The organism is Marinomonas sp. S3726, assembly GCF_000967665.1.
Classification (GTDB): Bacteria; Pseudomonadota; Gammaproteobacteria; order Pseudomonadales; family Marinomonadaceae; genus Marinomonas.
In genome coordinates this window covers 1-57,671 of record NZ_JXYC01000039.1, presented here as the reverse complement: position 1 = coordinate 57,671, position 57,671 = coordinate 1, and the positions used below count along the sequence as shown (strand labels likewise).

At 40.9% G+C, this 57,671-nt stretch carries 56 protein-coding genes (1 of these 56 running past the window's edge); 40 read left to right on the top strand and 16 right to left on the bottom strand.

The window, feature by feature from the left end; all coding sequences use genetic code 11:
• A protein-coding gene (purM, locus tag TW85_RS22750) for a phosphoribosylformylglycinamidine cyclo-ligase (RefSeq protein WP_046019450.1) crosses the window boundary here: on the bottom strand, window positions 1-455 show its beginning. The gene continues 598 nt to the left of window position 1, outside the view; 455 of the gene's 1,053 nt are visible here — the first part of the coding sequence; its start codon is at window positions 453-455; the stop codon falls past the left edge of the window.
• Between the two features lie 122 nt (window positions 456-577).
• Between purM and TW85_RS22745 the strand changes: the two genes are divergently transcribed.
• Window positions 578-1,660, top strand: a complete 1,083-nt coding sequence (locus TW85_RS22745; protein ID WP_046019449.1) for a DUF2066 domain-containing protein — start codon at window positions 578-580, stop codon at window positions 1,658-1,660.
• The gene (locus TW85_RS22740; protein WP_046019448.1) at window positions 1,660-1,884 is read left to right on the top strand and encodes a hypothetical protein; all 225 of its coding nucleotides are present in this window, start codon (window positions 1,660-1,662) and stop codon (window positions 1,882-1,884) included. Before TW85_RS22745 ends, TW85_RS22740 begins: the two co-directional genes overlap by 1 nt.
• A gap of 83 nt (window positions 1,885-1,967) precedes the next feature.
• Here TW85_RS22740 and gltA read toward each other — a convergent pair whose 3' ends face one another.
• Window positions 1,968-3,248 (bottom strand): citrate synthase, encoded by a 1,281-nt coding sequence (gene gltA / locus TW85_RS22735; protein WP_046019447.1) that lies wholly within the window; start codon window positions 3,246-3,248, stop codon window positions 1,968-1,970.
• Between the two features lie 510 nt (window positions 3,249-3,758).
• Between gltA and sdhC the strand changes: the two genes are divergently transcribed.
• The 13 genes from sdhC (at window position 3,759) to TW85_RS22670 (ending at window position 19,594) form a co-directional block, all read left to right on the top strand.
• Window positions 3,759-4,175, top strand: a complete 417-nt coding sequence (gene sdhC, locus TW85_RS22730) for a succinate dehydrogenase, cytochrome b556 subunit (protein WP_343251988.1) — start codon at window positions 3,759-3,761, stop codon at window positions 4,173-4,175.
• A complete protein-coding gene (sdhD, locus tag TW85_RS22725; RefSeq protein ID WP_046019446.1) occupies window positions 4,169-4,516 on the top strand; it encodes a succinate dehydrogenase, hydrophobic membrane anchor protein in 348 nt (115 codons plus the stop codon). Before sdhC ends, sdhD begins: the two co-directional genes overlap by 7 nt.
• A gap of 4 nt (window positions 4,517-4,520) precedes the next feature.
• Window positions 4,521-6,293 carry a succinate dehydrogenase flavoprotein subunit gene (gene sdhA, locus TW85_RS22720; RefSeq protein ID WP_046019445.1) on the top strand — a complete coding sequence of 591 codons (1,773 nt, stop codon included), beginning with the start codon at window positions 4,521-4,523 and terminating at the stop codon, window positions 6,291-6,293.
• A gap of 14 nt (window positions 6,294-6,307) precedes the next feature.
• Entirely contained in the window at window positions 6,308-7,012 is a 705-nt protein-coding gene (locus tag TW85_RS22715) for a succinate dehydrogenase iron-sulfur subunit (protein WP_046019444.1), read from the top strand.
• A 381-nt stretch (window positions 7,013-7,393) separates the two neighbouring features.
• Entirely contained in the window at window positions 7,394-10,231 is a 2,838-nt protein-coding gene (locus TW85_RS22710) for a 2-oxoglutarate dehydrogenase E1 component (protein ID WP_046019443.1), read from the top strand.
• Between the two features lie 33 nt (window positions 10,232-10,264).
• Complete coding sequence (gene odhB / locus TW85_RS22705; RefSeq protein ID WP_052702379.1) at window positions 10,265-11,788, top strand: 2-oxoglutarate dehydrogenase complex dihydrolipoyllysine-residue succinyltransferase; 1,524 nt, start codon at window positions 10,265-10,267, stop codon at window positions 11,786-11,788.
• Between the two features lie 117 nt (window positions 11,789-11,905).
• Window positions 11,906-13,348 (top strand): dihydrolipoyl dehydrogenase, encoded by a 1,443-nt coding sequence (lpdA, locus tag TW85_RS22700; protein ID WP_046019442.1) that lies wholly within the window; start codon window positions 11,906-11,908, stop codon window positions 13,346-13,348.
• A 112-nt stretch (window positions 13,349-13,460) separates the two neighbouring features.
• Window positions 13,461-14,627 carry an ADP-forming succinate--CoA ligase subunit beta gene (gene sucC, locus TW85_RS22695; protein WP_009831770.1) on the top strand — a complete coding sequence of 389 codons (1,167 nt, stop codon included), beginning with the start codon at window positions 13,461-13,463 and terminating at the stop codon, window positions 14,625-14,627.
• Window positions 14,627-15,499: a succinate--CoA ligase subunit alpha gene (gene sucD, locus TW85_RS22690; RefSeq protein WP_046019441.1), complete on the top strand. Its 873-nt coding sequence runs from the start codon at window positions 14,627-14,629 to the stop codon at window positions 15,497-15,499. Before sucC ends, sucD begins: the two co-directional genes overlap by 1 nt.
• Before the next feature lie 942 nt (window positions 15,500-16,441).
• Complete coding sequence (locus TW85_RS22685; protein ID WP_046019440.1) at window positions 16,442-16,969, top strand: type VI secretion system tube protein Hcp; 528 nt, start codon at window positions 16,442-16,444, stop codon at window positions 16,967-16,969.
• A gap of 617 nt (window positions 16,970-17,586) precedes the next feature.
• Window positions 17,587-17,997 carry a CBS domain-containing protein gene (locus tag TW85_RS22680; protein WP_046019439.1) on the top strand — a complete coding sequence of 137 codons (411 nt, stop codon included), beginning with the start codon at window positions 17,587-17,589 and terminating at the stop codon, window positions 17,995-17,997.
• Between the two features lie 60 nt (window positions 17,998-18,057).
• Window positions 18,058-18,789, top strand: a complete 732-nt coding sequence (locus TW85_RS22675) for a PAS domain-containing protein (RefSeq protein WP_046019438.1) — start codon at window positions 18,058-18,060, stop codon at window positions 18,787-18,789.
• Between the two features lie 52 nt (window positions 18,790-18,841).
• The gene (locus TW85_RS22670) at window positions 18,842-19,594 is read left to right on the top strand and encodes an SDR family oxidoreductase (RefSeq protein ID WP_046019437.1); all 753 of its coding nucleotides are present in this window, start codon (window positions 18,842-18,844) and stop codon (window positions 19,592-19,594) included.
• Between the two features lie 13 nt (window positions 19,595-19,607).
• Here TW85_RS22670 and TW85_RS22665 read toward each other — a convergent pair whose 3' ends face one another.
• Together TW85_RS22665 and TW85_RS22660 are read right to left on the bottom strand one after the other, a co-directional pair.
• Window positions 19,608-20,741, bottom strand: coding sequence for a glycerate kinase (locus tag TW85_RS22665; protein ID WP_046019436.1), 1,134 nt, complete (start codon window positions 20,739-20,741; stop codon window positions 19,608-19,610).
• A gap of 43 nt (window positions 20,742-20,784) precedes the next feature.
• Window positions 20,785-21,693 (bottom strand): LysR substrate-binding domain-containing protein, encoded by a 909-nt coding sequence (locus TW85_RS22660; RefSeq protein WP_046019435.1) that lies wholly within the window; start codon window positions 21,691-21,693, stop codon window positions 20,785-20,787.
• Between the two features lie 108 nt (window positions 21,694-21,801).
• Here TW85_RS22660 and TW85_RS22655 point away from each other — a divergent pair, with 108 nt between their 5' ends.
• The 4 genes from TW85_RS22655 (at window position 21,802) to TW85_RS22640 (ending at window position 24,741) form a co-directional block, all read left to right on the top strand.
• The gene (locus TW85_RS22655) at window positions 21,802-22,245 is read left to right on the top strand and encodes a DoxX family protein (RefSeq protein ID WP_046019434.1); all 444 of its coding nucleotides are present in this window, start codon (window positions 21,802-21,804) and stop codon (window positions 22,243-22,245) included.
• 23 nt (window positions 22,246-22,268) lie between these two features.
• The gene (locus TW85_RS22650; protein WP_046019433.1) at window positions 22,269-23,030 is read left to right on the top strand and encodes a pirin-like bicupin family protein; all 762 of its coding nucleotides are present in this window, start codon (window positions 22,269-22,271) and stop codon (window positions 23,028-23,030) included.
• A gap of 56 nt (window positions 23,031-23,086) precedes the next feature.
• Window positions 23,087-23,692 (top strand): malonic semialdehyde reductase, encoded by a 606-nt coding sequence (locus TW85_RS22645; RefSeq protein WP_046019432.1) that lies wholly within the window; start codon window positions 23,087-23,089, stop codon window positions 23,690-23,692.
• Window positions 23,693-23,757: 65 nt separating this feature from the next.
• Entirely contained in the window at window positions 23,758-24,741 is a 984-nt protein-coding gene (locus TW85_RS22640; RefSeq protein WP_046019431.1) for a glutathione S-transferase family protein, read from the top strand.
• On the opposite strand, the gene TW85_RS22635 is transcribed toward TW85_RS22640, so the two are convergent.
• Complete coding sequence (locus TW85_RS22635; RefSeq protein WP_046019430.1) at window positions 24,738-25,682, bottom strand: helix-turn-helix domain-containing protein; 945 nt, start codon at window positions 25,680-25,682, stop codon at window positions 24,738-24,740. The genes TW85_RS22640 and TW85_RS22635 overlap by 4 nt on opposite strands.
• 142 nt (window positions 25,683-25,824) lie before the next feature.
• On the opposite strand from TW85_RS22635, the gene TW85_RS22630 reads away from it, so the two are divergent.
• From TW85_RS22630 to TW85_RS22595, 8 genes are all read left to right on the top strand, one after another.
• Window positions 25,825-26,130: an NIPSNAP family protein gene (locus TW85_RS22630; RefSeq protein ID WP_046019429.1), complete on the top strand. Its 306-nt coding sequence runs from the start codon at window positions 25,825-25,827 to the stop codon at window positions 26,128-26,130.
• A 171-nt stretch (window positions 26,131-26,301) separates the two neighbouring features.
• Window positions 26,302-26,619: a YciI family protein gene (locus tag TW85_RS22625; protein WP_046019428.1), complete on the top strand. Its 318-nt coding sequence runs from the start codon at window positions 26,302-26,304 to the stop codon at window positions 26,617-26,619.
• Between the two features lie 130 nt (window positions 26,620-26,749).
• Complete coding sequence (locus TW85_RS22620) at window positions 26,750-27,169, top strand: GNAT family N-acetyltransferase (RefSeq protein ID WP_046019427.1); 420 nt, start codon at window positions 26,750-26,752, stop codon at window positions 27,167-27,169.
• An 80-nt stretch (window positions 27,170-27,249) separates the two neighbouring features.
• On the top strand, window positions 27,250-28,413 hold the full coding sequence (iadA, locus tag TW85_RS22615; RefSeq protein WP_046019426.1) for a beta-aspartyl-peptidase: 1,164 nt from the start codon (window positions 27,250-27,252) through the stop codon (window positions 28,411-28,413).
• Between the two features lie 182 nt (window positions 28,414-28,595).
• Window positions 28,596-28,952 carry a hypothetical protein gene (locus tag TW85_RS22610; protein WP_046019425.1) on the top strand — a complete coding sequence of 119 codons (357 nt, stop codon included), beginning with the start codon at window positions 28,596-28,598 and terminating at the stop codon, window positions 28,950-28,952.
• A 517-nt stretch (window positions 28,953-29,469) separates the two neighbouring features.
• The gene (locus tag TW85_RS22605; RefSeq protein ID WP_046019424.1) at window positions 29,470-30,642 is read left to right on the top strand and encodes a GGDEF domain-containing protein; all 1,173 of its coding nucleotides are present in this window, start codon (window positions 29,470-29,472) and stop codon (window positions 30,640-30,642) included.
• A gap of 112 nt (window positions 30,643-30,754) precedes the next feature.
• On the top strand, window positions 30,755-31,357 hold the full coding sequence (locus tag TW85_RS22600) for a TetR/AcrR family transcriptional regulator (RefSeq protein WP_046019423.1): 603 nt from the start codon (window positions 30,755-30,757) through the stop codon (window positions 31,355-31,357).
• A gap of 70 nt (window positions 31,358-31,427) precedes the next feature.
• Complete coding sequence (locus TW85_RS22595) at window positions 31,428-32,681, top strand: NADH:flavin oxidoreductase/NADH oxidase family protein (RefSeq protein ID WP_046019422.1); 1,254 nt, start codon at window positions 31,428-31,430, stop codon at window positions 32,679-32,681.
• Window positions 32,682-32,810: 129 nt separating this feature from the next.
• On the opposite strand, the gene TW85_RS22590 is transcribed toward TW85_RS22595, so the two are convergent.
• Window positions 32,811-33,665 (bottom strand): transporter substrate-binding domain-containing protein, encoded by an 855-nt coding sequence (locus TW85_RS22590; protein WP_084616478.1) that lies wholly within the window; start codon window positions 33,663-33,665, stop codon window positions 32,811-32,813.
• A 398-nt stretch (window positions 33,666-34,063) separates the two neighbouring features.
• On the opposite strand from TW85_RS22590, the gene TW85_RS22585 reads away from it, so the two are divergent.
• The 6 genes from TW85_RS22585 (at window position 34,064) to TW85_RS22560 (ending at window position 37,630) form a co-directional block, all read left to right on the top strand.
• Window positions 34,064-34,951, top strand: coding sequence for a cation diffusion facilitator family transporter (locus TW85_RS22585; RefSeq protein WP_046019421.1), 888 nt, complete (start codon window positions 34,064-34,066; stop codon window positions 34,949-34,951).
• Window positions 34,952-35,307: 356 nt separating this feature from the next.
• Window positions 35,308-35,658: an antibiotic biosynthesis monooxygenase gene (locus tag TW85_RS22580; RefSeq protein ID WP_052702378.1), complete on the top strand. Its 351-nt coding sequence runs from the start codon at window positions 35,308-35,310 to the stop codon at window positions 35,656-35,658.
• Between the two features lie 44 nt (window positions 35,659-35,702).
• Window positions 35,703-36,005, top strand: coding sequence for a DUF1330 domain-containing protein (locus tag TW85_RS22575; protein WP_071210304.1), 303 nt, complete (start codon window positions 35,703-35,705; stop codon window positions 36,003-36,005).
• A gap of 93 nt (window positions 36,006-36,098) precedes the next feature.
• Window positions 36,099-36,404 carry a DUF1330 domain-containing protein gene (locus tag TW85_RS22570; protein WP_046019419.1) on the top strand — a complete coding sequence of 102 codons (306 nt, stop codon included), beginning with the start codon at window positions 36,099-36,101 and terminating at the stop codon, window positions 36,402-36,404.
• 75 nt (window positions 36,405-36,479) lie between these two features.
• The gene (locus tag TW85_RS22565) at window positions 36,480-36,830 is read left to right on the top strand and encodes a hypothetical protein (protein WP_046019418.1); all 351 of its coding nucleotides are present in this window, start codon (window positions 36,480-36,482) and stop codon (window positions 36,828-36,830) included.
• Window positions 36,831-36,901: 71 nt separating this feature from the next.
• Window positions 36,902-37,630: an alpha/beta hydrolase gene (locus tag TW85_RS22560; protein ID WP_046019417.1), complete on the top strand. Its 729-nt coding sequence runs from the start codon at window positions 36,902-36,904 to the stop codon at window positions 37,628-37,630.
• A 28-nt stretch (window positions 37,631-37,658) separates the two neighbouring features.
• Here the strand turns inward: TW85_RS22560 and TW85_RS22555 are convergent, their stop codons facing one another.
• The gene (locus TW85_RS22555; RefSeq protein ID WP_046019416.1) at window positions 37,659-38,546 is read right to left on the bottom strand and encodes a LysR family transcriptional regulator; all 888 of its coding nucleotides are present in this window, start codon (window positions 38,544-38,546) and stop codon (window positions 37,659-37,661) included.
• Between the two features lie 123 nt (window positions 38,547-38,669).
• Between TW85_RS22555 and TW85_RS22550 the strand changes: the two genes are divergently transcribed.
• Entirely contained in the window at window positions 38,670-39,446 is a 777-nt protein-coding gene (locus TW85_RS22550; RefSeq protein ID WP_046019415.1) for a CmcJ/NvfI family oxidoreductase, read from the top strand.
• 114 nt (window positions 39,447-39,560) lie between these two features.
• Window positions 39,561-39,806 carry a DUF465 domain-containing protein gene (locus TW85_RS22545; RefSeq protein WP_046019414.1) on the top strand — a complete coding sequence of 82 codons (246 nt, stop codon included), beginning with the start codon at window positions 39,561-39,563 and terminating at the stop codon, window positions 39,804-39,806.
• Between the two features lie 90 nt (window positions 39,807-39,896).
• Here the strand turns inward: TW85_RS22545 and TW85_RS22540 are convergent, their stop codons facing one another.
• From TW85_RS22540 to TW85_RS22520, 5 genes are all read right to left on the bottom strand, one after another.
• Window positions 39,897-40,295 carry a nuclear transport factor 2 family protein gene (locus TW85_RS22540; protein WP_046019413.1) on the bottom strand — a complete coding sequence of 133 codons (399 nt, stop codon included), beginning with the start codon at window positions 40,293-40,295 and terminating at the stop codon, window positions 39,897-39,899.
• Between the two features lie 57 nt (window positions 40,296-40,352).
• Entirely contained in the window at window positions 40,353-41,213 is an 861-nt protein-coding gene (locus TW85_RS22535; RefSeq protein ID WP_046019412.1) for a crotonase/enoyl-CoA hydratase family protein, read from the bottom strand.
• Window positions 41,214-41,425: 212 nt separating this feature from the next.
• Complete coding sequence (locus TW85_RS22530; RefSeq protein WP_046019411.1) at window positions 41,426-43,030, bottom strand: GMC family oxidoreductase; 1,605 nt, start codon at window positions 43,028-43,030, stop codon at window positions 41,426-41,428.
• Window positions 43,031-43,054: 24 nt separating this feature from the next.
• Window positions 43,055-43,666, bottom strand: a complete 612-nt coding sequence (locus TW85_RS22525) for a hypothetical protein (protein ID WP_046019410.1) — start codon at window positions 43,664-43,666, stop codon at window positions 43,055-43,057.
• 90 nt (window positions 43,667-43,756) lie between these two features.
• The gene (locus TW85_RS22520; RefSeq protein ID WP_052702377.1) at window positions 43,757-45,208 is read right to left on the bottom strand and encodes a coniferyl aldehyde dehydrogenase; all 1,452 of its coding nucleotides are present in this window, start codon (window positions 45,206-45,208) and stop codon (window positions 43,757-43,759) included.
• Window positions 45,209-45,454: 246 nt separating this feature from the next.
• Between TW85_RS22520 and TW85_RS22515 the strand changes: the two genes are divergently transcribed.
• On the top strand, window positions 45,455-46,102 hold the full coding sequence (locus TW85_RS22515) for a TetR/AcrR family transcriptional regulator (RefSeq protein WP_046019409.1): 648 nt from the start codon (window positions 45,455-45,457) through the stop codon (window positions 46,100-46,102).
• A gap of 30 nt (window positions 46,103-46,132) precedes the next feature.
• On the opposite strand, the gene TW85_RS22510 is transcribed toward TW85_RS22515, so the two are convergent.
• The 3 genes from TW85_RS22510 to TW85_RS22500 form a co-directional block, all read right to left on the bottom strand.
• Window positions 46,133-47,374: a HAMP domain-containing sensor histidine kinase gene (locus TW85_RS22510; protein ID WP_046019408.1), complete on the bottom strand. Its 1,242-nt coding sequence runs from the start codon at window positions 47,372-47,374 to the stop codon at window positions 46,133-46,135.
• The gene (locus TW85_RS22505) at window positions 47,355-48,068 is read right to left on the bottom strand and encodes a response regulator transcription factor (RefSeq protein WP_046019407.1); all 714 of its coding nucleotides are present in this window, start codon (window positions 48,066-48,068) and stop codon (window positions 47,355-47,357) included. The genes TW85_RS22510 and TW85_RS22505 overlap by 20 nt, the downstream gene beginning before the upstream one ends.
• Window positions 48,069-48,823: 755 nt before the next feature.
• Window positions 48,824-49,378, bottom strand: a complete 555-nt coding sequence (locus TW85_RS22500; protein WP_046019406.1) for a methylated-DNA--[protein]-cysteine S-methyltransferase — start codon at window positions 49,376-49,378, stop codon at window positions 48,824-48,826.
• Between the two features lie 323 nt (window positions 49,379-49,701).
• Between TW85_RS22500 and TW85_RS22495 the strand changes: the two genes are divergently transcribed.
• The 4 genes from TW85_RS22495 (at window position 49,702) to TW85_RS22480 (ending at window position 57,207) form a co-directional block, all read left to right on the top strand.
• Window positions 49,702-50,085 carry a nucleotide pyrophosphohydrolase gene (locus TW85_RS22495; protein WP_046019405.1) on the top strand — a complete coding sequence of 128 codons (384 nt, stop codon included), beginning with the start codon at window positions 49,702-49,704 and terminating at the stop codon, window positions 50,083-50,085.
• 84 nt (window positions 50,086-50,169) lie between these two features.
• Window positions 50,170-52,569 (top strand): DNA/RNA helicase domain-containing protein, encoded by a 2,400-nt coding sequence (locus tag TW85_RS22490; protein WP_046019404.1) that lies wholly within the window; start codon window positions 50,170-50,172, stop codon window positions 52,567-52,569.
• 156 nt (window positions 52,570-52,725) lie between these two features.
• Window positions 52,726-56,544, top strand: a complete 3,819-nt coding sequence (locus TW85_RS22485) for a hypothetical protein (RefSeq protein WP_046019403.1) — start codon at window positions 52,726-52,728, stop codon at window positions 56,542-56,544.
• 129 nt (window positions 56,545-56,673) lie between these two features.
• Window positions 56,674-57,207: a hypothetical protein gene (locus tag TW85_RS22480; RefSeq protein WP_046019402.1), complete on the top strand. Its 534-nt coding sequence runs from the start codon at window positions 56,674-56,676 to the stop codon at window positions 57,205-57,207.
• Window positions 57,208-57,284: 77 nt separating this feature from the next.
• On the opposite strand, the gene TW85_RS22475 is transcribed toward TW85_RS22480, so the two are convergent.
• Window positions 57,285-57,671: IS5/IS1182 family transposase (locus TW85_RS22475; protein WP_046019401.1), on the bottom strand; the 387-nt coding region annotated here is incomplete at its 5' end.

Below are 57,671 nucleotides of genomic sequence, written 5' to 3'. Positions count from 1 at the left end.
TGGTACATGCCTGGCATTTCTGCTGTTTCACCGCCAACAAGCGCCGCGCCTGACTGCAAGCAGCCTTCGCCAATACCGGTAACAACATTTGCAGCAACATCTATGTCTAGTTTGCCAGTTGCATAATAATCAAGGAAAAGTAGAGGCTCAGCACCCGCTACAACCAAGTCATTTACGCACATAGCAACAAGGTCGATACCAATAGTGTCATGTTGGTTTAAATCCATTGCCAAGCGAAGTTTGGTGCCTACGCCATCTGTGCCTGACACAAGAATTGGATTTTTATATTTAGTTGGTAAACGCGTTAATGCGCCAAAACCGCCGAGGCCGCCCATAACCTCTGGTCGACGAGTTTTTTTGCTTACGCCCTTGATTCGTTCAACAAGTTGATTGCCCGCGTTGATGTCTACGCCAGCGTCTTTATAACTAATCGATTTCTTATCCGATTTGGTCATTGCCTATGCCCTGTCATGATAATAGTGGTGTGGGAGGCGGCATTTTAGCATAGTGACATATTAGGGCTATGGTTCTTTGCCAATATCACAGTAGAATATGCGCATTAATTTTAAGGAAGCGTATGAAAATTAGATTTCTGATGGTTATTTTCATGGTTTTACTCGCTCAAGTGAGTTCTGCTGTGACAATTCCGAACCTTTACCGAGCTGAAATTACACTCCCTCTAGTCAATTCTGAAAAAAAATTGATTAATAACGCCTTTAAACAAGCAATCGAAGAAGTCTTGATTAAGGTTTCTGGTAATCAAGATGGTGTCTTGGCTGTTTTACCCGCAGCGCAAAAATCTGCAGCGTCTTGGGTTGCTCAGCATTCGATTACAACAGAAACAAACTTGATGGAAATAGATGGTGAATTTTTTCCTGTAAAAAGAGTTGTTGTCGATTTTTATGCTCAATCTATTAATGATTACCTTTTTTCAAAACGTTTAGCTGTTTGGGGGGCGAATAGACCTTCTTTATTATTATGGATAGTTGAGCAGGATGATTTCTTACGACAAGTCAGTGGTGCTCAAGCCCCTTCTGATTTATTAAATTTAGTTGCTAAAGATGCCGTGTTAAAAGGTTTGCCTATTTATGCGCCGCTTCAGGATGATTTAGACAAACAGGCGGTAACTGTATCTGACTTGTGGGGCTTGTTTGAGGAGCCTGTAATCGAGGCAAGTCGACGTTATCAGACTGATGTGGCAGGTGTTCTTAAGGTAAATAAAATCTTGGATGAATATGAAGCCAGCCTTATGGTGTTGATGCCTGATGAGGAGCCAATTACTCTGTTTGTGCAGGGCTTGGATCAAGAAGATATTGCAGAGCAAGTGAATGCGGCTTTGGCTAAGTTGTTCTCAGCGAGATATGCGGTGGTAAGAGGTCAGGGTTCTGCAAAAATAACTATGCGTATTGATAATGTGACTGACTTCAAAGGCTTGGATCAAATACAAACTTACCTGGCGAATATTGCTGTGGTAAGGGATGTCTACCTCAACTCCATTAAGGCTGATCAGGTAAGTTTTTCCTTGGTGTTAGATGGTGGTTTAAATAAATTAAATAATGCAATCGCATTGGACTCTGTGATTGAGCGTATTGAGCTTGATGCTTTAGATCCAGATGTAAACTTAGTACAAGCTTATCGCTATAGTGGAGTAAATGACTAGTGAATGACGAGTTAAATGAAAAAAGGGTAGAGCGTGACTTCTCACTGAGAAGTGTTGAAGAGCAACAAGACTTTCTATCTCAAACTTGGTGTAACAATTGTATGGAAGTTGACCTAGGTATGAAGAATCCAAAAGAGTATGAGAGTGAATCTCGTGTTTGGATTGAAGGTGAGTGTTTGAAATGTGGGGAAATGACGATCACTGAGATCGTGGAAGAAGATTAAGTTTTATAAAAAATATTATTCTAATGAAAAAAAACCGCGTCGCTTCTTAGTTAAGTGACGCGGTTTTTTTAGGCTAAAAAAACTTACTTGGTAGGGTAGTCTTTTTGAGCTTCACCTGTATAAAGCTGACGCGGGCGACCAATTTTGTATGGGCCACTGATCATTTCGTTCCAGTGTGAAATCCAGCCAACAGTACGAGCAACTGCAAAAATCACAGTGAACATGCTTGTTGGGATGCCAATAGCTTTCAGAATGATACCTGAATAGAAGTCTACGTTTGGATAAAGCTTACGCTCAACAAAGTAAGGATCTTCTAGCGCAATTTGCTCTAGACGTTTAGCAATTTTTAGAAGAGGGTCGTTCGATTGACCTAGTTCTGCTAATACAGCGTCACAAGTTTCACGCATTACTTTAGCGCGTGGATCGAAGTTCTTATAAACGCGGTGTCCAAAGCCCATTAGGCGGAATGGATCGTCTTTATCTTTTGCTTTAGCAATGAACTCATCAATCTTAGATTCATCACCAATCTCTTCAAGCATAGTCAGTACCGCTTCGTTAGCACCACCGTGAGCAGGCCCCCAAAGTGTTGCAATACCAGCAGCAATACAAGCGAATGGGTTGGCGCCTGATGAGCCTGCTAAGCGCACAGTAGAGGTTGATGCATTTTGCTCGTGATCAGCGTGTAGGATAAAGATTTTATCCATAGCTTTTGCAAATACTGGGTTCACTACATAATCTTCACATGGTGTACCGAACATCATGTATAGGAAGTTTTCAGCGTAAGATAGGTCGTTACGTGGGTACATAACTGGCTGATCTTTAGAGTACTTGTAACAAATTGCAGCCAAAGTAGGCATTTTGGAAATCAAACGGAATGCCGCAATTTCGCGGTGTTCTGGATTGTTGATGTCCATATGGTCTTGGTAGAACGCAGAAAGCGCACCTACTAAACCACACATGATCGCCATAGGGTGAGCATCGTTGCGGAATCCCTCAAGGAATTTACGCATAGATTGGTTCACCATAGTATGGTTATGAACCGTTTTATCAAACTCTGCTTTTTGTTCTTCTGTTGGAAGCTCACCATTTAAAAGAAGGTAGCAGGTTTCTAGGTAGTCAGAATGCTCTGCAAGTTGTGCTATTGGGTAGCCGCGATGTAATAAGATACCTGCATCACCATCTATATAGGTGATTGCTGATTCACATGAACCTGTAGACATGAAACCTGGGTCGTAGGTGAATACACCTTTAGAGCCAAGACCACGAACATCAATTACATCAGTACCAAGAGTACCGGAAAGTATTGGGAGTTCGATGACTTCATCAATCCCATCTACGGTAAGTCGAGCTTTTCTATCTGCCATTTTTAGTCTCCTTCAAGTTCTGAATCGGGACGGTGTCGAGTGGATAACTGACTGTATGACCCAGAAGGTGCGCAAAAAATACTGTTTCTGAGAGGTTAAATCAATCTTGCGAAAAAAGTGTAAATAGTATTTCCACAAAAAAAAGATGTAATAAATATACATAACTTAATACGGAGTGATAGGGTGTTTGTATATTATTTTTTGTTAACTTGTTGAAATATATGAAATATTTTTTATTTTTTTTAGAAAAATAATTTGTAATTTTATACCATTATTGTTCTTGTGTATGGGGTTATTCATTTTGTGAATGACGACCATTGTAAAGCCCTTGTCTTGTCTATTTGTCTTAGTAAATTTGGCTGGTCTATAATTGCGTTCCCAGAAATATGATTGATTTGCAGGGGAAATCTATAAGGTCACGTCGCTTTTATAGAATTAACCCGTAAATTAAGACTATTCTGTTAGAGGCCTAATGAGGTAGTTGAATGCTGCTTCATGGAGAGATAGGTCGTGATTGACCATTCAATCGATAAAAATGGTGTAAGAGTCGTGAATAAAAAAAGACCAGTCAATCTTGATATAGCTACTATATCAATGCCCGTTACCGCAATTGTATCCATCCTTCACCGTGTAACCGGTGTCATCCTGTTTGTAGGCTTGGCATTTTTGTTTTACGCGTTTGATCTTTCGTTAGATTCACAAGAAGGTTTCGATCAAGTTGTAAATGCTTTGCAAACAAGCTTCATCGCGAAATTCATCATTTGGGGTGTTGTTTCTGCTTTGATGTATCACTTTGTTGCAGGGATTAAACACTTGTTTATGGATATCGGTTACTTTGAAGAGTTAGAGAGTGGCCAAATGGCAGCTAAAGCTAACCTAGTAATCGCTGCAATCCTAATTTTGGTTGTAGGAGTTTGGATATGGTAACTCAAATAACAAGCTTTGGCCGTTCAGGCTTATATGATTGGATGGTGCAGCGTGTATCAGCAATCGTACTTTCTTTGTATACGGTATTCATTCTTGGATATCTAGTAATGAACCCTGAGCTTACATACGATCAGTGGAGTGCTTTGTTTGAAGCCACATGGATGCGTATTTTTACTTTAATGACATTGCTTTCAATTGGTGTTCACTCTTGGATTGGCCTATGGTCTATTTCAACTGATTACCTTAAAGCAACAGGTGTTCGTTTCTTTTTTCAATCTCTATGTGGTTTAGCTATGTTTGTTTATATCACTTGGGGCATTCAGGTTCTTTGGGGGCTATAGACTAATGGCTAATATACGTACAATTTCTTTTGATGCCATTGTTATTGGCGGCGGCGGCGCAGGTATGCGTGCTGCTCTACAGTTGACTGAGTCTGGTTTAAATACCGCTTGTGTAACTAAAGTATTTCCAACACGTTCCCATACAGTATCTGCTCAAGGCGGTATTACTTGTGCTATTGCAAGTGAAGACCCAAATGATGATTGGCGCTGGCACATGTACGACACCGTTAAAGGGTCGGACTATATTGGTGACCAAGACGCAATTGAGTACATGTGTTCTGTAGGTCCACAAGCTGTATTTGAACTTGAGCATATGGGCTTACCATTCTCACGTAAAGAAAATGGCCGTATTTACCAACGTCCTTTCGGTGGTCAATCAAAGGATTTTGGTAAGGGCGGACAAGCAGCGCGTACTTGTGCTGCAGCAGACCGTACTGGTCACGCACTTTTACATACGCTTTACCAAGCGAACTTGAAAGGTGGCACTACCTTCTTTAACGAATGGTATGCTGTTGATCTAGTTAAAAATGATGATGACGCTGTTGTTGGTGTTATCGCGATTTGCATTGAAACAGGTGAAACTGTTTACCTAAAAGCAAAAGCGACTGTCTTGGCAACAGGTGGTGCTGGTCGTATTTTCCAATCTACGACAAATGCTCACATTAATACAGGTGATGGTGTTGGTATGGCACTTCGTGCTGGTTACCCAATGCAAGACATGGAAATGTGGCAGTTCCACCCAACCGGTATTTACGGTGCGGGTACACTTGTTACTGAGGGTTGTCGTGGTGAAGGTGGTTATCTAATTAACAAAGATGGCGAACGTTTCATGGAGCGTTATGCTCCAAACGCGAAAGACCTTGCTGGTCGTGACGTAGTTGCTCGTTCTATGATTCTTGAAATCCTAGAAGGCCGCGGTTGTGGTCCAGATGGTGACCATGTATTGCTTAAGCTAGATCACCTTGGTGAAGAGACTCTGAATAAGCGTCTACCAGGTATCCTTGAGCTTTCTCGTACGTTTGCACACGTTGATCCAGTTAAAGAACCAATTCCAGTAATTCCTACTTGTCACTATATGATGGGTGGAACACCAACTAACATCGGTGGTCAGGCTTTGACTGTAGATGCTGAAGGTAATGACCTAGTTGTTGATGGTCTTTATGCTTGTGGTGAAGCTGCAAGTGTATCTGTACACGGTGCTAACCGCCTAGGTGGTAACTCACTACTTGACCTTGTTGTATTTGGTCGTGCCGCTGGTATCCAAGTGAAGAAAGCTTTGGATGAAGGTTTCGAATCAATGGACGCAAGTGATACTGACATCGAACGTGCAATGGCTCGTTTGAATCGTCTAAACAACTCTACCTCTGGTGAGAGTGTTGCTGCTGTTCGTGCTGATTTGCAAAAAACAATGCAACTTTACTTCGGTGTATTCCGTGACGGTGAAGCGATGCAGACAGGTCTTAAGCAATTGGCTGAGATTCGTAAACGTGTTGAAAACCTACATCTTGAAGATAAGAGTATGGCTTTTAACACTGCACGTATTGAAGCGCTTGAACTTGAGAACTTGTTAGAAGTGGCTGAAGCGACTGCAATTCCTGCTGAATTCCGTAAAGAGAGTCGTGGTGCTCACGCGCGTAATGACTACACTGAACGTGATGATGAAAATTGGTTGAAGCATTCACTATTCCACCCAGCGAATAAAACTGTTACTAAGCGTGATGTAAATATGTCACCTAAAACAGTTGAAGCTTTCCCACCAAAAGCACGTACATACTAAGGGGTAGTTGCAAAATGTTAGTAAGTATTTATCGTTACAATCCAGAAGTGGATGACGCTCCTTACATGCAAGATGTCCAAGTAGATTTGCCTGAAGGTAAAGATCTAATGGTATTGGATGTATTGAACCTTATGAAAGATAAGGATCCTTCTGTATCATATCGCCGTTCATGCCGTGAAGGTGTGTGTGGATCAGATGGTATGAACATGAATGGTAAAAACGGTTTGGCATGTATCACACCTATGTCAGCTGTTTTGAAAAACGACAAATTGGTTTTACGTCCATTACCAGGTCTACCTGTGGTTCGTGATCTAGTTGTTGATATGGGGCAATTCTACAAACAATATGAGAAGATTCGTCCCTATTTAATTAATGATACACCAGCACCAGCAATTGAACGTTTGCAGAGCCCAGAAGAGCGCGAAAAGCTTGATGGTCTATACGAATGTATCTTGTGTGCTTGTTGTTCTACTGCATGTCCTTCTTTCTGGTGGAATCCAGATAAATTTGTTGGACCATCAGGTTTGTTGCAAGCTTATCGCTTCTTGATTGATTCACGTGATAATGCAACACAAGAACGACTATCTGAACTAGATGATCCATTCAGCGTATTCCGTTGTCACGGTATCATGAACTGTGTGAATGTATGTCCTAAAGGGCTAAATCCGACGAAAGCAATCGGTAGCATTCGTACAATGTTGCTACAACGCGCAACTTAAAAATGTTGCACCTTCATATGATAAGTATGAAGGTGAGTTAAATCGGCGGCATATATGCTATGCCGCCCATTTATGCTCTTAAGGTCAAACATAATGATCGAGCGTAAATAAACCCAGAATTTAAGTTTCTTTATTGTGGGTACAAGGATGAGTAAATAAAGTTTAATCACTTGGCACAGTTGGAAGGTAGTGCAGGTACTTAGTTTGTCTCTTCAGATTTGGTGCCGAATGATTAACGATTTTACTGACACAATAGAGAGAGTATGAAGTAGTAAAATTGGCAGGCTTAAAAGGCCACACGAGCCTTATATAGTCAACACAATATAAGATTGATACTTGTCGTATAAACGACAAACGGCTCGAACATAAGGGTGATCGAGAATGCACGAAAGTTTAATGGAGTTGCTATGGAGCACCTCTCATTTCTCAGGTGGCAACCTAGAGTACATTGAGGGGCTATTTGAAAGCTACCTCGTCGATCCGAACTCAGTGTCGGAAGAATGGCGTAAATGCTTTGACCAATTGCCAAGGGTGAGTGAGGGTCAGTCAACTGATGTACCTCATTCTGTTGTACAGGAACAATTCCTACAACTGGCTAAAAATAAATTCCGTTTTCAGCCAGCCGCAGTTTCTGCAGCAGTTAGCTCTGGCCACGAACAGAAGCAAATTAAAGTACTGCAACTGATTAGCGCATATCAAATGCGTGGACATCAGCATGCGAACCTTGATCCATTAGGTTTGCAAGGCCGCAATCAAGTGCCTGATTTGGATTTAGCTTTTCACCAGTTAACTGGTGCAGACCTAGATGAAGAGTTTAGCACTGGCCCTCTATTCTTTAGCAAAGATGTTATGAAGCTAAAAGACATCATTGCAGGTTTAGAAAAAACTTATTGCTCTTCGATTGGTTACGAGTTCATGTACCTAGTCGACACCCAAGAAAAGCGCTGGATCCAACAGCGTGTAGAATCTTCCCAATCTGATCCTCAATATTCCAATGAAACGCGTAAAAGCCTACTTGAGCGCCTAACCGCTGCTGAAGGCTTAGAGAAATATCTAGGTAGCCGTTACCCAGGTGCTAAGCGTTTTGGTCTAGAAGGGGGTGAGTCTTTAATCCCTATGATGAATGAGCTGATTCAGCGTTCTGGTGCACTAGGTGCAAAAGAAGTTGTAATTGGTATGGCTCACCGTGGTCGATTAAACGTACTAGTAAATACACTAGGTAAGAATCCGAAAGATCTATTCGACGAGTTTGAAGGTAAGAAACTTGTGAATACTTCTGGTGACGTTAAGTATCACCAAGGCTTCTCTTCTAATGTGATGACTGAAGGTGGTGAAGTACACATTGCACTTTCTTTTAACCCATCTCACTTAGAAATTGTTTCACCTGTTGTTGAAGGGTCTGTGCGTGCTCGTCAAGACCGTCGTAATGACACAACAGGTAAGACGGTAGTACCTATTTCTATCCACGGTGACTCAGCATTTGCTGGTCAAGGTGTTGTGATGGAAACCTTCCAAATGTCACAAACACGTGGCTATAAGACAGGTGGTACAGTACATATCGTTGTGAACAACCAAGTAGGCTTCACAACTAACCGTCAAGAAGACGTACGTTCTACTCAGTACAGTACTGATGTTGCGAAAATGATTCAGGCTCCTATCTTCCATGTTAATGGTGATGATCCAGAAGCTGTGTTATTCGTAACTCAACTTGCTTTAGATTACCGTTACGAATTTGGTCGTGACGTAGTGATTGACTTAGTTTGTTACCGTCGCCGTGGTCATAACGAAACTGATGAGCCTTCTGGTACTCAGCCACTCATGTACCAAGTGATCAACAAACTAAAAACAACACGTACTCAATATGCTGATAAGCTAGTGAGCAATGGTGTTGTTACCAAAGCTGAAGAGAAACAGTTGGTTGATGAAAACCGTGAAGACTTAGACAATGGTCGTCATGTTTCTAAGAGCTTGGTGCTTGAATCACAAACAGGATCTTTTGTTGACTGGACCCCTTATATTGGTGCTGGTTGGACTGATGCGGGTGATACAACTTACCCACTTGCTAAACTTCAAGATTTAGCTAAAAAGCTAACTCAAATACCAGATGGTATTGTGGTTCAGCGTCAGGTACAAAAAATCTATCAAGATAGAGATAAAATGACGGCTGGTGCTTTGCCGATTAACTGGGGCTATGCTGAAACTTTGGCTTTTGCTACCTTGTTAGAGCAAGACTTCCCGTTACGTATTACTGGTCAGGATTCTGGTCGTGGTACTTTCTCTCACCGTCATGCTGTTATTCATAGCCAAAAAGACGGTAGTAGTTATATTCCTTTAAAACACTTGTCTGAAGGTCAGCCTCCGTTAGATTTGTATGACTCGTACTTATCTGAAGAAGCGGTTCTGGCGTTCGAATATGGTTACGCGACAACGTCACCCAAAGGTATGGTTATCTGGGAAGCGCAGTTTGGTGATTTCGCTAACGGTGCCCAAGTTGTAATTGACCAATTCATTACGAGTGGTGAGCACAAGTGGGGTCGTTTATGCGGTCTGACTATGTTGCTTCCGCACGGTTATGAGGGTCAAGGTCCAGAGCACTCATCTGCTCGTCTTGAGCGTTACATGCAGCTTTGTGCTGAATTTAACATTCAGGTTTGTGTACCAACAACACCCGCTCAGATTTACCACATCTTGCGTCGTCAAGCGATTCGTCCAATGCGCCGTCCTTTGATTATCTTGTCACCAAAGAGCTTGTTGCGTCATAAGCAGGCAATTTCATCTTTGGAAGATTTATCTGAAGGCAGCTTTAAAACTGTATTACCTGATTCTTCATCTAAAGCAGACCCTGCTGATGTGAAGCGTTTGGTTATCTGTAGCGGTAAGATTTACTACGATTTGATTAATCGTCGTGAAGAATTGGCGAAAGACGATGTGGCTGTTATTCGTTTGGAGCAGTTATATCCATTCCCATACAAAGATTTCGAAGCAGTATTAGCGCCTTATACTAATGTTGAATCATTAGTTTGGTGTCAAGAAGAGCCTAAGAACCAAGGCGCTTGGCATGCTAATCGCCACCGTATGAATCGTGTATTGGAAGCCTTGTATCCGCAGTTGAAGATCCGCTTTGCAGGTCGTATTTCTTCTGCAGCACCAGCAGCAGGTTACATGTCTATCCATATTGAAGAACAAGAAGCGTTAGTAAACGATGCCATCCAAGGCTAATACAACGTCAGTCAAAGTAATTAAGGGTTTAAAATGAGTATCGAAATAAAAGCACCAGTTTTTCCGGAATCAGTAGCCGATGGTACGGTTGCAACTTGGCACAAGCAGCCAGGTGAAGCATGTTCTCGTGATGAGCACATTGTTGATATTGAAACAGATAAAGTTGTTCTTGAAGTTGTAGCGCCAGCAGATGGTGTTATCCAAACTATTCATAAAGCTGAAGGTGATGTTGTCCTAAGTGCTGAAGTACTAGCTACTTTTGTTGCTGGTGATGCAGTTGTTGCGGCTGAAGCACCTGTTGCTGCACCGGCAGCTGCTGCTTCTGAGTCAACTGAAAGTGTTGAAATTAAGGCGCCTGTTTTCCCAGAGTCTGTTGCTGACGGTACTGTTGCAGCTTGGCACAAACAACCAGGTGAACTATGTGAACGTGATGAGCACATTGTTGACATTGAAACAGATAAAGTTGTACTTGAAGTTGTTGCACCAGCCGCTGGTGTTATTGGTAATGTATTAGCTGCTGAAGGCGATACAGTACTAAGTGATCAAGTGCTAGCATCTTTCCTAGTAGGCGCAACTGGTGCTTCTGCTGCACCAGCTGCTGCGGTTGCTGAAGTTGCTGCAACAGAAGGTGATGATGACGCAGTTGCAGGCCCTGCAGCGCGTAAAGCACTAGCTGAAGCTGGTTTAACTGTTGCTCAAGTTAAGGGCACAGGTAAAGGTGGTCGTATCACTAAAGAAGATGTTGAAGCTGCTCAAAAACAAGCGCCTGCTCAAGCACCAGCTACGCCAGCAGCTGCACCTGTTGTAGCGCCAGCGACTCCAGCACCTGCTGCTCCGCTAGCGAACACAGATGGTCGCGTTGAGAAGCGTGTTCCAATGACTCGCCTTCGTGCAACTATTGCTAAGCGTTTGGTTGAAGCACAGCAAACAGCTGCAATGCTAACGACTTATAACGAAGTTAATATGGGTCCTGTAATGGAGCTTCGTAAGAAGTATAAGGACTTGTTCCTTAAAACCCATAACGGTACTAAGTTAGGCTTTATGTCTTTCTTTGTTAAAGCTGTGACTGAAGCACTTAAAGCCTTCCCAGCAGTGAACGCATCTATCGATGGTAATGACATGGTTTACCATGGTTACCAAGATATTGGTGTTGCCGTATCTACTAACCGTGGATTAATGGTACCTGTTCTACGTAATACTGATTCAATGGGTCTTGCTGACATCGAAAGTGGTATCATGGACTTCGCAGTTCGTGGTCGTGATGGCAAGCTAGGTCTTGAAGATATGCAAGGTGGTACATTCACTATCACTAATGGTGGTACCTTTGGTTCCCTAATGTCGACACCAATTTTGAATCCACCACAAACAGCTATCTTGGGTATGCATAAAATCCAAGAGCGTCCAATGGCTGTAAATGGTCAGGTTGTTATCCAGCCTATGATGTACTTAGCATTGTCTTACGATCACCGTATGATTGATGGTAAGGAAGCGGTTCAATTCCTTGTTAAAGTAAAAGACTTGTTGGAAGATCCAGCACGTTTGTTGCTTGAAGTGTAACTGAGCAAATTATAAGCTCGGCCCTTATCCTGGGTCGGGTAAATTACAACATGAGGCACGACTCTTCTATAAGCTAGATGTGGTTGTGCCCGTATTGACCGAGAAATGGAAACCCTTATGTCTGAAAAATTTGATGTTATTGTAATTGGTGGCGGCCCTGGTGGTTACGTTGCTGCTATCCGTGCTGCTCAAATGGGCCTTAAAACAGCTTGTATTGAAAAGTGGCTAGACAAAGACAATAAGCCAAGACTTGGTGGTACTTGTCTGAACGTAGGCTGTATCCCTTCTAAAGCCTTGTTGGACTCTTCACATAAGTACCATGATGCAAAAGAATCATACGGTGTTCATGGTATTGCGGTTGGCGATGTAAGCATGGATGTAAATGCCATGGTTGATCGTAAAGATAAAATTGTTGATCAATTGACAAGTGGTATTACTGGTCTTTTCAAAGCAAATGGCGTAACTAGCTTTGAAGGTATGGGTAAAGTACTTGCTGGTAAGAAAGTTGAATTCACAGCCCATGACGGCACAGTAACTGTACTAGATGCTGAAAACGTTATCTTGGCAACGGGTTCTGTACCTGTAAATATCCCACCAGCGCCTCGTACTGGTGACATTATCGTTGATAATGAAGGTGCATTGGATTTCCGTGAAGTGCCAAAACGTCTAGGTGTTATCGGTGCTGGCGTTATCGGTCTAGAGCTTGGTTCTGTTTGGGCTCGCCTAGGTTCTGACGTTGTTGTTCTAGAAGCTCAAGATCAATTCCTAAGCGTTTGTGATAAAGATATTGCAAAAGAAGCTGGCAAGATCTTCAAAAAACAACACCTAGATATTCGTGTTGGTGCACGTGTAACTGGAAGTGAAGTTAAGGGTGAAGAAGTTGAAGTAACTTACCTTAACGCTAAAGGTGAAGAAGAGAAGCAAACTTTCGACAAACTAATTGTTGCTGTTGGTCGTAAGCCATTTACTGATGGATGTCTAGCTGCTGATTCTGGCGTTAAGCTAGATGAGCGTGGTTTCGTATTTGTTGACGATCAGTGCCGTACATCTGTACCAGGTGTATTCGCAATTGGTGATATCGTACGTGGTCCTATGTTGGCGCACAAAGCATCTGAAGAAGGTGTGATGGTTGCTGACATTATTGCAGGCCATAAAGCGCAAATGAACTATGACTGCATTCCTTCAGTAATTTATACTCACCCAGAACTAGCTTGGGTTGGTAAAAACGAACAAGAACTTAAAGCCGCTGGTGTTAGCTATAAAGTGGGTAAATTCCCATTTGCAGCATCTGGTCGTGCTATGGCAGCAAATGATACTGACGGATTCGTTAAGATCATTGCCGATGAAGAAACTGATCGTATCCTAGGTTGCCATATCATTGGTGGCCATGCGGCAGACTTGATCGCTCAAGCTGTTATTGCAATGGAATTTGGTTCAACTGCAGAAGATATTGCTCTAACTGTATTTGCTCACCCAACAGTGAGTGAAGCAGTGCATGAAGCAGCACTTGCTGTTGATGGCCATGCTATCCATATTGCAAACCGTAAAAAGCGTAAATAATCGCTATAAAAATTCGATTTGTCAGCCCTGTGAATGATGAGCGCAGGTGCTGACAATTTCTGTCAATGTGGCAGAGCTTATATCAATCATTACAAGATGAGCGGAAAAACAAATGAACCTACACGAATATCAGGCTAAGCAGCTTTTTGCTGAATACGGCCTGCCAGTATCTACAGGGTATGCATGTGACACGCCAGAAGAGGCGGTAGAAGCAGCTAAGAAAATCGGCGGCGACATGTGGGTTGTTAAAGCTCAAGTACATGCAGGCGGACGTGGTAAAGCAGGCGGTGTTAAGCTAGTTAAGACTCACGAAGAAATTGCTGAATTCACTAACCAGTGGATTGGTAAAAACTTAGTGACTTACCAAACTGACGAAAATGGTCAGCCAGTTTCTAAAATCCTAGTTGAGTCTTGCACAGATATTGCTAACGAATTGTACCTTGGTGCAGTTGTTGACCGTGCTACACGCCGCGTTGTGTTCATGGCATCTACAGAAGGTGGTGTGGATATCGAGACTGTTGCTGAAGAAACTCCAGAGTTGATTCACAAAGCAATCATCGATCCTCTAGTTGGCGCACAACCTTACCAAGCTCGTGAACTTGCATTTAAATTGGGCCTAAACCCAACTCAAATCAAGCAATTCACTAAAGTTTTCCTAGGTTTGTCTCAGATGTTCCATGACTTTGATTTCGCACTACTAGAAATCAACCCATTGGTAATCACTGAAGAAGGCAATATTCACTGCCTAGACGGAAAAATCAACATTGATAGCAATGCTGTTTACCGTCAAAAGAAAATGCAAGAGTTCCACGATCCATCTCAAGAAGATGCACGTGAAGCACATGCAGCCTCTTTCGAACTTAACTATGTAGCGCTAGACGGTAACGTTGGTTGCATGGTTAACGGTGCAGGCCTAGCGATGGGTACAATGGACATCGTAAACCTACACGGTGGCAAGCCAGCTAACTTCCTAGACGTTGGTGGCGGCGCGACTAAAGAGCGTGTATCTGAAGCATTCAAAATCATCCTTTCTGATGACAATGTTAAAGCCGTATTGGTTAACATCTTCGGTGGTATCGTACGTTGCGATATGATTGCTGAAGGTATTATCGGTGCAGTTAAAGAAGTAGGTGTTCAGGTGCCTGTTGTTGTACGTCTTGAAGGTACAAATGCTGAGCTAGGTCGTGAAGTACTAGCTAAATCTGATCTTGATATTATTGCGGCTTCAAGTCTAAAAGACGCGGCTGTTCAAGTTGTTAAAGCTGCGGAGGGCAAATAATGTCTGTTCTAATTAACAAAGATACTAAAGTAATTTGCCAAGGTTTTACTGGTGGTCAAGGTACTTTTCACTCTGAGCAAGCAATTGCTTACGGTACAAAAATGGTTGGTGGTGTAACACCTGGTAAAGGTGGTCAAACTCACCTAGGCCTACCTGTTTTTAACACTGTACGTGAAGCAGTAGAAGAAACAGGTGCTGAAGCATCTGTTATCTATGTGCCAGCGCCTTTCTGTAAAGACTCTATCCTTGAAGCAGCTAACAGCGGTATCAAACTAATCGTTTGTATCACTGAAGGTATCCCAACACTAGACATGCTTGACTGTAAAGTTGCATGTGACGAGCTAGGTGTTCGCCTAATCGGACCTAACTGCCCAGGTGTTATCACACCAGGCGAATGTAAGATCGGTATCATGCCTGGTCACATTCACTTGCCAGGTAAAGTAGGTATCGTATCTCGTTCTGGTACTTTGACTTATGAAGCAGTTAAGCAAACTACTGATGCTGGCTTCGGTCAATCTACTTGCGTAGGTATTGGTGGTGACCCAATCCCAGGTACTAACTTCATCGACGTTCTAGAGTTGTTCCAAAACGACCCTAAAACTGAAGCGATTGTTATGATCGGTGAAATCGGTGGTACTGCAGAAGAAGAAGCGGCTGCTTACATTAAAGCTAATGTAACTAAGCCTGTTGTTTCTTACATTGCAGGTGTTACTGCTCCAGCTGGTAAGCGTATGGGTCATGCCGGCGCTATCATCTCTGGTGGTAAAGGTACTGCTGATGAGAAATTTGCAGCATTAGAAGACGCAGGTGTTAAAACTGTTCGTTCTCTAGCTGAAATCGGTGATGCTCTAAAAGAATTGACTGGCTGGTAAGCTAAGAAATCTTTAAGCGTTACAACAAAATCCCTGCTTCGGCAGGGATTTTTTTTGCCAAAAAAATGATAAAGGGGCGATTTGAAGCGAAATCTCCTTAGACTGGTAGAGCTGAAACTCTCTCAAGCTAGCTTAGAGGCGTTTTAATGTGACGTAATAATCTTTGTCTTGCAGTTTTACAAGTAGGCTGGCAGATAGCTTTTAGGGTGTTTGAGAGTATTGAGTAGGCAGTTTTGTAAGACCTAGGCTGCTTGCGAATAAGTACTTTCGTCTTTTTTGAGGCTTTTTCTGGCAAGACTGAGAAGAGGTGACTTAATTGTAGGTTCCCTATTATTAGCTCAAGTACTTGATAAAGGAGAAAAAAACTAACTTATTTTAAAGTGCTTTTGCTTTTAATGTAGCAAAGAAGCTTCAGTAGATAAGTGGTTAATCTTAGAAAGATGTAATTATAAGGAGTGATAACCTTGTCCTTTAAATAAAGGATCAAGTAATTTTGTTAGATTTATTTTTAAATTCACTACTTTTTCCGAAATATGCTTTCTACTTATTTTAAATAAGCAGTTTTCTCCATTTTTAACTGCATTTTTAGCCTGAATGTGAATAAAAAATGTAGATCTTTATAATTTTATTTTTCTATATAAATTGTTATTTATCAATGTCTTAGGTTTATTTTTGATTTTACCTACTTAGTTTATGTAATTATGTATTAGCAGAATATGAAGAAGTCATGGATGTTAAATTCATTTCATTTACTCAGCTAGTTTCCCGTCGTACTATTTTTATCAACAAGACGAGTTAATTTTAAAAACCTCTTAGTTAGGTTTTAAATAAAAGCTTCAGTTTTATGAAGTTTGTTTAACAAAAGAATTTAATTTTTCTTGGGATTAACTTTTAGGTTTTTAAAATTTATTGATATTCAATTGAAATATAAGGAATTAAATTATGGCTACTATATATATGCGTATTGATGGTGTTGATGCAATTAACGGTGCAGCAACAATTGGTGAAGTAGGTGGTAAAAAAGGTTTCTTCGCAATCGATTCTCTTTCTTGGGGTGCTGTTCGTGGTGTAACCGTTGATGTTGGTAACGCAAACAATGCAGACCAAGGTATGGTTGGTTTAGGTGAACTTAGCATTTCTCGCGGTTCTGATGGTGCAAGTCCATTACTAACCACTTTCTTGTTCTCACCAGGTGCTGAAGGTAAAACATGTGAAATCATGATTACCAAGCCATCTCGTGAAGGTAATGGTGCTGATCCATACCTAGTTATCACGGTAGAGAAATCACGTATTGCTAGCTATAACGTTGGCTGTGGCGACGGCTCTTTACCAAGCGAATCATTCGCTTTGGCTTATGCAACTATGAGCCTAGTTTACTACTACGAAGATGATGCTGGTAAAATCCAAAAAGGTGACACCATTAAATATGATGTTCCTACAGCTACTTTGGCATCTAAAGCTAGCCTATAAAAGCGTCTCTTTTAAAAAAGAAGTGCAAAAAAGGTCTGATTTTATCAGGCCTTTTTTATTGGGATTTAAAATGTTATTTCGCATGTTTTTGTAAATATTGATGGTGTGAAACTTAAGGAACCTGCGAATAAGTCACCTCTTCTCAGTCTGCACTTCTAAGGTATATGGGAAAAAGTATCACACAAGGCGTTACTTTGACGTAATGTAGGTACCTTTCGAGAAGTAACAACACAGGGTGTGACTTTTTCTGAAATGCCGTTTAGGTATTCTTCAAAGACCCGAAGGGCGTGGTCTAAAAGCCCTATCTTTACGTTGAAGAGCTTATCAATAGAATGACTATTAAGTTGCGCTCCTCGCCATAAATCTAATGGCTTTTATCCACACGCTGAGGCGAGAGGAATTACTCGCAGGTTCCTTAACAAATTTGATTTTCATTTAGCCTGAATTTAAGTGATTTTGCTTCCATATATGATGGGTTTTATATTGTGAATCAAGGTTTAAGCCGCTATCTATTTTATTCTGAGCATTAAACTGGATTTTTTATGAACTTGCTTTTAATTTTAAAGTAGCCGGAAATTTTGTGTTTCATTAGTCAATGTATAGGGAGCTTGCTAATTATGAAGGTTTCTAAATTAATGAGTGAAGACTTGGTTACGGTATTGATGGATGATGAGCTTGATATGATAAAAGCGATTTTTGATACAAAGAAGTTCCATCATTTATTGGTTGTAGATGAGAAATGTAGCAAGTTATACGGTGTGCTATCAGATAGGGACTTACTTAAGGCGTTAAACCCGAAAGTGTTTAGTAAGGTGGCTACCCATGATGACTTAGCTTGCTTAAATATTAAAGTGCATCAAATCATGACGCGAAAGCCCATTGTTCTCAATGAGGATGATTTATTAGCTAAAGCCATCGCGTTATTTAATGAATTCAATCTATCCTGTTTACCCGTTTTAAATCATGAGGGAAGACCCGTCGGCATACTGAGTTGGCGCGATATCATCAAGGCAATGGCTGCTGCCTAAGGACTGTTATGCAACCAAGCTCGAAGGTGTAATAAATACTTGAGGATAGTGGAGGCGTCAGTGTCAAAACAAAAAATACAGTCCTTAAATGAAGAGGTTCTTGGTTTAAAGCAAGAAATCTCTAGTCTCAAATTACTGGCTTCTAGACTGACAGAGGCAGCAAGTCATTCCCAAGACAAAGAAACAAGTTGGATTTTTGCAATCGAAGGTAACATGGATGGTGTTTGGGATTGGAATGCAGCTACCAATCAAGTGTTCTTCTCCTCAAGGTGGAAAGAAATGCTTGGCTTCAGTGATGATGAAATAAGCTCATCGCCAGAAGAGTGGGATAATCGCCTTCACCCAGAGGATAGAGAAAGGGTGTATCAAGACCTTAATGATCATCTAGAGGGAAAAACACCCTTTTACCACAATGAACACAGACTACTCTGCAAAGATGGTTCATACCTTTGGGTACTTGATAGAGGCAAAATATTCAGTTGGGATAATGAAGGTAAACCTCAAAGAATTGTAGGAACTCACACAGATATTCATATACGAAAGGAAGCCGAATTAGAAAACCAGCGTTTAGTGTTGGAACTAAGTGAGGCATTGGATAAGGTCAACTTACTCAGTGGTTTTCTACCTATCTGCGCATCCTGTAAAAATATTCGGGATGATAAAGGCTATTGGAATAAAATAGAGAGCTATATTAGCGAGCATTCAGAGGCTGAATTTAGCCATGCCATTTGTCCTGCCTGCACCAAAAAGCTTTATCCTGGGCTTGACCTTAAAAATGAAAAAGATGACTAAAAACGCTTTCTTAAGTTACTCTAAACACCCGTAACTTGAGATAAGGAAGTGTATGCAAAGTTCAAAAATCGTTGTCATCACAGGATCTGGTCGTGGTATAGGGGCAACAACAGCAGAGTTATTTGCTGAGCATGGTTATGCCATCTGTCTAAACTATAAATCTCAAGCTGCGCCAGCCAATGAATTAGCTGAGAAACTCCGTTCTCAAGGTGCAAAATGCATTGTGGTTCAAGCCGATGTTGCCCAAGAAGATGATGTAGTGCGTCTGTTTGAGCAAGTAGATAAAGAGCTGGGTCCAGTTTCTGTCTTAGTGAACAATGCAGGTATCTTAAAGCAGCAAATGCGTTTAGAAGACATGACGGCTGAGCGTATTAACACCATCCTAATTAATAATGTAACCAGTGCTTTTTTGTGTGCCAGAGAGGCAGTTAAACGTATGTCATTTAAATATGATGGCCAAGGTGGCAGCATTATTAATGTGTCTTCAGGGGCAGCAAAAACAGGTTCACCTAACGAATATGTCGACTATGCTGCGTCAAAAGCCGCTATGGATGCCATGACAAGAGGCTTGTCTCTTGAGGTTGCAACTCAGGGGATTAGGGTTAATGGCGTGAGACCCGGTCTTATTTATACGGATATGCATGCCGATGGTGGCGAACCAGGTAGGGTAGATCGCTTGAAAGAGAAAATTCCAATGCAAAGGGGCGGCGAGCCAATTGAGATTGCCGAAGCAATCTATTGGCTTGCATCCGACAAAGCATCCTTTGCAACAGGCACTAACATCGACCTAATGGGCGGCTTATAGCTCTAGGTTATTGTTAACCTAGGCTTAGCTTTAATGTCGCGGCGATATTTGAGGCAAGATGAACTAGATTCTTTTCTGCCTCAACTAATACTTGCTCTAATGGCATAGAAGCGCGAGTCGAATCAAAAATAGCATCGAAGTAATCTTCTAATCCGCTTGTGTCCGCGCCCAAAGAGCCTGAAATACCAATTACCTTGATGCCTTTTTCTTTCGCTGCTTTGGCAACACCAAAAGGGGCTTTACCGTGAAGAGTTTGATAATCCATCTGGCCTTCACCTGTAATAACAAGATCAGCGCCTTCAAGGTGCTGCTCAAAATTAGCTGTCCTTAAAACGATATCGATACCCGCTTCGAGTTTAGGTCGAGCAAAAAGTGAGATACCAAGAGCCGTGCCGCCAGCTGCACCGTAACCTGAGGTTGTAGCGTGGTTCTCTTTGGTTAGGTCTGCTATCTGTTTAGCAAAATGCGCTAAGGCAGCATCGAGCGTTTTTACCTCTTCTTGTGTGGCACCTTTTTGTGGTCCAAAAACAGCGCTTGCCCCTCTTGGGCCACATAATGGATTATCCACATCACAGGCAAGGAGCCATTCTATTTGGTTTGCTCTTGGATGAAGATTATCAATATTGATCTTATCTAATTGAGATAATGCCGCGCCGCCTTTTTCTATCTCATTACCGGCTTTGTCTAATAGTTGAATACCAAGGGCTTGTGCAATACCTGCTCCTGCATCATTGGTCGCACTGCCACCAAGGCAGAGTATAATTTGCGTTACGCCAAGATCTAATGCTTGCTTGATGATTTGCCCAGTTCCATAGCTGGATGCCGCTAAAACCTGCCTCTTTTCTGGCGCATCGAGCGCTAAACCAGACGCTTCAGCAAGCTCAATTACCGCAACGTCCCCTTGATTGATTAATCCCCATTTTGCTTTAGTTAAATCTCCTAAAGGGCCTTCAACTAGACTTGTATTTATCTCTCCTTGGTTACTAGAAACCAAAGCGGCCAAGGTGCCTTCGCCACCATCTGCAATCGGGACGTGATGATAATCTGCCTCTGCAAAATGTTGTCTAAAACCTTGTTCAATCGCCTTAGCCACTTGTTCAGCACTGAGGGATTCTTTAAACGAATCTGGAGCAATTAAAATTTTCATAGGAGAGTATCTGTTTATCTTATTTAGTTGAAATAGCCATTTTTTAATAATTCAGAAAGCGAGTGAGCTGCATTTCTTTGAGTTTTTCGACAAACCAAGCTAATGCTTTTCCATGATTATCTTTACGCCAAGCAATGCATAGTTGGTGTTGTCTTGCCTCTGCATTTTCTAATCTGGGGCTAATTAATTCACCACTTTGTAAGTAGTCTTGGATTCGATGCAAAGGCAAATAACCAACACCCAATCCGTAGCGCTGAGCATCAATTTTTTTCTGCAAATCAGGAACGGTAATACGAGCTTGCCCGTCTAATAAACCTGCCGATCTTGGCGGTAAGTATCTTGAGCTATCCATAGCCACAATGGAAGGGTACTGCTTGATCTTGTCAGAAGTAAGAGGCTCGGGCTCAAGACTTAAAGGATGATCTTTAGCAATGGCAAAAATGAACTCAGCCAAACCTAATGGATGGGTGTCAAAATCATTAGTGTAAGGTTCGTCAGAAGCGCCAATGATAAGGTCGGTTTCACCCGCACTTAAAGAATCCCAAGTGCCACCAAAGTTTTCTTGAGTGAGGCGAATGTCTATCCAGGGGTAACTTTGTTGGAATAGGTTAATCAGATCGTAAATTGCCTGATAATGCAGAATGCTGTCCATGCATATTCTCAGCTCTAACTCCCAACCACTTGCCGCTTGTTTTGCCATATGAGTTAACTCATCACTGGCTTTTAAAATAGCGCGACCTTGTTGCAAGATGAGCTGGCCCACCTGAGTAAATTCAGCCTTACGCTTAGAACGGTCAAATAAGGCAACGCCCAAGTCTTCCTCAAGTTTGTTGATGGTATAGGAAATAGCAGAGGGAACACGGAATAATTCATCTGCTGCCGCAGCGAAACTTTGCTTTCTATCTATCGCATCAAGTACACGTAACGCATCTAAGGTTAGCAGATTCTGCATTACTTCAATCCTTTTGAACTAAAGGTTCAATATATATCGTTATTTTTTAATTAATACAGGAAATATAATCTCTCCATCGATCAAAAACAATGAAGTTTGGAGAATGTTATGTCTTATTTAGAAATGATTACCCGTTCAAATAATAGCTTTGCCGCTTTCGCTTTACGTCTACCTGTAGGTTTAACTTTCATGGCTCATGGTGCTCAAAAACTGTTTGCTTGGTTTGGTGGTTATGGTTTAGAAGGTACAGGACAATGGATGGCATCCATTGGTTTAGAGCCAGGTTATTTTATGGCGTTAATGGCAGGTAGTGCAGAGTTCTTTGGTGGTCTTGCCCTCGTCTTTGGCTTCTTAGTGCGTCCTGCTGCTGCCATGCTTGCGGTAACCATGTTAGTCGCAATTTTTAGCGTACATTTTGTCAATGGTCTCTTTATGAGCAACAACGGTTATGAGTTTGCATTAGCACTATTAGCTGTTTCAGTTTCATTGGTTGTAAGTGGCGCAGGGAACCTGTCACTGGATAAGCTGATTGCAAAAAAGCAATTCAACTAGATCCCTTAAATAAGGAGCGCAGCATGGAAAGGATAGAAAAACGAGATGCATCAAAACTACACTACTTAGCCAGTAGTCCGATGCATCCAGCGAATACTTATTTCCATTTCTCATTCGCGAATTATTACGATCCAAAACGCATGGGGTTTGGTGCACTTAGAGTGTTCAATGACGATGACATTAGCCCAAAAAATGGTTTTGGGCGCCATCCTCATAGGGACATGCAAATTATTAGCTATGTCGTGCGAGGCCAGCTTACCCATTGGGACAGTGTTACCAATACGCAAGAAACCATAGGCCGGGGCCATGTGCAGGCAATTTCAGCTGGCACAGGTCTATGGCACTCAGAAATGAATATTCATGATGAATGGTGTCGTTTTCTACAAATCTGGATTTTACCTGAGCAAGCAGGTGGCCCAGTACGCTATGAGCATAAAGCGTTCACCCCAGAAGATAGGGCTAATAAGCTAGTTCATATAGTAGGCAACCCAAGTAACAAAGCAGATGTGCCTTTATATGTGAATAGCAATGTAAACCTTTATGCCAGTGAAGTGCTTGATGATAAGAGTCAGGTTGAATTTCAGCTTAAAGCTGGTCGACAAGCTTATATCAATTGTATTGAAGGAGATCTTAACGTCACCTTAACAGCAGAAGGCCAAGTAGAAGCAAGGGCTGAAGTCTTAAGTGAAAAAGACACGCTAGAAATAAAAGATGCGCAGTCTTTGGTGTTTTCATCAAGCAAAGGTTATGGACACTTCATCATTATTGAGATGCCAGCAGATTAAGCTAGCGAAAAGGTCACCGAATAAGCCTAAGTCGACTAATTTTAGAGGAGTAGACAATGCAAGTAGCACAAGAGAATCAAGTATCAGCGCAAACACTAGAGCAGGTCTTTAGTTCTGCCAGAAGTTTCAACCGTTTTCAAGATATCCAAGTAAGTGATGAGCAAATCAAACAGCTTTATGACCTGCTTAAATGGGGCCCAACTTCAATGAACTGTCAATCAAGTCATTTTGTTTTTATTAAAGGCCAAGAGGCGAAGCAAAGATTACAAAGCTCATTGATGCCGGGCAATCAAGAAAAAAGCCTAGCCGCGCCAGTGACTGTTATTGTCGCAAGCGATATGCAATTTTATCAGCATATGCCAACGCAATTTCCAGCAGTACCGGGTGCTAAGCAAATGTTCGAAGAAAATGCAGCGCTACGTGATAGCACCGCTTTTCGTAATAGTTCATTACAAGGTGCTTACCTGATTATGGCAGCACGTATGTTAGGGCTAGATTGTGGTCCAATGAGTGGGTTTGATAATGCGGCTTTAGATGCTGAATTCTTCCCAGAAGGGCGTTATCAGTCAAACTTTTTAATTAACTTGGGTTATGGTGAAAAAGGTGGCGCACACCCAAGAGGCCCAAGACTGTCCTTTGAGGAACTGGCTCAGATCCTTTAATTCATTAGGTATCAACTAAATCCAATATAAGACGTTTACCCAAAGCAGGTGAAGGGGAGAGAAAGATGGAAAAGATTCAATCAAATTGGAAAACCAGCATTAAAGCCGGTGAATACAAACGCAAAGATTCGCAGTTCAGACATTGGATAACCGCCGATGGTAGTGCGGATATGTCAGGAGATGCTGGCTTTCAAGCAGAAGCGAATAGATACCATCTTTTTGTTTCCCTTGCTTGCCCTTGGGCACACAGAGCACTTTTGTTTCGCAAACTAAAAGGGTTGGAAGAGTTAATCAGTGTCAGCGTGGTTCACCCTGATATGCATAGCCAAGGTTGGAGTTTTGAACATGATGAGAATTCAGCCAAGCTTTATGGCACAACAGGTGACACCCTAGCAGACAGTGCTTATCTCTCTGAGAAGTACTTTGCCAACCAAACGGATTACCAAGGCAATATCACAGTACCTTTGCTTTGGGATAAACAGCAAAACCGTATTGTTAATAACGAGTCATCTGAAATAATTCGCATGTTTAATCAAGCGTTTAATGGCATCACAGGTAATGACTTAGACTTTTATCCGAGTGAGTTACAAGCGCAAATTGATGAGATCAATGAGCTGGTTTATCACAAAATTAATAATGGCGTGTATAAATCAGGCTTTGCTACGACACAGGGTGCTTACGAGAAAAATGTCACAGGTTTGTTTGATGCGCTCAAGGTTATCGAAGGCATACTTACTAAACAAAGATACCTAGTAGGAGATCAACTCACCGAAGCAGATTGGCGTCTATGGACCACTTTAGTTCGCTTTGATGCGGTTTATCATACTCACTTTAAGTGCAACCTAAAGCAACTGAATGAGTTCCCTAATATTTACCAATACATGCTCGAACTCTATCAAATGCCGGGTGTTGCCGAGACAGTTAATATGGCGCATATCAAGCGTCATTATTACGCTAGTCATTTAGCCATCAACCCTTATGGCATAGTGCCTGTCGGGCATGAGCAAGATTGGACTATCCCTCACTCTCGTGATGCGCAATTTGACTAGTTTGTTTTCTTCAAGGCGAATTGACGACGGTATTGACTAGGAGAAATCGTCAAATACTGACGAAAACAATGGCGCAGGGTCATAGGATTATTAAAGCCAGATTGGATGGCGACTTGCTCCATATTAAGTTTGTTTTCCTCTAGCAGACGTTTAGCAATGTCTAAGCGCTGTTGAGTCAGCCAAGTTTTAGCACTCACCCCCATACTGGCTCTAAAGTGTCGATCAAAGCTACGTCGTGACATTGCCGCTTGTTGCGCTAAAGAGTCCACATTAATCTGTGTATCGAGATGAGCTTTTGCCCAGTCTAGCGTTTTCGCGAATAATACCTGATGAGAAGGTATAGGCGTTTCCACAAACTGAGCCTGTCCACCATCCCTATGGGGAGAGACGACCAAGCGTCTCGCTACTTGGTTAGCGATAGTATGACCAAAATCTTCACGTATAACGGCAAGGCTAAAGTCTATGGCGGCAGCACTACCCGCTGAGCAGCCAATATTGTCTTTATAAACATACAAAACATCCTCAACAAAAGTGACATCAGGGTAGAGTGTTTTAAAGGTATCAGCATAGGCCCAATGGGTTGTTGCTTCGCGGTTAGTTAAAAGCCCACATTCAGCCACAAAAAAAGCGCCCGTACAAAAAGATAAGATGCGGCCACCCTTGTGATAAAAAGACTGCACCCTGTCTATCACATCCTTATCGAGAGTTTGTTCTGGATACCAACTTGGGATAACGAGCGTATCGAACTCATCTAAAGATCGAATCAGCCTGATATCCATACTGACTCCCGCCACAGTGTTTACTTTATGATGCTCAAAGCTGATCACTTCGCCCTGATACCAGTTTGGAACCTCAGGTCTTGCTAACGCAAAGAACTCAGTGGCACAACCAAGCTCAAATAAAGACGCGTTTTGTTTGCAGAGAATAGCAACCTTGTTCATGGGCTTCCTTCTATGGGTTGTAGGTCAAAGGCTTATGAAATATTTGGCTTATTTTTATCGATAAATGACTTATAAGCCAATTTTTTATTTGGCTTTCATTACTTAAGATGGCTTTTAAATAAACAAGCTAAGGAGAAATATCATGGTGACTTGTGTCATTCGTTATCGAGTCGATGCGGACAAATTAGCGGAATTTGAGCAGTATGCAAAATTATGGATAAGTCTGGTAAACAAGTTCGGTGGCCAGCACCAAGGTTACTTTTTACCTTCAGAAGGCGATAACGATCTAGCAATAGCCATGTTTACCTTTGCGAGTTTGGCTAAATATGAAGAGTATAGAAATGCTTCTTTTGCAGATGAAGGCTGCCAAGCGGCATTTGAATATGCAAAACAAACCAAGTGTATAAAATCCTATAAGCGACGTTTTTTTAGACCTGTATTTTCATAGGGCAGTGATATGCCTTGTAACGCTTTTTTAACCTATCGTTTTAGTTTTTGTTTTTCAGATAAGAGTTTCAGGCAAAAGAGTCAGGCAAGAGTCTCAGATAAGAGTTTCAGGTAAAAAATAATTTTTATATTAGAGTTAAACCATAAAACTTATTTTTATCCTGAGGTTAACATGACGCATTATTTAATTACCTATGTGGGCACACCTAGAGAAATGGGTCGAGATGAAGGACGACAACATATGGTGAAATACAGAGATTGGCTAGATAACCTAGGTGACGCGGTTGTGTCAGCGGCCAATCCTGTAAGAAACACCAAGACCATAGACAGTGAAGGCAAGGTTAGTGAAGGCAGTGCAAGTCATATGTCTGGTTACACTATTATCCAAGCCGAGTCAGATGAGGCGGCTTTAGCCATTGCTCAAGCTTGCCCTTATTTAGAAGTAGGAGGGCAATTAGAAGTGTCAGAATTAGTGCAGCTATCTAGCTAATAATATGAGTTTAATAAGATTTTTAAAACAGTGCTTTTTTAGTGGGTTTAGCCTAAAGACATTTGCGTTATAAGTGTTATGATGAAATGAGTCTTATCAGGCTTTGCTAATTTAAGGAGTTGTTTTATATATGGAAATCAAAGAATATGATGCTAAATACCAAGCCCAGTTAGAGCATATATATTTAACCGCACGACAAGATACTTTTGACTGGATGGATACCAGCCACTACAAACTTTCAGATTTTATTGAAGATACAAAAGGCGAAAAAATTTGGTTAGCACAAGACAGCTCGGGTGTCTTAGGCTTCATTGCTGTTTGGTCTCAAGATCAGTTTATTCATCATCTTTATGTAGATAAAAGAGCCCAACGAAAAGGTGTTGGAAAAGCGTTAATTGATACTGTTAGCCAGTTTTATCAGCAAGCAATTAGGCTTAAATGCCTTTGCAATAATCAAAATGCCATCCAGTTTTATCAGTCTCAAGGTTTTAAAGAATTAAGCAAAGGTGTGGATAAGGAAGGGGATTACCTTTTTCTTCAAAGGGGTTAATGTCTACATAGGGTTAACGTCTAGATAGGGTTAATCAGAGCGTTGCTTAAAAGAATAATAAAGGGAAAATTCCACCTACTATGTCCATCACTATCATCAAAAATGCCGACCTATATGCCCCAGAGTCTTTGGGCTTGAATCATCTCCTCATTTGTCATGACAAGATAACCAGCATCAGTAAAGAGGTAATTGAATTGCCTAACGCCATCGAACACCAAGTGGTTGACTTAGCTGGCGCAAAGTTAGTGCCAGGCTTTATAGATGCCCATGCGCATATTACAGGAGGTGGAGGAGAAGCAGGCTTCGCGACTCAAGTACCCGTATTGCCCATTAGCGAGTTTACCTCAGCCGGTGTGACAACGGTTGTAGGCTTATTGGGCACAGATGATACAACTCGAAGCATGGAAAATATGATTAGCCGAGTGTATGGCTTAAGAGAAGAGGGCATGAGTGCCTATTGTTGGTCCGGCGGCTATCATTATCCTCCTCGAAGTTTAATGGAAACCGCCAAGCAAGATATGGTGTTTCTAGAACCCGTGATCGGTATTGGTGAATTTGCGATAAGTGATCACAGATCAAGCCAGCCCACCTATCAAGAAGTGATCCGTCTAGCGAGTGAAGCTCATGTGGCAGGTTTGATGACAGGTAAAGCAGGCATAGTGCATTTTCATCTAGGCGATGGCGAGCGAAAACTAGCGCTTTTGGAACGTGCCATTAAAGAAACAGAAATCCCTGCTAGAGTCTTCAATGCCACCCATGTTAACCGCAATAAGGCCTTATTTGATCATGCGTGCGAGATAATCAAACTAGGGGCCTATATCGATATTACCGCCTTTCCTGAGTCCTTTAATAAGCAGGGCTATCATGCTTATCAAGCGATTAATCTTGCTGTCGAACGTAATTTGCCTCTAAACCAAATTACCATAAGTTCAGATGGCGGAGGCTGCTTACCTCAATTTGATGCATGCGGTAAATTGCAGCACATGGAGTTTGGTAGAGCGCAAATCTTACCCGATACCTTGTACTCTCTTGTACAAGCAGGCCACTCCTTAAGCTTGGCTCTAAGCTTTATCACAAGCAATGTGGCCGACCTGTTAAGGCTTTCGAAAAAAGGCAAGATAGCCAAAAATATGGATGCTGATTTAGTGGTACTAGATGCTAACTATCAAGTAACAGATGTCATGGCGCTGGGTAAATGGCATAAGCGTGATGGCGAAATGTGTATTAAGGGAACCTTTGCATAAAAGCTGCGGATGTTAAGGCTAAATTAAGGCTTTTAGACGGCAAAAATAAAAGAATATAGATAGGGCTAAAAAATGGTTTAGATAAGCTGAAAATTCATTGATAATATTTCACATTGTGAATAAATTATAAAAATAGTGATTAGAAAAGTTAAAAACTGGAATCAGAACAACAGGGATGAGATATGTTATTAGGCGAACTGCCATTTGGAACTTTTGAAGAAGTTGAACCTAGGGTCATGGAGATTACGATCAATCAAGGGGTTCAAGTCAGCGAAAAAAACATTGAAGAAATTGAACAAGGTTTATTAGAAAAGTATCAAGATAAATACGCTCTTTTAATTAATCGTAAAAATGCTTACTCCCATGGACACGAATCTTTAGCAAGAATTGGCGAACTTAAGAATGTCAGCGCCATAGCAATTCTTGTTTATAGCGAGCCCTCCTTAATGGCCGCAAAAATACACCTAGTTTACTCAAAGAATGTTCAAATATTTACCAATAGAAATGCGGCAATAAACTGGCTAAGAAACTGCCAATAAGTTTAGCGATTAGTTATAAGGAACCTGCGACTAAGTCACCTCTTCTCAGTCTGCTCTTCTAAGGTATATGGGAAAAATATCACACAAGGCGTTACTTTGCGTTTACTAATAGAAAATCAGTGTAGGTACCTTTCGAGAAGTGACAACACAGGGTGCTACTTTTTCTGAAATGCCGTTTAGGTATTCTTCAAAGACCCGAAGGGCGTGGTCTAAAAGCCCTATCTTTACGTTGAAGAGCTTATCAATAGAATCACTATTAAGTTGCGCTCCTCGCCATAAATCTAGTGGCTTTTATCCACACGCTGAGGCGGGAGGACTTATTCGCAGGTCCCTTAAGCGAAATCTCATCTATACTGGATTGAATAAGAGAGGCGAGTCGAGAATAAGACTTCCCAAAACAGGGAGTGTAAGCAGTTAAAGCTAGGTATGGCTTTAATTGCTGGGTGTCCTTAGGTTTTTACATAATCTATTTAATGTCAGCCTTAAAAATGTCCTTAATAAATAAGGTTAATTAAAAATGGGCGACCTGATAGACATACGTACCTTGCTGATGAATAGCAGTTTTCTCAGTTTGTTCTTTGCTATTGGTTTATTTCTATTTTCCCGCTTTTACCCCACCTTTAATGGCATTAAATTAATCGCTGGCGCTCTGCTAATAAACTTCTTCTCTCTAAGTTTAAATGGTGCCCAGCAACATGTGCCTGATTTCATTTCAATCGTCTTAGCGAACAGCGCTATTTATGTGAGTTTTTATCTCGTTTTATTAGGCTTCTCTCGCTATCTTTCTGTGCCCATTCCCAAGAGTAGCTGGCTCAGCTTAGTCGGTTTCGTGCTCATGTTAATTGGTATGATGCACTTTACCTTCAACCAATATGATGTGAACGCACGTATTATGATAATGAGCAGCGCGAGTGCGATACAGCTTGTATTAATCAGCTTGCTTTTATTAAAAGGTAATGACGAGTTCGGCAAAGCGAGCATGCGAGTTCTTTCATCAATCTGTTTACTCTCAGCGGCCTATTTCAGCTTACGAGTCTTTATTGTGAGTCAATCCGTGCAGTTAGACTTCTTTATGAATGCAGGCTTACTGCACTCTATGGTGCTTATCGTTTATCAAGTCTTAGTCGTCAGCTTTAGTTTTTCGATTGTATGGATGACGACGACAAATCTAGAGCTCAAATTAAGACTCCAGGCATCGTTAGACCCATTAACACAGGTTTATAACCGTCGAGCATTAGATGAAATTGTGGCGGACAGCGATGTGGACTCTAAACTCAACCAAGTGCCATTGTCGGCTATCATGCTTGATATTGATTACTTCAAAAAACTAAACGATGGTCATGGGCATAAGGCTGGCGATACGGTATTGCAAAAGCTCGCCATGATACTCACCAAAAATACCCGAGAGAACGACTCAGTCGCGCGCTACGGTGGCGAGGAGTTTATTATTTTACTGCCAAATACTAGCCGGGAGCAGGCAGAGCGAATGGCTGAAAACCTCAGAATTCAGCTATCGGATGAACACTTTAGTCTGGATAACGGTTCAGATGAAGCCCTACATATTAGCGCCAGCTTTGGCGTCGCAACCCGTGAGAGTGAAATCGAAAACTGGGAAAATGTATTCAAAAGAGTGGATGTCGCCTTATACAAAGCAAAACGAACAGGCCGTAACAAGGTAGAAAGTGCTTAGTACGAATTTTCACCTTTTATAAACATACATGTCGCTCAGCATAAATGTGTACAAAAAAAGAAAAACTTTATTGCCTCTTTAATTAAAAGACGATCGGTCATATACTCTCCAAATGGCAAGACCAAGACGAAGTGAATCAACCAGAGAAGCATTAATAGAAGCGGGGATCACCCACCTTTCTGCTAATGGCTATCATGGAACCGGAATTAAGCAGATCCTTGATGAGGTGAAAGTACCTAAAGGGTCTTTTTATAATTTTTTTGCTAGTAAAGAAGCATTTGTAGCAGAGTTAATTAAGGCATACACCCAAGACTTAATAAGGCAATTTAGTCAGTTTTTTGAGCATGAAGGGGCACAAATGGATGCCCTAGCTAAACTAAAAACAATTGTTAACTTAAGTCTTATTAAGTACGAAAAAGTTGAATTTAAGCATAGCTGCCTAATCGCGACCATATCGGCGGACATTGACGAAGGGAATGATCTTTGCAAACAAGCTTTAAATCTTTCGGTAGAAGAATGCTTAAGAATCTTCACCAAGCTGCTTGAAATTGCACAAGCTGAGGGAACTATCCGAAAGGATATCGAGGCAGCAAAAATGGCGAAGCTTTATTGGTCAACTTGGCAAGGGGTATTACTGAGGATGCGAGTCTCTAGGGATAAGCAAGAAGCCCAAGAAAGCATGTTTCTGCTTTTGGAAGCCTTATTAATAAAATAAATAAAAAGCCTGCGAGGCTTTTTATTTACATAGTTAAAAGACGACCGGTCTAATAATATTGGAGAAGTAAATGCAAAACACACAAACAAAAGAGCAAGGGCTAAATGGACTTGGCGACAGCTTCACCTTAGCAGGCGGTCAGACAATCAAAAATCGTTTTTTCAAGTCTGCCATGAGTGAGCAGCTGGGCGATAAAGAGCACAACCCCATTCCAGGGCTAGCCAAGCTTTACAGTCGCTGGGCGCAAGGGGGAATTGGCTTGTCCATGACAGGCAATGTCATGATAGATAGAAATGCCCTAGGTGAACCTAAAAACGTCGTATTGGATGAAAAATCAAACCTGGTGCAATTTAAGGCTTGGGCTAAAGCTGGCCAAGAAAACGGCTCTCATCTTTGGGTTCAGTTGAATCATCCAGGAAAGCAGATTCCAAAATTTATTTGTGAAGAGCCGGTGGCACCTTCAGCCATTGCCTTGGAAGGTGGCTTAGAAAAAGGCTTTAACAGGCCCCGCGAACTAAGCGAAATTGAAATAGAAGGCATTATCAAAAAATTTGCGACCAGTGCTGAGCTGGCTAAAAATGCAGGTTTTAGTGGTGTGCAAATTCACGGTGCACACGGTTATCTTGTAAGCCAGTTTTTATCCCCAAGACACAATCAAAGACAAGACCAGTGGGGCGGCAGTATTGAAAACCGCATGCGTTTTGTCTTGGCGGTTTATCACGCAATAAGACGCAAAGTGGGCAATAACTTCCCAATTGGTATCAAGCTTAATTCCGCCGACTTCATGAAAGGCGGCTTTACAGAAGAAGATTCAATGCAAGTGGTGAAAAGCTTAGCTCAAGCTGGCATTGATCTAATCGAGGTATCAGGTGGCACTTATGAAAGTCCTTCAATGATGGGACACAAAGCCAAAGAATCGACCCTAAAACGTGAAGCTTATTTCTTAGATTATATCGAGAAGGTGCGTGAGCTGGTGGATACACCGCTTGTGCTAACGGGTGGTTTTCGCTCTGCTCAAGGTATGCAAGCTGCATTAGATACAGGTGCGACAGACTTTATCGGCATTGCCAGAACGACAGCGGTAGATCCAGATTTTCCTAACAAGCTGTTAGCCGATGTTAACCATAAGCAAGAACTTAAAGTGCTAACAACTGGGGTGAGGTCTCTCGATAAAATGGCCATGTTAGATATCACTTGGTACGAACAGCAACTCGCTAGAATGGCGAAGGGTAAAGCACCAAAGCCTAATCTGAGTGAGGTGAGCACCTTTATCAAGGTGTTTATGGGGGCAGGTTTTTACGCTTTTAAGAAGAGACGAGCTTAAAAAGAGACAGGCTTAGTTTTTTTAACAGAATACAAGAGTTTCAAGCCTTTTGAACATAGTAGGCTTAGGGCGTCTTTTTATGAAGACGCTTTTTTTTGCCTGCTATTTTTACTGACTTTTCTTTATCTACTATTTGTAAAGGTCGTGCATCTTAATTGTGAACCCACTGGCTTTTAATCCATATAACTTTTCTAACTCGATGAGATAACCACTAGCGTGCCAATCAATCACTATGTCTTTAAGATAGGTTTTAAACTCATCTTCACCGAGTTTGACCACAAGGCCCCAAGGTGTGCCTTTAATAGAATTGAGCGGCATTTCAAAGCGTTTTTGCCAACGAACATCATGTAGTTGATGCTTAATAAAAGAGTCATCGTATACAAATGCGAGACACTGACCTTTACGTAACGCTAATAAGGCCTCATCCGTTTTATCGAAAGGAATGATAATCGCACCATAATCCATCTTGGTGGTGTGATTATAAAAAGCCCCACGAATACCACATACCTTTTTTCTATGTAGTTGTTCCCAATAGTGTAATTTAGCATTCTTCCAGGCTAAAACATTGGTGCCCGAGGAGTAATAGGCGGGCTCCACAAAGCTCACAACTCTGTGTCTTTCAAAATGATTACTGACAGTCGCAATTAATAAATCGGCCTGATCTTGGATCAAATACCGCATTCTATTACTGCTTTTTACTGGGACAAGTTTAAGCTCAACCCCGAGCCTTTGGGCAACATTTTTCGCTAAATCGACTTCAATACCAGTTAATGTGCCATCCTCTAGTTTAAAACCATAAGGCTGGTAATCCGCTTTGACACCGATAGTGATATAGCCTTTTTCTTTAATGCTTTCTAAGGCTTGAGCATGGGAGTATTGCGAAGAGAAAAACAATAAAATTAAGGCGCTGACAAGTGAAGTATGCCAAGCAAATTGGATAAAGGCTTTATAAATACACGCGCAGAAACAAGACAAAGCATTCATTTGTTTGTCCCCTTAATTCAATATTTAACGATGAGATAACTCACTCATCCAAATGCAACAATATCGTGACCTATCTCTTAGCATGAGGTATGGCCGAAAGGTTAATCGTTACCTATTAAAGTTAGTAATTTGAATACTTTTGTCAAATTCAGGCTGAAATCTGAGCGTTTCAAATAAAACCATGCCTTAGGGTTATAATCATTTTTCATAACATTTATTTATATGGCAAGAATTAAAATGCGTTTTTATGTTTCAATTTTTCAGCATCGTGAACTTTGTGTGGAGAAAGTGCGTTTTGGCCTCTCAAAAGTGGCAATCTAATTATCCGCTGCCTTATTATTAGATCTCAATAAATGGCGTGTTTTGCCAGCTTGTTTTTTCTTTTATAGGTAAGTTTTATGGGACATGAGCACCATCACGATCAAGGTTCAAATAGCCAGTTAGTTATGGCCGTGGCGGTTAACGTACTTCTCACCATTGCTCAGGTGATAGGGGGTATTTTATCAGGAAGTTTATCTCTCATTGCCGATGCTCTGCATAATTTAAGTGATGCAGGTGCCATTTTAGTGGCGCTGATTGCCAGAAATATAGGCCAGCGATCGGCCACATCCAGCATGACATACGGCTATAAAAGAGCCGAGATTATCGGTGTGCTTATCAATAGTACCAGCTTGATCCTAGTGGGTATTTATCTGATATTCGAAGCCATAGACAGCTACTTTAACCCAACGCCAATTAATGGTTGGATCGTATTCTGGGTAGCCGGCATCGCGCTTGTTATCGATATCATCACAGCCGTTCTCACCTACAGTGCTGGTGCGAAAGATAATATGAACATCAAGGCGGCATTTATTCATAATGTGTCAGATGCACTTGCCTCAATTGTGGTCATTATTGCTGCCATACTCATCATCAATTACGAACTTTATATTTTTGATGTTATTGCCACTATTGGTATTTCAGCTTATGTCATTTTTCATGGCATTCTTTTACTGAGAAAGAGCGTGCTAATTATCATGCAAGCTGTACCAGATAATATCGATCTTACTGAGTTAAAACTCACCATCAACACCATAGAGGGTGTGGCCAATATTGAGCATGTACATGTATGGCAACTAGACGATAAAAAAGTCTTTTTGGAAGGCCACCTTGTTTTAGATGAAGGCAATGCCGAACAGATTAAACAACGTGTACGTAATGTTCTTGAAAGCCAATTTAGTATTGGTCATAGCTCCTTAGAAACCAGCTACGATATTAAGCGTGCTATCTTAGATGATCCAATTTAGCCTTTTGTTAAATCGCTTTTCTCTAGGCTAGGTGCAAACCGAATAAGCCTCTTTTCTTCTTGTATTGATTCTTCTATCAAGCATCAACTTAGCCTGTTAATGCCTAATTAATGGCAGATCAGGCTCGTTTCCCAAAAACGTATCTTTCTAATAGTTTGTTTGAAAAATAAACTATTTCTATCCTTATTATCAAAAATATCCGAATTATCATTTATAAAAACTGACTATTATCATTATTTTTTGATTTGATATAGTAATCACATGCTTAATCAGGCAGCAGAAACAAAGCATTAAACGCTGTCTGACATGAGTAACTTAGTGACAAAACGATTTATCAATTTATGAAAGGCAATAGCATGTTTGAAAATATAGGTTGGATTGTAGAAGCCAAAATCATCGACGGAAAACGTGATGAATTTGAAGCGGTAATGAATGAAATTGTGGCGCAAACACGTAAAGAAGGCGGCACTTTAAATTACCAATATTTCGTTTCTGATGATGGTGATGTGTTGGTTTACGAGCGTTTCGCGACCATAGAATCTGCACATATTCACATTACAAATTGGGACAACTATGCAGAGCGTTGGGTTGCCGCCGCTCCAGCAACACGCATGGTTCATCTTGGTGACCTACCAAAAGAAATCACAGATCGCCACGCAGCATTAGCACCAAAACTGCTTAAGCCTTTCGGTGGCTTTGCCAGATAAGTTTAGAAAACCCCTTTAACAAAAATGAGATCGAGGAAATTATTATGAGTTATTATTCAGTACTAGCCGTGACACCAACAACAGAAGATTGGATCCCTGATTATATCGGGCCAGCAAACGAATTAGTTGCAAAGCATGGCGGTAAATACCTAGCCCGTACTTCAACTCACGAGCAAATTGAAGGCGAAACAAATGAAGCCGCACTTCGTATTATTATCGAATGGCCTTCTAAAAATGCCGCGTTAGCTTTCATGAACGACCCAGGTTATGTACCACACCTACAAGCTAGAACAGCAGGTTCTAACAGCTTCCACTATCTAATCGATGCAAAAGACGATTTAGCTTAATCGACTTTATTGCATAAGGAGAGCTTGTGCTTTTGAGTTCTCCTTATGCTGCTCTCAAGGTTCACCTATTCAATAAAAATAAAGGAAGTGACAATGGCAGCATATTTCATTTTCAGTCATCAGGTAATTGATTCAGACAAACTCAATAACCAGTACCTACCCAAAGCGGTTGAAACACTTAAAGCCTATAACCCAGACATTCTGGTTGTGGATCAAGATATCGAACTGATAGAAGGTTCAACTGATCATTCACGTCGAGTCATTCTTAAATTCAAAGATAAAGCGGAAGCAAAGCAGTGGTACAACTCCCCTGAGTACCAAGCCATTATTCACCTTCGTTTAGAGTCAGTAGACGGGAATGCCGTTCTTTGTGATGAATTTGACCTCTTGGCTATCTAGTTATCTGGACAGCCAATTATTCGCAATATGCTTTTCTAAAAAATAAATAAAAATGTGAAATGAAAGGAACAGATTATGACCCCTGTATCAGAAAATGTTGGCGGACAAAAAGTATTTGAAAACGACAGAATCATTGTTTGGAATTTCGAACTTAAGCCTGGCGAAGAAACGCCTATGCATAAGCATGGTAATTCCTATATGTGGTATGCAATACAAGGCGGCCCTTTAGATTGTGAAGATGAAAATGGCAATGATTTAGGTGTTTTTGATGTGCCAACAGGCAGCGTCTTCGATATTAAATGCGAAGGCGATCAGTTAGAAATATTGTCTGAAGTGGCACAAGGCACTTTATTTCCCGTTACTCATAAAGCCAAAAACATAGGTGATGTGACATACCGAGAAATTTTGATTGAGTTCAAAGATTAGCGTGAACAAGAAAGCGCGATAAAAGGGGAGCGTCTTGATTGAGTCGCTCTCTTTTCTAATGGAGAAAAATTATGGCTACCTATTTACTGGTTCATGGCGCTTGGCACAGCGGAGAATCATGGGAGCGAGTTCGTAACATTCTAGAAGCGAATAATCATAAGGTGTATACCCCAACCATGACAGGGCTAGGGGATAAAGCACATTTCATGTCAACCGACATTAGCATGCAAAGTCTAGTGGACGAACTTGTAGACTTGATTAAAAAGATCAATTCAAAAGATATTATTCTGGTAGGTCATAGTTTTGGTGGTGCGGTAATTTCAGGCGTATTGGAGGCTGTTTTTGATCGTATTGAGCGGTTGGTATATTTTGATGCAGCAATACTCGAAAATGGCGAAAGCATGTTTGCTTGTATGCCTGAATCTGCTGCCTTAGCACGTCAAAAAATAGCTCAAGAAACCAGTGGTGGTATGTCTTTACCTGTGCCTAGTGCACAAGACTTTGGTGGCTTAACCCCAGAGCAATGGCAATATCTAGCGCGATTTTTAAGCCCTCATCCTCTGTCAACTTATAACACGCCTTTAACACTAAAAGCGCCACCAGGAGAGGGCGTTAGCGCTTGTTATATCGTATGTAATGAGCCCTTGTATCAGCCGTTATTCTGGGCACGGGATAGAGCAAAAAAATACGGATGGCCCATGATTCCTCTGCAAACAGGCCACGAAGCTATGATCACTTTCCCTAACGAATTGTCAGAAATTTTAATGAATCTCGACTTTTATATGGAAAAGAACTCTTAGGTTGAAGCATCCACTTAAATGCTAAAGCTTAATCCTTATCCCAAGGTGCGAGCGGTTGGAACTGCTCCAGTAGGTAATCAATAATGGCCCTGACTTTTGGGGCCACAATACGATTACTCGGATAGAGTATCCAAATTGATGATTTTGTTAAGAGAGGGTAATCCGGGAGGACTTTTACCAGCTTGCCAGACTTTAAACTTTCATCCGCATTCCACAAAGACTTAATGCCAATGCCCATACCGTTTTCAATCAATAGGCGCATGGCTTCACCATCATTAACCGAAATAGTATGAGGTGTGCTAACCGATTCACCATTTTCGAACTGCCATCTGTGACTATCACGTAAGCTGATGCAATGATGCTGTAACAGATCATTAGGTGTTTTTGGCGTACCATGGGTTTGTAAATAGTCTGGAGAAGCCACGAGAATTCGTCGGTCTGTACCAAGCTTTCGAGAGATCAGACTACTATCGGCTAACTCTGCATTACGAATAATCACATCATAAGCGCCTTCTACCACATCAATAATCTCATCAGAGAGTCTCAAATCTAATGTGACTTGTGGGTAGCGTTTTTGAAACTCAGCCAGAACAGGAATGACATGGATGCGACCAAAAGAGCCCGGCATAGCAATGCGTAATAGGCCTTTGGGTAAGGCTTCTTCCCCTGTATTGATGTTTAAACCCACTTCAAGGGTTTCAATCGCTTGTTGTGCATAGGGTAAAAAAGCAGCACCATCTGTGGTGAGAGAAACAGCACGAGTCGAACGGTTGAACAACCTAAAGCCAGTGGTTTCTTCTAGTTTAGCTAAGCGCGCACTGGCACTTGCTGGAGATAAGCCTAGGTCTCTTGCTGCGCCATTAATCACGCCAAGGTCGGCCACTCTTAAAAATAAACGTAATGATAAGATATCCATATTATCAAAAATATCTTAATTATGTTTCTTGAACAAGGCTAATTATCATCAAATTTTAAAAAGTTATACTGCTTGTCATTGAAGTCGAATAGACACTCAGCACAGAGAATTCAGGAGAAGAAGATGCAAGCAACGGCAATGGTTAACTATCATGTTACCAGTGATAAACAACAAGCTTTTCACATTGATGCTAATGGCGAAAAGGGCAAAATAGTTTCTCCTGAACTTGCGCCAACTCAAGTTAAAGTAAAGGATGTTCGAGACGGAAACATTCAGCTTAATTTCTGGGAAGACAGCCTGCTTTATGTGCAAAGTCCTTCCGTAATAAAAGACTTTACTCAATCACAAGATTGGCGAGAAACCTACAACGCTGAATTAAGCCGGCTACTGGCAGAACAGCTTGGTGCCAAAGAAGTCATTATTTTCGATCATACAATTCGTATCGATGATCCAAACTCAGATCGTAAACCAGCGCGTAATGTGCATAGCGATTACAGTGCGTGTGGTGCCATAAAAAGGCTTGAAGACATTCTAGGGGCAGAAGAGGCGAAAAAATGGCAAGACCAGCATTTTGCTTTTGTTAACTTATGGCGTCCTATTCAAGCGCCTATTGTCAGCGCACCACTGGGTTTTATCAGACCAAAAAGTGTCAGTGAGAAAGATTGGCTATTGTTACAGCTTATCTATCCAGATCGTATCGGGCAGATCATGGGGCTAACGGCCAATGCCGCCCACGATTGGATTTATTTATCTAATATGACACCAGATGACATAGCGATATTTAATATTTTCGACAGCAAAGCCTTACCATCAATCGGTCATAGTGCTTTGGATGTTATGGGGCAAAATAATCAGGCTTTTCGTCGAAGTATCGAAAGTCGAACCTTAGTACGTTATTAAAGCAACTAAATTCAGACCTAAATAGGCAGGCTTTGAAGCGAGTTTGATAAAACCCACTATGATAAGAACCTAAGGTCATTCATTTTATTTAAACAAAAAGAGCGGGAGTTTTTTATGTTAGGCGAAAACCATTTACTTACAACAGACTTTCCTGAATTCACAGATACGATCAAAACTTTATGTGAGCAGGACAGTCAATTTCAACAAGAGAACAGCCGTTACACCTTGTTAGATAAAGAAATACGTGAGCTTGAGCTAAGCAATACACCGATTAGCGATGACGAAATGCACAAACTAAAGCATGATAGAAGCACACTTAAAGATGCCCTATATGCACGCCTTAAAAAGGTACCTGCTTAATTAAATCAGAGCATGTTTGCACCGCGTAAAAAGCAAAAAGAAGAGCCTAGGCTCTTCTTTTTTTGTTTAAACGCTTTAAATGAACAATGCTTACGGCTTAGGAATAAAGCCTGCATCCTGTAAGTGCTTAGTCATTTTATCGAACATAAGTTGTAGGCCATTCATAGGGCGCAGCATGACTTCAAAGTGAACGATCTGACCTTGTTCATTCCACCGGATCAAATCTATGCCTTTAATCTTCTTATCATCAACGCGAGCACTAAATTCAAGGGCAAGGTTTTGGTCATCTACCCACTGTCTTTGATATTCGAAATCTTCAAAGATATCCATCACCATTTTAAGAATGTATTGAGTAATATCTCGGCCTTTTTTAGGCGCCCAAAGGGTAGGGGAATGGAACTCAACGTCTTCGGCTAATAGCTCTCTTAATAGCGCCATATCCTTGTTATATACAACCTGATGCCAACGTTCTAAATTTTCCTGACTCATGTTTTATCCTTTTTATTTTTATGGTTTAAAACGGGTGTAACCTTTATTTTGATAGCATTATTCTAATGGGGCTTTTACTGGGCAAAGTTCGGCGAAATTTGTATCTCGTTTCTGGGTTTTGGCCATAAAGGCTTCCATCATGTCGGTTTCAGGTTGGAACATACCCGCCTGCCAAAGGGCCATTTGTTTAAGGCTTTCATCCACACTGTGATCACGACTAAAGTTGATCATCTCTTTGCAGCCAGCTACAGCAAGAGGAGAGCGTTGGGCAATTTCAGCGGCAATTTCTAATACGCCTGCCACCATGCTTTCTTGATCATCAAAAACACGGTTTACCAAGCCCGTTTCTTTGGCTTCATCCCCATACATACGACGGCCGGTAAAGGCTAATTCTCTTACTAAACCTAATGGCATCAGGCTAGGTAACCTTTGTAGGCTACCCACATCAGCTGTCATACCCAACTTGGTTTCTTCAATACTAAAGAAAGCATCTTTGGTGCTATAACGACAATCTGCTGCCGCGGCTAAATCCAATGCACCACCAATACAGCCACCTTGTACCGCGACTAAAACAGGCATGCGAACTTCTTCTAAGACACTTAAACAAGCTTGAAGCTGTTGCACAGTACGCCGCAGGTTTTCGTGCTTACGGCCAAGTTCCATTTTTTTACGTTTAGCACCGGTGAAAACAGAAAGGTCCATACCCGCGCTAAAGTGTTTACCAGTAGAGGAGATAACAACAACACGGGCTAACACTTCGTCATTTATCTTGTGCATTAGCTCAGGTAGCTCACGCCAGAAATCAAGATTCATAGTGTTTAACTCATCAGGTCGAGTAAATTGCACATGGGCAACTTGGTTCTGAATCTCAACCTTCATTGTTTTATAAATAAGGGTGTTATCGTCTTGATCACTCATGGTAATTCCTTAAGGCAAATGGCTCAGGCCAGAAAAATGGATAACAAAAGAGCCAGAATCTAAGGCTCATTTTGTTTAGCTTGCTTTAAACTATAGATGTATTTTGACACTGTCAAGATTCAAAATACAAATGTGATTTACCAAGAGTTATAAATGGTGGTGATTTCTTACGAGAGAAAAATTAGCCTTTTTCGACGCTATTTTAGTTTGTTTTAGCCCTGCTTTAGGCTTTTCTTAGCCAAAGTCGTCGCATTTTTACAGGCCATACCATAAATTGATAGTTGTGGGTTCGCGCCAATGCTGGTGGGGAATACAGAGCCATCAAATACAAAAAGGTTGTCTAGATAATGGTACTTCCCTTGGCTATCTACTAGACATTGGTTTTTGTCTTCTCCCATGGCAAGGCCACCCATAACATGGGCGCTGCCCACAAGAGGCCGACAAGAAATATAAGGGAAGTTTTCGATTGCAGTTTTGCAATCAGACCAAGAGGAATACCACTCACTATCAATATGAGCCAGCTTGACGGCTTTAGCGCCAGCGGCAAATTGTAGCTCTGCCATTTTAAAGTGGGCATCTTGAATGCCTTGCCAAAGATAATCATTGATAGGGTAATCAATAATCGGGCTGCCATCCTCAGCAAGCTCAATAGAACCACCGATACTGTCTTCATTAAAACCATCACGCATCAAAGCTATCATGGCATTGAGATGCGGCAGAGACTGCATGTCTTTCACATGTTCTGGTCCATGGCCTAACAAAAGGGCCGAGGTTAAACTGGGGTGAAGTGGCGGCACTTCAAGCTTATAGCCCACTTTGCCTGTCACACTTTGCCATTGGTAATGGTCCGAATAAACCGATTGCGGTGCGCCATAATAAGGGGCGATTTCTTCATCAAATTTAGCAAACGAAAAGGCCACAGGGTGTAAAAAAGTACGTTTGCCAATCAGGTTTTCTGGGTCTGGCGCATCAGATCTCAGCATCAAAGCAGGGCTATTAATGCCGCCTGCTGCCATCACAAAAGTATCCGCTTTTATTTCAAGTTCGCCTGCTTTTGTTTTGATTTTAACGCCAAGCACTTTTTGTTTTTTATCATCAAAAATTAGCTGCTCAGCAGGGGCGTTATAAATAAGTTGTGTATCTTTTTCTAAGGCTGCAGGAATCGTGGTTACCAACATGGATTGCTTTGCATTCGTCGGACAACCTGTACCGCAATAACCAAGGTTCCAACAACCTAAGACATTACGCGGAATCGTCTTCCAAGGGATGCCAAGCGCTTCTGCCCCTCGGCTTAATACCGCATTATTCTCATTAGGAGGAACAGGCCAAGGGCTGATGTTTAATCGTGTCTCCATTTTCTCAAACCAAGGTGCCATCTCGCTTTCAGAGCAGTTTTTTAGCTGGAATTCATCCTGCCAATATTGCAAGGTTTGTTTGGGGGTACGAAAGCTAGAAGTCCAGTTGATCACAGTCGAACCACCGACACAGCGACCTTGTAAAATCGACATACTGCCGTCTTTGTTCATACGGCCAGCATGCTCTTGGTAGAGGTTTTTATAGGCGCGGGTTTCGTCCATATCAAAGTCATTCGTGGTTTTAAGCGGGCCCGCTTCTAATATGATGACCTTCAACCCCGCTTGCGCCAATATCTCAGCACTGGTGCCACCGCCAGCCCCAGAACCTATGATAACAACATCTGCTTTGAGTGTTTGGCTTTGGCTAATTTGGCTGCCATCTAAGGTGCGCCAGCCTTGATTAATACCCTTTAAGACTGGGTCTGGAATACCGCGGATTTCTGCAAAGTTACGTTCTGCCATAGTGCTAACCTAATCTAAAAAGGGTTATAAAGAATTGGAAACGGGAGTGGGGATTTTGACAGGTGGCCCAGGATAGCCTGTTTGAGCAAAGCTCTCTTTTCTGGCGTACCAACACAAATTAATCAGCTTACAAACTGAGAGATATCCCATACGTTTTAATTCAAAGCGACTATCGCGCCAACCAATCAAAAAGGACTGGATATCCTCATGACTCGCTTCTGGCCAATTTGTCCAAGGTGCGCCCGCTACAAAGCGTATAGGTGCATAAGCCATCACATCAAAAAGCTGCTGCATCTGTTTTTGGTTAAAGGCATTAAAATGGAAAATCATCTTATCTAATGCCATCAGTAAGGCGTTATTCTCATCCTGATCGAGCGAAGTTTTCGCTAGCACAACCGGGAAGAGGGCTGCTAAAAACTCAGCAGAACTGGGTGTTAAAAAACGGTATTCAAGCTTTTCAGTACTACTCTCACTTGCCTCAGCCGCCTCAGCCTTAACTGGAGCAAGAGCAAGAACAGAAGCTAAGCTTAAGCCGATTGAAGAGGCGAGACTCAACTGCAAAAATCCACGACGACTCGTGCTTAAGCTCGTTTTATCTTTGTCTTCAATTGCTGGTGTACGCTCAGAATGGGGCATGAATTCACCTTTATTATTTTTGTGGTGAGGCACTGGCAATGACAGCCAGTGCGAACAATATGCTTGGAACTAGATTGAGATAGGGAAAAGCTAACGAATAAAAAACTTATAGATGAGCTTATGGATAGGGCTTTTATAAGGCGCGTAGGCAAACTTAGCGCTGTTGAAATGCCCTTTGGTATGTACCGCTTTCGCTTTAGAAAAGGTTAAGAAGCCTTCATAACCATGATATTGGCCCATGCCAGAGTCACCTATGCCACCAAATGGCATATCTTCTTGAGCAAGGTGTACCAAAGTGTCATTCACGCACACACCGCCTGCATGGCTATGTTGCAACACATGTTCACGCTCTTGTTTGTTGTAACCAAAATAATAAAGGGCAAGAGGGCGCGCTCTATCATTCACATAATCAAGGGCTTCATCTATGTCTTGGTAACTAATAATCGGCATGATAGGCCCGAATATCTCATCTTGCATGAGAGTGGATTCTGCATCCGCATCTTCCACAATAACAGGTGCCATCTTTCGGCCTGAGCTTAAATCTTCGTTCTTAGGGTTAACCTCATGGAGAATCGCACCTTGCTCTTTTGCTTCATCCAACCAGTTATTCAGCCTTTGGTGTTGCGCCTCGTTAATGATGGCACTGTAATCATCATTGTCTTTAATGCTTGGGTACATCTTGGTAAAGACTTGCTGATAGGTTTGGATAAACTCTTGCTCGCGCCCTTTAGGCAATAAAATATAGTCAGGGGCTACACAGGTTTGCCCTGAGTTAAGCGACTTACCAAAGCACAAGCGCTCACAGGCCTCCACCATGGGGGCATCCTGGCTAATAATCGCAGGGGATTTACCTCCCAATTCTAGAGTCACTGGTGTTAAATTTTTCGCCGCCGCAGCCATCACATGGCGACCAACCGAAGTAGAGCCAGTAAATAAAAGATGGTCAAAAGCTTGCTCGGTAAAGGCAATCGCGGTTGGCGCATCCCCTTCGATAACTGCCACCTTGTCTAGCTTATAAATACTGGCCAAGAGTTTAGTCAGCACTTTGTTTAGGTTAGGGGTAAATTCCGACATCTTAATCATGGCACGGTTACCCGCGCTTAATGCACCAACCAAAGGGCCTAGCGCCAAAAAGATAGGGTAATTCCAAGGCACAATAATACCCACAACCCCAACAGGCTGAAAATGCACCTTATTGCTTGCTGGCATAAAGAGTAAACCCACCTTACGTTTACTGGGTTTCATCCATTGTTTGAGATGTTTAATCGCATAGTTTATAGACTCTATCGTCGGCATAAACTCAGCCAGCAAGGTTTCATCTCGAGAACGCACACTAAAGTCTTGGTTAATCGCTTCAATCAGCGGCTCTTTATATTCAAGCAAGGCTTGTTTTAGCAGCTTAAGCTGGTGGATACGTTCTTGATAAGTGGGAAGCGGGTTTTTACGATAGGCCATTTTTTGTGAAGCGAGCAAGTGACTAATATGCAAACTTGGGCTAAGTTCGGTGAGTTTCGAGCATGATTCTACGATTCTAGGTTGCATGTAACGCTCCACATAAAACGGCGATTATTATTCTTGATAATTTAAATACTGAAAGTCAGTTTAGAGTAAATACTCTAATTTGCAATACGCATGCTATGATAATGTGATATAACTTAAACTGATTTTGTTTCGATGGCTTTTGTGATTAATCGCTTTTACGCTTATGGCTGTTTCGGTAAAAGCCATTTCTTTCAATAGCGAATCAGACTAATGCCTAAATAGAAATATAAAGAGCAAATACTATTTATGAAAACCCGTGACCGTATTTTAAATGCCGCTTTAACCTTGTTTAACGAGCAGGGCGAGCGCAAAGTGAGCACCAATCATCTGGCTGCCCATTTAGGTATGTCCCCGGGGAATCTCTATTATCATTTCAAAAACAAACAAGACATCATTTACTACTTGTTCTTACAGCACGAAGCCCAGATAGAATCAGCCTTAAGCCTGCCTAAAGGTGCTCAAGGCATCATGACATTAGAAGACAAATTCAACGTCATGCTAGGGGTATTCGAAAGCCTTTGGCACTACCGATTTATTCATCTTAATTTAAGCCAATTACTGAGTGATAACCCAAAACTCAAACAGCGTTATCGTGAGTTTTATCAAGCTTGTTTAGGTAAGCTAGATGCAGTTTATCAAGGCCTGAACGAAGCTGGCATTATCAGCATTAGCCAAGAGCAGAGAAAAGGCCTAGTCACTAATACTTGGATAAACGTCACAGGTTGGTTTGCCTTTTTACAATCTTGCGTATTAGAAGAAGGCCAAAGCATCAGTAAAAACATGGTAGAAGGGGGCATGTACCAAGTGTTACAACTGGAAAGCCCCTATATCAACCCAGACTACTTGGCTGATATAGATGCTCTCAAACAGGCTTATCAATTAGCCTTGGTTTAGCGCTTTTATTCTATAAGGGTTATTAAACGGCTACCAAGAAACCTGTACATCCATTTGTTGCTCACTCTCATGTATATCTAGCTTCCAGTTTTGCTTCTTAGTTACCTTATTAACCAGATGTAAGCCCAGGCCAAAGCCTTGATGCTGCTGTCCATGGGGCGGTATTTGTTTTTGAGTATAAATAGGGTTAGAGATAGAAATGCCATCTCTAGAGTGATGCAAAATAATTTTACCGCCAGCACTGTTCTCAAAAGCGTTACGAATCAAATTACTAATCACCACATCCACCAAGGCACGGGCTTGATCCACCTGAATATTCTCACGATTAAACACCACCTCAATCGCTTTATTTGAAATGAGATGATCAAGCTGGTGCAGGTGTAACTCAATCAATTCAGACAAATTAAACTCGCAGGTCTTAAAACTCTTCTCTTCTTTAGAAAGCCACAACAAGGCTTGAGTGAGCTGTGTCATCTGGTGATAACAGCGTTTTATTTGCAGTAACTTATCATCAAATCCCAAACCTTTTGTTTGGCGCAGATTAATCACATGTAGAGCACTGCCTATTGTCGCAAGTGGACTGCGCAGCTCATGGCTGGCGTTTTGTAGAAACTGCTTTTCTCTGTCTTGTTGTTCACGAATATTATGTAAAGAGTGGTTTAGCGCTCTGGCAACATCGCCAATTTCATCTTCTCTTTCTGCCAGCGTACTGGGGATTTCAATCGTGCCGGTTTCATTCTTTTTAGCGAACTCAGCCAACATATTTAAAGGCTGCATAATGTTCTTTGCCAATAAATAAGCGACTAAAAACATAAGCACCAGAGTCGCGAGGATATAAAGCAGAATCCCTGTATTTACGCCATTCATATGTTCGGGAAGGTCGTTTTTATCAAGTTCTAACAGATAGTAAATCACCTTATTATCACTGTTTCGATAAGGCAAAATCGCTGTAAACTTATTTACCTCAGCGCTTTCTAAACTCAGCCTATTTTCACTTAGCTTAGTCACATCAAATTGAGCACGAATGCTAATAGGCGCTAAAGACCAATTGTCATAACTAGTTAAGCGGCCTAAGTAAGCCTCGCTAATAATGCCGCCAGTATCCTTGTCTCGCTTTTCGGCTAATGCCCTCAGGCTTATCTCTAAGGTATTGATAACAGAGCTTTTCTGCACCGAATCATGCACTAAGGCACCAAAAACTAAAATAATAATAAAAGAAGATAAGAGATAAATGGTGCACAGAGATCGTAACTTAAACATTGGCTTCAACATGGCGTTTCCCTAATACCACTCCCCGGCCACGTACAGTGTGCAAAAGTGGTTTATCAAAAGATTTATCAATCGCCTGACGTAAGCGATAGAGGTGAACCTTGGTGACATCCGTTTCAGGGGTCGCATTATGCTTCCATAAGTGTTGCTCTATTTGCTCCTTACTCACAAGGCTAGGGCTTTTTCGCATTAAAAAGACCAATAACTCCCAGCAAATAGGCGATAGAAATATCGGCTTACCAGCACGGGTAACACTGTGAGTTTTAAGGTCAACCTGAAGGTCTTCAACAACTAAACGCGAGGGGTTGATGCGTTTTTTTTCCGAAAGAGAACGGATTCTGGCAATTAACTCCAGCATCTCAAATGGCTTAACTAAATAGTCATCCGCACCCACACTAAAACCTGTGACTTTATCCTCAATATGATCAAGGGCCGTTAACAGAAGAATGGGCGTAGTGATATCTAAAGCACGTAACTTTTTGCAAATGGTAATGCCATCCATTGCCGGCATTAAGATATCAGATACGATGACATCAAAATGGTATAGCTGAGCGAGACTAAGTGCCTGAACACCGTTTTTTGCATAGTCACACTCAATATTAAACTCCTTTAAACTCTCAATAATATTGGCAGCTAAAGCAGTATTGTCTTCAACAATTAAGACGAGCAACGGCGTTTGTTTGAATTGTTCTAACATTTATCATCATATCCATATCGAGTTACCTGGAAAGGCGAAACAGTCACCGCTTCTCAGTCTTCTCAGTGAAAAACTCAAACAAGGCGCATTTCGACGCAATGTAGGTACCTTACGAGAAGAGGCAAGACCAGCTGAGGTTCTCTCTTAAAGACCCGAAAGGCATGCTCTAAAGCGCGTTTAAATCGATTGAAAGTAACCGTCACACACCTGTGATTAGGTTTCACTTCACATCTGTTACTCAAGACGCTTTAGCCCCATGCAGAGGCGGGAAGACTTGTTTACGCCTTCCTTCGCACTCTATCAATATGAAAGTAAATGCTAGGTAAACGTGGGTTTGGGAAGTAGTCTAATTAATTAATCTTAAAAGATAAAAACCGTTTGTAGATCAATAAGTAACCAGCAATAGGATGTGTATAGAAAAGGGCGGGTAAAAGTAAGGCTAACGAGAACAATTCCTATTAATATTTTAGGAGAAGCGCATATATAAGTAAAAAAAACACGATTTAACTTAATGCTTTAAGTTAAACAAAAGTTAGCTAAAACAACAAAATACGAGCTAAAATCACTAAAAATGAAGACTAATTCACTTATTAAGATGAATCGCTCTTAATGAAACGTAAAGTGAAAAACTTTGAAGAGATTTGAGAAAAAATGGATATTTTTTATTACAAATAATTACAATAACGGGCTTATTTATTGATCAAAATCATGACAAAAGTGAGCTTGCTTATAAAAACTGCAATAAAAAATTAATTTTAAAATAAAGTTTCTTGAACGAACTTGGCGTTTTCTAAATCAAGCAAACGCTTCTTTAAAGGTAAACCGCCTGCATAACCTGTTAATTCACCATTCGAACCGATAATACGATGGCAAGGCACAATAATAGAAATGGCATTAGCACCATTGGCACTGGCGACCGCACGAATGGCTTTCTCATTATTTAACCGTTTGGATAAATCCAAGTAACTCGCCGTCTCCCCGTAGGGTACTTCTAACAAAGCACGCCATACACCTTGCTGGAATTCACTGCCAACTAATAAAAGAGGTATATCAAACTCAGAACGTTCACCTAAAAAATACTCATTCAGCTGAGCCTTGGTTTGCTCAAAAACCGGCACCTCAGCCGAGCCTTCTTCAACTACAAGGTAGTCCGCTTTTAACAAACGCTGCAATCTCGCATCCACCGCATCGCGAGATTTACGATAGCGATAATCCAACATACACAGCTCACCCTCATAAGCCCCCAAGATAAACTCAGCATATTTGGTTTTGTAATATTGGATGAGAATAGGGGAGTTGGATTGAGGCATGGTCTGTCCTTGGGTTTCGTACTTTACATAGAGGGTGTCGATTGTTGGTGAGGATAAAGTAGCAGATTAAGTACTGTTTGAACATACAGTAGTTTGCTTTGTTATTTAATGGATGAGGATGCAGAGGCGTTTAAAAAGACATTCAGCAAACAAAAGCCACAAATGAAGCCGCTTATTATTTTGTTAAATAAATCTTTTAAGACAGCAACTTAGTGTAATTGAAATGTGGAGAAGAGGGGCGTATAAAGGGAGGTTCACTTTAAAAGTACGAAAAACTGAAGCGGGTTTGGTACTAGCAAACCAGATGCTCAAGGATAGATAGTATGGATAAGCTAGAAGAGCTTAAATCAAAATTGCAAGATTTTGCAGATGCGCGAGATTGGGATCAATTCCATTCTCCCAAAAACCTTTCTATGGCATTGAGTGTCGAAGCATCAGAGTTGGTTGAATGTTTTCAATGGCTAACAGAAGCACAATCTCAAAACCTTACCCCTGAACAAAAGCAAGCTGTTGTTGACGAAATTGCAGACGTTCAAGTTTATTTATTACGTCTAGCAACCAAACTCGATATCAACATCCTAGATGCTGTAGAGCAGAAAATGCTCAAGAATGAAGCCAAATACCCAGCTGATCTAGTGAAGGGAAGTGCTAAGAAATATACCGCTTACCAAATAGATGAGAATACTCAGAGTAAAAAAGCAGAATAATTGAGCGAAACATCGCAAGAATGCGAGTAGTAGGAAGACGAACAAAAGCTCAAGCAGAGCGTTAAAGGATAAAGTAGTAGCAGTATGATTGTTTATTCAGCGACGAAACAGCAATTTGTAGATGATGTGAGAGCGAATGCCATTGCTGACATTATTGAAAGTGAAGTAGCGAGAAAACTAAATCGTAATTCACCAAGAAACGAATTCATTTCATGGGAAAACTCACTGCAATACATGTTCAATGTATTACACGATGATGAGATACCTGCCTCAGCTGGTGTGTCGATTGAATACAACATCCCACTAACTAATCGGCGTGTCGATTTTATCCTTACAGGTAAAGATGAAAACCGACAAGATACAGCCGTTATTGTAGAGCTCAAACAATGGCAAGAGGCGCAGCTCACATCTAAAGACGCCATCGTTAAAACACGCTTTCAACATGGCGTAAAAGAGACCAACCATCCTTCTTATCAAGCTTGGTCTTATGCTGCTTTAATCGAAGATTACAACCAAACAGTACGTGATGAAGCTATATTACTTCAACCTTGTGCCTATCTACATAACATGAAATCTGCTGAGGTTATTAAAGATGACTTTTATGCAGAGCATGTAGAAAAAGCCCCCGTTTTTATCTCGCCTGATGCTCTCAAACTCGCTGAATTTTTAAAGAAAAGTGTGAAATACGGCGATAGCGATAACATCATGTATCGTATTGAACATGGAAAAATCAAACCCAGTAAGAATCTCGCGGATGCCCTAGCTTCCATGCTTAATGGCAATCCTGAATTCTTAATGATTGACGAACAAAAGCTGGTTTATGAAACAGCCTTAGATCTAGCTCACAAAGCCCAGCAAGGTAAAAAACAAACCTTAATTGTAAAAGGTGGCCCAGGAACAGGTAAATCTGTTGTCGCAATAAACCTGCTAGCAGAACTAACCAAACGAGAGTTATTGACTCAATACGTATCTAAAAATGCAGCGCCTCGTGAAGTATTTAAGAAAATGCTGACGGGAACGCGCAAGAAAACCCATATCGATAATATGTTTAAAGGTTCTGGTGGTTATATCGACACACCTGAAAACCTCTATGGTGCACTTATTATTGATGAAGCACATAGGCTTAATGAAAAATCAGGTTTATATGGCAACCTTGGTGAGAATCAAATTAAAGAACTCATCAACGCCAGTGCTTTTAATGTTTTCTTTATCGATGAAGCACAAAGAGTCACCTTACAAGATATCGGCAGTATAGAGAGCATTCACTATTGGGCTGATACTTTAAGGTCAGAAGTGACTGAATTAGATCTAGTGTCCCAGTTTCGCTGTAACGGCTCTGACGGCTACCTTGCTTGGATAGATAACAGCCTTCAAATTAGAGAAACAGCCAATACCACATTAGAGGACATCGACTACGACGTTAAAGTCTTTGATGACCCAAATGACATGCGTAAAGCCATTATTGATAAAAACCGTATCAATAATAAAGCGCGCATGGTGGCTGGTTATTGCTGGGATTGGGCCAGTAAGAAAAAAGAAAATAAGAATGATATGGATATCATTATTCCTGAGTACAGTTTTGAAGCGCAATGGAATCTAAATGATGATGGCAGCCTTTGGCTGATCGCAGAAAAATCCGTAGAGCAAATCGGCTGTATTCATACCAGCCAAGGTCTTGAGCTGGATTATATTGGCGTCATTATCGGTGATGACTTTGTTATTCGTGATGGCAAGGTTGTGACTGATGCCCTTAAACGCTCCCGTAATGATAGATCGGTTTTAGGCATTAAAAAACGTTTAAAAGAAGATGCAAATAAGGCTAAAAAACTGGCCGATGAAATTATCAAAAACACCTACCGAACCTTGATGACACGTGGTCAAAAAGGCTGCTTTATCTTTTGTACCGACCGAGAAACTCGTGAATATTTCAAGCAAGTTGCAGATAGAAATCTTGGCCTTGATGAGACAGCGGAAGACCCAGATTTTGGCTATAAAGGGCTAGAATTCCCCATAGTGAGTTATGAAGAAGCAAAGCCTTATCAAGGCTTTGTTCCTATCTATGATCTTGAAGTCGCAGCAGGTGGTTTCAGTGAGCAACAAGCTATTTCAAACCCAGATGAGCTTGATTGGGTGCAGCTACCTGAGCATATCAATACGACAGAGGGAATGTTTGTAACCCGTGTTGTGGGTGAGTCCATGAACAAACGCATTATCAATGGCTCATGGTGTCTGTTTAAAGCTAACCCAGGTGGCAGTCGTAATGGAAAAGTTGTCCTTGTTCAACATCACAGCATTGAAGACCCTGATCATGGCGGCACCTATACGGTGAAAAGGTATGAAAGTGAGAAGGTTGTTGAAGATGGAGAGCTGGTTAACCAGAGAGTTTTGTTAAAACCTGAGACTAATGCTTATGGTTATTCGCCGATTGTGATTGAAGAGGGTGAGGAGTTGGTTGTGGTTGGTGAGTTTTTGTCCGTACTGTAACGTTTAAATGGGAGTGGGAGTTTTTGCATTTGGCAAAAGGTAAGATTTGACCTTTCTGCAATTTGTTAAGTTCTACATGGCTACTGTGAGTATATATTTCTCATTCACCAATTTTGTTTTCAGATTAAGAGTCAGATGAAGTAATGGAATTATTTTATGAGTAAGAATTCAGAGAAGAAAAATCAAAGACGTAAAAAGAGAATAAATCGTGAGAAATCTAGAAAACTAAAAAACATGGAAAAACGTAGCTCAATGCCGGAAGTATCATTTACTAATAGGGCTACTATTGATCTAGATTTCACCGATAGATTACGTGATCTAGTGGATGTACTCTCTCAATATAAACCTGCGGACATTATAGTAGCACTAGGTATTTCTGATCTATGGTTACCAAATATTAGTAGTCCTATTAGGCATCAAATCGCTTATAGGGTTCTGGCGTCAATGAGCGAAAGTGAGTTTCGTGGTGAGGTTGAATTAGATACATATGAGAAATTCGCTGAATTTTCTCATGCTTTCTATGGGATTATCCAGCATAACCCTATGCTTGAAGATTATATTCCAGAGCAAGATTGGGGTGAAGTATGTATTAAATTTGAAGATGATAATTACAAGGTATTTTACGGAGGTAATGTAGAGCGAATACCAGATTTTTTTGAAGCATTTAAAATAATTCACTCAAATAACGCACAAGCAATGAATGACGTTAAGCTTGTTTTGATGATGCAGAATAAGCTAATTAATTCATTAGAAAGTCAAATGCCCGTAAGTATTGAGGTAGGTCATATAGAGGTGCCAAGTGAATTGTTTTGGACTAAAGCACGAGGGGTGCTGTTATCTCTTAGTACATGTATAAAGGAATTTGTAGGGGGTGGTTATAGTTCAAAGCTCTTTACTACGTTAGGCGGTCTGGAGCAGATTTCAAACTTTCATGATGTTGGGGATTTAGCCTATTCAGGTGAGCTATTTAGATATTGTGGTCTGAATGTTGATGGAGAGTATTATCTATCTTCTCCTAGAAATCTCATTAATATAGTAATTGATATTTGGGCAGGTGGCGTACAGGATAACCTCGCTGAATTTCCCCCTGTAATGAGAAGGTTTAATGAATTTCTGTCGTTAAGATTTAAAGAGGAATCAATCATTGATGGACCGTTTGTTGTTGTGACACCGAACGATTCTTTTCAATGTGTTTTTTCAACTCTAATTCGATCGAATGATGAAAGTTACTTAGTTCTATTGTCTGATTCAAGTAGCATTGATAAAAAAGTGGATATAAAGTCTGACCTTATTGATTTTTTGAAAGGTCAAAAAGAGTGGAGGTTACTAAACTTAAGAAATAAGAAAACTCTGGCAATACAAAATGAACAAGGTGAATACCTTTCAATAGAAGATTTAAATGTAGTTTGTATTTTGTGCGAGTCTTCTAGCGAGCCTAAAATGCTAGGGTTTGATGAGAAATCTTGTCATCTATTTTTTTTACCCGATTTCATAACAATTTTTGACTCACTTCAGGATGTTTCAGAATTTTCTAGGTTCATAGAGTACTTGAACGATAACTCAGGGGCTGTAATGCATGGGATGATCGGCAGTGCAGATATGTTTGCATCGTTTCGAGATTCAGATGAATTACTTGTCGCTGGAGCTAACAAATTTGATTTTGTTATGCTGGATACTTCAATGGGTACAGATTGGCGCTTTAAGGTTCTAAGGGAGTATTGGGCTTCGTTACCGGCCGAGTTACCTAATAACTATGCGCTATGGAGGCTGGCTGATTCAGATAGCGAAGTGCTCTATCGAATGCATACCAGAAGCTATAATCAATTCTCATGGTCAACAATGATCGGAAAGTGCATGTTACACTTTGTTTTCGATTTTAATGGTATTGAATTTGATCGTGAAAATGCCCATTTAATTGAAACAGCTTGTCATTGTTTTTCTGACTCTATAGTGCAACGCTCAGAGTACTTAAAAGATCTTCAAATATTTAAATATAAAAATATAGTAATAAACTGTATAGCTGATATTGAAAATCTAGCTAGAAATGATGAGTCTAAATTTACAGATCTAACTATCGATGTATTTAACAATTGTCAGTTATCTAGTGTTGATGGAGAGAAGGCCGAGTTTAATTTTAATGTTAATCTAAATTGCGTTCAGTCTAATATCTTTGATGCGAAGACTTCACAATTTGAATACAAATGTGCGGTAGAAGTTTGTTCTCGTATTTCTGATTTATTGGGTTTTGATGCTTGTAATATAGCAGAAGACCCAACCTTATTTGAAACGTCTAAGCTACCACCTAGATTTCGGCAAGGTGAGTATATTAGGGCGTTTGATGTCCCAGCTGATGCCAATGTTAAATCACCTAGTAGTAGGCATTTCAAGCTAGCGAGAAAAAACCTCGCAATAATATTTAAAAAATTAGGTGTTACACCTGGAAAATATGAATTGTCGGAAGCAAAATCCGTCATTGATCAGGCAAAGGTTGGATTACAAACAATAGTTCATGATGAAATTTCTCAATACAGACGTGAGCCATTGTTGAGATATTGCATAAGACAAATTGATGCATTGACCGCAGAATATGATTTACAAGTTGAAAAGAGTCGTCAAAGTTTGTGCCACGAAGTGGACTATGACCGAGAAAATTATGTTAGTTCTGCCTATGAAAAATTTAGTATAGATACTAGGCGTTACAAGTACCTTTTAGAAAATAGGTTGTACTATGCTGACGGAGGAAGTAATGAGCTAACAGATGACTTGTTAGCTCATTGTCTTGCGAATATAGATTGGTTGCTAGTTCTTTTTGGTGCCAGTGACACCCTTCATAATGGAATTGATGTAGGGGGAGTAAATCTCGATGATGACTTTATACCTAGTGTTTTCTTTTCTGAAGATAGAGCTGACAAGGAGAAGGAGTATACTCAAATAATGGCTAGTAATACTTTAGGGATTAATCATGTTGAATCTGATTCGTTAGACTTTACGCCTAATGAAAAAATTAATTGGGATATATTAAATGATGCTTTCTTAAAGGATAACCTGTTTACATTTAAAAATATGCTTGGAATATTATCCCTATTAGCTAAGTGGAAAACTTATGGAGGTGACACTGAATTTAGGTGGCACTATGAAGCTTCAATCGTGGATGTTATCTCAATTTCGAATAAAGAGTTTCCTGATTTAGATAGAAATGAAATTGAAAGTATTCTTAATTTTTTAATATTGAATCCAAAAGAAGTTAGAACGCTTCTTGGAAGGAGTGATGGAGTCGTAGAATCTGATGTGCCGATATGGGATCACTTTAATCGTGGCAGTAGATACACAATACGTCCGCTAATTGAAATAGGAGGTGAGAGGATAATATGGGGGGCAGCTTCAGTTAATAAGGCTTTGGTTATATGGGCGGGTAATGTGTCAAGTGGCTATTTGCCTGCTAATTATAAATGGGATAACACGCAGACTGAAGTGGAAAAAATAAAGATCTCTCTTGAAAAAGAACTTGAATCGAAGTCTTTTGAAATTTTTCAAAGATATACCGAATACAATCGGAAAAGCATGGATTTCATGCGTAAATTCAAAAAAGAGAAATTTGATGATGTTGGTGATTTTGATGTACTAGCATACATACCTGATATAAATACTTGGATTGCAGTCGAGTGTAAATATAATCAGCCTCCATACTGTATGAAAGATTCTAGAAGATTGAGGGACTTAATATTTACTCGAAAGAAATCCCACGTTAGTAAAATTGACAAGAGAGGGAGTTTCCTTAAGAAACATTCAGGTCGAATTTTGGAATTGTTAAATTGGCCTAAACCCCAAGGTGGAGTTGAACCTAAATATATTGACCTTTATGTCAGTCGTGAAACATATTGGTGGATGGTCAATCCTCCATATTCTACTAACATCGAGTTTGTTAAAATTGATTTGCTTGATAACTGGCTGAAAAATTTATTGAGTAAAAAATAGTACCTATCAATGATACCCACGTTTACTGCTATGGAAACTAGAGTAAAACAAAACACCATCCTCCGCGTGGGGTTGCATGAATTACCATGAACATCCAACATAATTTGACTGAATTAACAATGGATAGTTATGAGAGACTTAGCTGAAAAACTTGCCAATATCGAAGATATTGAAAAATGGGGCAAAGAAGTTAACGGGCTATCTTCAAGAGATATGAAGATAGTTTTTGGTGAAGCAGAACAGTTATGGATTCAACGAAAAATAAAAGATGGCACACTTTTACTTCATCCAGATGCCCGTGCTGAACTAATTGAACGGAATTATAAACCTAGAGCGATACACCGCCGTATGGTTTTGGCCAACGTACTGGTAAATTACAATGGAAGTGATAGTAAAGAGAGATTTAGGCGAATAAAGGAAAAAATCATACGAAAACATAGTGATAGATATTGGTTTGATGTTTATAAGCGAATTAAACCTACTTATGCTGCAAAAGAGCGGATTATTAAACATAAGTTAAATACCTCACCAATGCTTTCATATGCGGCGTCTCAAAGCATAGTGTTTAACAATTTTGTAAATCATGAAATTAATCAAGCACTACTAGGGAACCTGCGATTAAGTCAGTTTATTCGAAGGTTTAAACCAAAAGCGACTATATGACGTATTTTTAGCTGATTTGTTTCCTATATTGTCCAAGTTTGGTCTTATTTGACCTGACTTGGTGTACTTTGGACGCATTAACCCTTTGCCGCTCGGATCATCTGATCGATTCGTGCAACATTCGCCAGTGCAAATAACATGGCGAGTTTATTGTCATTTTTCGCGAGGCCTCGGTACCTTGCTTTCACAAAACCAAATTGACACTTAATAATACGAAACGGATGCTCAACCTTGGCTCGGATACTCGCTTTGATAAATTCGGTTTTAATCGGATGTTTATTAATACGGGGGTGCTTTTTCAGGGCTTTCATTTTACTCGGCATCTCTGCTATCAACCACTGAGCCGTGACATCCTTTAGTTCTTCACGCTTTTGCGCCCCGCGATATCCTGAATCAGCACCGATAAAGGTCTCATCGCCATGAATAAGGTTCTTGGTTTGATTAATTACCATGGACATCCAACA

Bases quoted from the DNA above. Each gene is read 5' to 3' on its own strand.
- TW85_RS22745 (WP_046019449.1), top strand. From the start codon at position 578: ATGAAAATTAGATTTCTGATGGTTATTTTCATGGTTTTACTCGCTCAA.
- gltA (WP_046019447.1), bottom strand. From the start codon at position 3,248: ATGGCAGATAGAAAAGCTCGACTTACCGTAGATGGGATTGATGAAGTC.
- sdhD (WP_046019446.1), top strand. From the start codon at position 4,169: ATGGTAACTCAAATAACAAGCTTTGGCCGTTCAGGCTTATATGATTGG.
- sdhA (WP_046019445.1), top strand. From the start codon at position 4,521: ATGGCTAATATACGTACAATTTCTTTTGATGCCATTGTTATTGGCGGC.
- TW85_RS22715 (WP_046019444.1), top strand. From the start codon at position 6,308: ATGTTAGTAAGTATTTATCGTTACAATCCAGAAGTGGATGACGCTCCT.
- TW85_RS22710 (WP_046019443.1), top strand. From the start codon at position 7,394: ATGCACGAAAGTTTAATGGAGTTGCTATGGAGCACCTCTCATTTCTCA.
- odhB (WP_052702379.1), top strand. From the start codon at position 10,265: ATGAGTATCGAAATAAAAGCACCAGTTTTTCCGGAATCAGTAGCCGAT.
- lpdA (WP_046019442.1), top strand. From the start codon at position 11,906: ATGTCTGAAAAATTTGATGTTATTGTAATTGGTGGCGGCCCTGGTGGT.
- sucC (WP_009831770.1), top strand. From the start codon at position 13,461: ATGAACCTACACGAATATCAGGCTAAGCAGCTTTTTGCTGAATACGGC.
- sucD (WP_046019441.1), top strand. From the start codon at position 14,627: ATGTCTGTTCTAATTAACAAAGATACTAAAGTAATTTGCCAAGGTTTT.
- TW85_RS22685 (WP_046019440.1), top strand. From the start codon at position 16,442: ATGGCTACTATATATATGCGTATTGATGGTGTTGATGCAATTAACGGT.
- TW85_RS22680 (WP_046019439.1), top strand. From the start codon at position 17,587: ATGAAGGTTTCTAAATTAATGAGTGAAGACTTGGTTACGGTATTGATG.
- TW85_RS22670 (WP_046019437.1), top strand. From the start codon at position 18,842: ATGCAAAGTTCAAAAATCGTTGTCATCACAGGATCTGGTCGTGGTATA.
- TW85_RS22665 (WP_046019436.1), bottom strand. From the start codon at position 20,741: ATGAAAATTTTAATTGCTCCAGATTCGTTTAAAGAATCCCTCAGTGCT.
- TW85_RS22660 (WP_046019435.1), bottom strand. From the start codon at position 21,693: ATGCAGAATCTGCTAACCTTAGATGCGTTACGTGTACTTGATGCGATA.
- TW85_RS22655 (WP_046019434.1), top strand. From the start codon at position 21,802: ATGTCTTATTTAGAAATGATTACCCGTTCAAATAATAGCTTTGCCGCT.
- TW85_RS22650 (WP_046019433.1), top strand. From the start codon at position 22,269: ATGGAAAGGATAGAAAAACGAGATGCATCAAAACTACACTACTTAGCC.
- TW85_RS22645 (WP_046019432.1), top strand. From the start codon at position 23,087: ATGCAAGTAGCACAAGAGAATCAAGTATCAGCGCAAACACTAGAGCAG.
- TW85_RS22640 (WP_046019431.1), top strand. From the start codon at position 23,758: ATGGAAAAGATTCAATCAAATTGGAAAACCAGCATTAAAGCCGGTGAA.
- TW85_RS22635 (WP_046019430.1), bottom strand. From the start codon at position 25,682: ATGAACAAGGTTGCTATTCTCTGCAAACAAAACGCGTCTTTATTTGAG.
- TW85_RS22630 (WP_046019429.1), top strand. From the start codon at position 25,825: ATGGTGACTTGTGTCATTCGTTATCGAGTCGATGCGGACAAATTAGCG.
- TW85_RS22625 (WP_046019428.1), top strand. From the start codon at position 26,302: ATGACGCATTATTTAATTACCTATGTGGGCACACCTAGAGAAATGGGT.
- TW85_RS22620 (WP_046019427.1), top strand. From the start codon at position 26,750: ATGGAAATCAAAGAATATGATGCTAAATACCAAGCCCAGTTAGAGCAT.
- iadA (WP_046019426.1), top strand. From the start codon at position 27,250: ATGTCCATCACTATCATCAAAAATGCCGACCTATATGCCCCAGAGTCT.
- TW85_RS22610 (WP_046019425.1), top strand. From the start codon at position 28,596: ATGTTATTAGGCGAACTGCCATTTGGAACTTTTGAAGAAGTTGAACCT.
- TW85_RS22605 (WP_046019424.1), top strand. From the start codon at position 29,470: ATGGGCGACCTGATAGACATACGTACCTTGCTGATGAATAGCAGTTTT.
- TW85_RS22600 (WP_046019423.1), top strand. From the start codon at position 30,755: ATGGCAAGACCAAGACGAAGTGAATCAACCAGAGAAGCATTAATAGAA.
- TW85_RS22595 (WP_046019422.1), top strand. From the start codon at position 31,428: ATGCAAAACACACAAACAAAAGAGCAAGGGCTAAATGGACTTGGCGAC.
- TW85_RS22590 (WP_084616478.1), bottom strand. From the start codon at position 33,665: ATGAATGCTTTGTCTTGTTTCTGCGCGTGTATTTATAAAGCCTTTATC.
- TW85_RS22585 (WP_046019421.1), top strand. From the start codon at position 34,064: ATGGGACATGAGCACCATCACGATCAAGGTTCAAATAGCCAGTTAGTT.
- TW85_RS22580 (WP_052702378.1), top strand. From the start codon at position 35,308: ATGTTTGAAAATATAGGTTGGATTGTAGAAGCCAAAATCATCGACGGA.
- TW85_RS22575 (WP_071210304.1), top strand. From the start codon at position 35,703: ATGAGTTATTATTCAGTACTAGCCGTGACACCAACAACAGAAGATTGG.
- TW85_RS22570 (WP_046019419.1), top strand. From the start codon at position 36,099: ATGGCAGCATATTTCATTTTCAGTCATCAGGTAATTGATTCAGACAAA.
- TW85_RS22565 (WP_046019418.1), top strand. From the start codon at position 36,480: ATGACCCCTGTATCAGAAAATGTTGGCGGACAAAAAGTATTTGAAAAC.
- TW85_RS22560 (WP_046019417.1), top strand. From the start codon at position 36,902: ATGGCTACCTATTTACTGGTTCATGGCGCTTGGCACAGCGGAGAATCA.
- TW85_RS22555 (WP_046019416.1), bottom strand. From the start codon at position 38,546: ATGGATATCTTATCATTACGTTTATTTTTAAGAGTGGCCGACCTTGGC.
- TW85_RS22550 (WP_046019415.1), top strand. From the start codon at position 38,670: ATGCAAGCAACGGCAATGGTTAACTATCATGTTACCAGTGATAAACAA.
- TW85_RS22545 (WP_046019414.1), top strand. From the start codon at position 39,561: ATGTTAGGCGAAAACCATTTACTTACAACAGACTTTCCTGAATTCACA.
- TW85_RS22540 (WP_046019413.1), bottom strand. From the start codon at position 40,295: ATGAGTCAGGAAAATTTAGAACGTTGGCATCAGGTTGTATATAACAAG.
- TW85_RS22535 (WP_046019412.1), bottom strand. From the start codon at position 41,213: ATGAGTGATCAAGACGATAACACCCTTATTTATAAAACAATGAAGGTT.
- TW85_RS22530 (WP_046019411.1), bottom strand. From the start codon at position 43,030: ATGGCAGAACGTAACTTTGCAGAAATCCGCGGTATTCCAGACCCAGTC.
- TW85_RS22525 (WP_046019410.1), bottom strand. From the start codon at position 43,666: ATGCCCCATTCTGAGCGTACACCAGCAATTGAAGACAAAGATAAAACG.
- TW85_RS22520 (WP_052702377.1), bottom strand. From the start codon at position 45,208: ATGCAACCTAGAATCGTAGAATCATGCTCGAAACTCACCGAACTTAGC.
- TW85_RS22515 (WP_046019409.1), top strand. From the start codon at position 45,455: ATGAAAACCCGTGACCGTATTTTAAATGCCGCTTTAACCTTGTTTAAC.
- TW85_RS22510 (WP_046019408.1), bottom strand. From the start codon at position 47,374: ATGTTGAAGCCAATGTTTAAGTTACGATCTCTGTGCACCATTTATCTC.
- TW85_RS22505 (WP_046019407.1), bottom strand. From the start codon at position 48,068: ATGTTAGAACAATTCAAACAAACGCCGTTGCTCGTCTTAATTGTTGAA.
- TW85_RS22500 (WP_046019406.1), bottom strand. From the start codon at position 49,378: ATGCCTCAATCCAACTCCCCTATTCTCATCCAATATTACAAAACCAAA.
- TW85_RS22495 (WP_046019405.1), top strand. From the start codon at position 49,702: ATGGATAAGCTAGAAGAGCTTAAATCAAAATTGCAAGATTTTGCAGAT.
- TW85_RS22490 (WP_046019404.1), top strand. From the start codon at position 50,170: ATGATTGTTTATTCAGCGACGAAACAGCAATTTGTAGATGATGTGAGA.
- TW85_RS22485 (WP_046019403.1), top strand. From the start codon at position 52,726: ATGAGTAAGAATTCAGAGAAGAAAAATCAAAGACGTAAAAAGAGAATA.
- TW85_RS22480 (WP_046019402.1), top strand. From the start codon at position 56,674: ATGAGAGACTTAGCTGAAAAACTTGCCAATATCGAAGATATTGAAAAA.